This is a genomic window from Pararhodonellum marinum (assembly GCF_015354735.1).
In the GTDB taxonomy this organism is placed as follows: domain Bacteria; phylum Bacteroidota; class Bacteroidia; order Cytophagales; family Cyclobacteriaceae; genus Pararhodonellum; species Pararhodonellum marinum.
In genome coordinates this window covers 230686-288356 of the sequence record NZ_JACEFJ010000003.1, presented here as the reverse complement: position 1 = coordinate 288356, position 57671 = coordinate 230686, and the positions used below count along the sequence as shown (strand labels likewise).

The window sequence follows — 57671 nt, the reverse complement described above, 5'->3', positions numbered from 1 at the left end:
TTTCAGGGGGGTAGTCCTGCCAACCTTGCCGCTAACCTATGCCGGTTAGGAAAAAAAGTTCATTTGGTGGCAAGTGTGGGGAATGATGGACTGGGACAATACTTGGTCAAGGAACTGGAAAGTCTTAAATTGGACACTACGGGAATTCATTTTCGAGCTACAGCTCCTACCAGTCTGGTCCTGCTTTCGAGAAGTCACGGCACCCCTGACTTTATCGCATACCGGGAAGCTGATCGTTTGATTTATCCTGAGGACATCACTTCAGATCACCTTAGAAAAGCAAAAATCTACCACACCACCTGCTTCGCGCTCAGTAAACAACCCGCTCAACATGCCATTCTCAACGGCGCCAAGAGAGCCCGTGACTTTGATGTACAATTGAGCATTGATTTGAACTATGCGCCAGCAATTTGGCCAGACCATGAAGAAGCCCTTCAGGTAATCAAAGAATACTGTTTACTGAATCCCCTGGTCAAAGTAAGCCGCGATGATTGTGAGAGGATATTTGAGAAAAAAATCTCTGAAGAAAATGCAATTCAACAAATTTTGGGTTGGGGTGCTAAACTGGTTTGTTTTACAAAAGGCAAAGAGGGAAGTCATTTGGTGGCGGCTTCCGGCGAAAACATTTTACTCTCTGCAGCTTCAATCCCCATATTAGGGGATGCTACCGGTGCAGGAGATGCCTTTTGGTCCGGCTTTTTGGCTGCTTACCTTGATGGGAAAAATTATCAGATTGCCTTAGAAGATGCTTCGAAAATGGCTGCCTTAAAACTTTCCACCGATGGTCCTTTGCCTGAAAAGATAAAGTTGGAGGAAACCTAAAGACATAAAAAAAGCCACTCAAAAGTGGCTTTTTATTTTTATCAAGGAAGTCTATTCATCCATCCAATTGGCACCTTTCTTGGCGATCAACTTTTGGTTGTATTCCTCAGCCTTATCGGCATTTTTTAACCTGGTATGTACTTGGAAAAGAATTTCCAGTATATCTGTATTATCCGGTTGAAGTTCAGAAGCCTTGGTGAAATAAGGTAGGGCTGACTTATAAATATCATCTGCCTCAGTCATCATTTTATCAGCTTTCTTTTCCCATTCGTCATCAGGAAGGTTGTTGACTTCACTGATGATTTTTCTTGCTTTGTCTAGGTAAAGCGCTCCGGTGTAGAAATTTCCGTCAAAAAATTCAGGATCGATTTCTACTGTTCTGCTGTATTCCGCCAATGCACCATCAACGTCTCCTGACTGCTCTTTCAAATAACCATATCGGAGTCTGATTCCTGTATTGTTTGGGTCGGTTTTCAATGCTTCCTCTATAGATGCCATCGCATCATCCATTTTGTCCAATTGGAGTAACAACTGAATCTCTGTTTCTTGTAAGCCAGTATCCTCTGGATAAATTTCCCTGGCCTCAGAAACCAAACGGTAGGCTTCTTCTTTGTCATCATCCTGACTTGCCATCTGAATAAGGAAATAGTAAGCATTTAATTTATTGTAATCCTCTATTTCTAGCAGTGGCATCAAGTATTTCTTGGATTCTTCATTTTTGCCAATCATGTTGGCTAAGTATCCAGAATTAAATAACATGGTGGTATCAGTACGATCTGCGTCTGCTGCGAGTGCGAAAAACTCGAATGCCATTTCAAGATCATCTTCTTCGTAACGATCTACTGCTTTGACAAAGGCATCACTTTTCAATTTATACATGGCCTGACCTGACAAATTTTCAGGCATATCAGGGATGAAATCTTTGTAGATTTCTTTTCCAATCTTGCTATCCTTGTCATTGCCAACCATTTCCATGGTTTGTTGAAAGGTATCCAAGGCCTTTCTTCCGGTGGAAACGGTAGCTTCTTCTTGAGCTGAACCGGCTTCAAACATTTTTGTTTCGATTTTACCTTTCAAAAGATAGGTATCGGGTTCCTGCCCAGTTTCTGGATCCTGAATGGCTTGGTTAACTTCTTGATAAGCAACCTCCAAGTCGCCTTTTTTGAAGTTTTTCTCAGCCGACCTTACTACTTTCTTTTGACCAAAAGCTACCGCAGTAATGCCGACCAATGCTAATGATAAGAGTAATTTTCTCATTGTATATTCGATTTTCTTGGTTTTTGAAATGTGTATTTGTTTATTTTTCAGATCCATTGTCTAAATCTGGATCATCGGGAGTTTCTTTTTCTGAATCATCAGTAATCATTCCATCAGTGGGTAATTCTTCCAGTTCATCTACTTCTACTACTTTGATTTTTTCAACCGAGGAGATTTCATCGTTCTCATTCAATTTGATCAACCTGACTCCCTGTGTGGCTCTTCCCATTACCCTTAAGGCGGAAACTGGCGTCCGAATGATGATCCCTGATTTGTTGATGATCATCAGATCATCACTATCAATAACTTCCTTGATTGCAACCAGATTGCCTGTTTTTTCAGTAACATTCATTGCTTTCACGCCTTTGCCACCCCTGTTGGTAATCCGGTATTCATCCATGAGTGACCTTTTGCCATATCCCCTTTCCGAAACGACCAGCAAGCTGGCATCTTCTCTGGAAACACAAACCATGCCAACCACAAAATCTTCATTTCCTGCCAATTTGATGGCTTTTACACCGGTGGCGGTTCTTCCCATCGGCCTCACTGCTGATTCATGGAAATGGATCGCCCTGCCCGATTTAGCAGCAATCACGATATGCGTATCTCCATTGGTCATTTCTACATTGATCAATTGATCGTCTTCCCTTATATTGAGGGCAATGATGCCATTGGTCCTGGGTCTTGAATATTGCTCCAACGTAGTTTTTTTGATCAACCCTTGTCTTGTGACCATAACCAGATAGTTGTTGTTGATGTAATCATCATCTTTTAGGTCACCTACTTGTATGATGGACCTGATCTTATCATCATTTTCTATGTTGATCAGGTTTTGAATAGGCCTGCCCTTGGATACCTTACTTCCTTCTGGTATGGCGTAAGTTTTGAGCCAGAAAAGTTTTCCTTTGTCCGTAAAGATGAGGAGGTAATTATGGGTGGAAGCAGTAAACAGGTATTCTGTAAAATCGTCCTCTTTGGTAGAAACCCCTTTGGATCCAACTCCTCCCCTGCTTTGTGTTCGATATTCTGTAAGAGCGGTTCTTTTCACATAACCCTCATGAGAAACAGTGATGATAACTTCTTCATTTGGAATCATATCCTCATAGCTGAAGTCCTCCGCATTGTGCTCAATGGTAGTTCTCCGCTCATCGGCATACCTGGTTCTTATTTCTTGAAGCTCATCTTTGATGATCTGCATCCGCTTGTCTTCGTTGGCCAGGATTTCTTTCAGTTCTTCGATGAGTTTCATGATCTCATCGTACTCGTTCTGAATTTTTTCCCGTTCCATGCCGGTAAGTCGCTGTAATCTCATGTCAAGGATGGCCCTTGCCTGGATTTCTGACAATTCAAACCTTTCCATCAGACTGGTTCGCGCTGTTTCAGGATCTCTGGAACTTCTGATCAAACTAATGACTTCATCAAGGTTGTCTAATGCAATCAGGTAGCCCAAAAGAATATGGGCTCTTTTTTCCGCTTCTCTTAATTCATATTCAGTCCTTCTAATCACTACCTCATGCCTATGGTTGACATAGTGATGGATCATGTCTTTCAGGTTGAGCGTTTGCGGCCTGCCTTTTACCAAGGCCACATTGTTGACACTGAAGGAAGTTTGAAGTCCGGTATATTTGTATAAGTTATTGAGAATGACACTCGAAATGGCATCTCTTTTTAGTTCGTATACTACCCGCATCCCCTGTCTATCCGATTCGTCCCTGATGGCAGAAATGCCTTCAAGCTTTTTCTCGTGGATCAGCTGTGCGGTTTTTTCCACCATGTTGGCTTTGTTGACCAAGTAAGGAATTTCCGTGATGACGATCATTTCTCGACCGTTGTCTTTGGTCTCAATAGCCGCTTTCCCTCTTACCACTACCCTACCTCTTCCCGTCTCGAAAGCAGATTTGACCCCATTGTAACCATATATGATACCTCCCGTTGGGAAATCAGGAGCAATGATGTGTTCCATCAGTTCAGGGATGGTGATGTCATTGTTGTCTATGTAGGCCACGATGCCATCCACTACCTCACCCAAGTTATGGGGAGCCATGTTGGTAGCCATACCCACTGCAATTCCTGAGGCACCATTGAGCAACAATGCTGGGATTTTAGCCGGTAAAACCACTGGCTCTTTCAAAGAGTCATCAAAGTTGAGCTGAAAATCAACGGTTTCCTTATTGATATCAATCAACAATTCTTCTGCTATGCGCTTCAGCCTGGCTTCTGTATACCTCATGGCAGCGGGATTGTCCCCATCTATGGAGCCAAAGTTACCTTGCCCATCTACCAATGGATACCTCAAAGACCAATCCTGGGCCATTCTGACCATGGTTTCGTATACTGCACTATCGCCATGGGGGTGGTACTTACCTAGTACTTCACCGACTATCCTTGCTGATTTTTTATGGGCTTTGTTGTGCAGCACACCCAATTCCTGCATGCCAAAAAGTATTCTTCTGTGTACTGGTTTCAGTCCGTCACGGACGTCTGGAAGTGCTCTGGAAACAATAACCGACATCGAATAATCGATGTAGGCTCCACGCATTTCTTCTTCAATGTTAATTGGTATAATGTTCTCGTTCTCTCCGTGAGCCATAAGTGATTATTTCGGTAATTAAGCTGCAAGTTAATAAAAAGAATAGGGTTTTGAAATACAATATTATTCAGTTGGACTTTAAATCGGCTAATTTTTGATCCATTGACCTACTTTTCTATTTTGGCGCTTAAAAATAGAGCTCCCCCTGTATTCTCTGTCATCGTGCAGGTGGTTCATGACCACACCACAACCTGGGACTTTGCATTTTTTCACACCAGGCATACGCATGGTAACGCCTACTTGAAAAGTAATGACGGTTTGGTTCAGCTGCTGAATTTCTTCTATAGTAGGTCGCTGATAATTGAATGACCTAAACTCCACTGCAGGCCTAAAAAACAATTCAGAAAATTCCGAAAGCTGTTTTTCAATCCTCAATCCAAAACCATAGTAGGGTTTTGCACTCGTTAAGGCAGGATCAAAACTTTTCCGGATCATCATGGTACCGAATTCTCCATCGATCAAAAAACGCCAATAATACTCTTGATTGACCCTCAACCTTTTTTGGGTCTGCATAAACGTATTGTTCTCGTCGTATTTTTTATACTTTCGATTGATAAAGGCTATTCTTTTTTTTGAATCAAACACCACCAAGCCCACTGTTCCGTAGAGTCTGTCGAAAGTAAAACCGGATCCTTCAAAATTAAATCGGTGGTTGCCTCCTTCCATCGGATCGATGGAACCCCATTCTCTTCCGTATCCCCCTCCCAAGGAAAGAAAATCGGAGAAATTGATCCTGATTCCAGCCCGGAAAGGAAAAACAAATCCATCATCCTTAAATTCGATTTCTTCCCCACTTTCCAATGGGCTCGGATTTTCCAAATTATTGATTTGCTGGATGGGATATAGACTGGGGTCAACACTGGAAAAAGGCATCGTACTGTACATCCGATTGACGCCTGTTGAAAGTTCTAAGCCAATTCCCCCCAATACATTACCTAACATAACTGTGTTGTTCTTCTTGGATTTTTTCTTATCGATTCTGGTATCAATACCAAAAATATCCTCATCCTGGGCTTGGACTAAAAAAGGGATCAGGCAACACAACAGAAGAAAAAGTCTTGGTGCTAAGCGATTATTTTTCATACTTCACATCTATCAATACATTTACAAATAAAAGGGATTGTCATGAAAACAAAAAGCCTTCCCGAGGGGGAAGGCTTTAAATATAGTATTTTTCTAAGAAATATGTAAATATCGCTTAATTTTCGTCTTCGTTTGTCCTTTCGGTTTTAAGTTGGGCGATCAGGTTATCGACTTTTTCTTTTACTTCAGGATTTGATTTGATGGCATTATTGATTTTGTTGTAAGTGGCTGCTCCCAAAACATCCTCATCTTTGATCAAGCCGACTTTAAGATCCCTAACTTCTTCGCTGAGAGAACCCATAAAATCCAGTATTTCTTGATAAGCCGTCTTTTCTTCTTCTGTCACCTCGATTTCAGCCATTTTTTCTTCGTTACCCCAGGCAGCTTTGATGTCATTGTACCGACCTGCACCATCGATCACTTCATTTTCCTTGATCATTGTGATCAATTCTTCATTTTTCATTTCGTAGAAAGCAAGCACCGAATCCTCCATGGCGGCGAATTTGGCCAATTCCTCATCGGTTATTTCTTCTGTGTCCTGAGCAATAACATTTACGCTGAAGAATCCCAACAAAAGAAAGGACAATATAAATAATCGCTTCATCATGATTGTAGTTTGTTTATAGATTTAAGTTTTCAATTAATTTTCAATTAAAGACAATATCCCCTTTATCACAAGAAAAACCCTCAAATAGGCTTTATTTTTATGTTAATGGTTGTTAAAAAATTCATTTCTTAATGAAATAACATATTTATAACTTTTTCAATGCAGAAATGGTTCTGATGGGATCCTCATTTGAAAAAACAAAATTACCGGCAACAAGAACATCTGCACCACATTCCACCAATTTAGGTGCATTTTCTTCATTAATCCCCCCATCAATTTCAATCAAGGTATGCGCCCGGGTGCTATTTATCATGGCTTTGAGTTTTTTGATCTTGTCATAGGTTTTGGGAATAAATTTTTGCCCGCCAAACCCCGGATTGACTGACATCATACAAACCAAATCAATGTCTACTAAGACATCTTCCAACAGCTCAACTGGGGTATGAGGATTGATGGCCACTCCCGCCTTACAACCCAAGTCCTTGATAGCTTGTAAGGTTCTATGCAAATGGGTACATGCCTCATAATGAACAGAAATGATGGCTGCACCTGCTTTTTGAAAAGCTTCAAGGTAGTGATCCGGATTTACGATCATCAGATGAACATCAAGCGGCTTTTTGGCATGCCGGTTGACCGCCTCGGTCACTGGAATCCCAAAAGAAATGTTAGGTACAAAAACCCCGTCCATGATATCCACATGGATGTAGTCGGCCTCAGACCGGTTTAACATTTCGATTTCTTGCTGTAAATTGGCAAAGTCTGCTGCCAGAATTGAAGGGGCGATCAAAGCACTCATAGAAAACTGAATTTGAGTGCAAAGAAAATAAAAAATAACCGGAACTGTAAATTCTTTTACTTTTTAAGCAGTTTGACCCGTTTGGGAACCTGCTCTCCTTTTAACTCGACGATGTATAGACCCGTTTTCAATCCACCCAATTCGATCTCATAAGGAGATGTATGGTCCGTTCTTTTGAGCTGTTCGTAGGCTATGACCTTACCTTGGACATCAAAAAGCGTAAACTCACACCCTTTGGTATTGCCATATTTAAAATACAGGGTCTGACCCTCCAAGGGGTTTGGATAAAGACTGAATATCACTGGTTCCGACTCCGGTTCCAAATTAAGGATTTCACCAAAATAAGCCTTATAAAAATCCGGAATGCCATAACCAACCGCCGAATCTGGATTTTCTGCTTGGGAGGCACTATTGAGTAAGGCGTCTAACAATTGATCTTTGGTCCATTCGGGTCTGCCTTCCCATATTCCTGCCGCCAAAGCAGTTACCTGAGGAGCAGAAAAGGAGGTGCCATTGGTAGTTCCCACTGTTCCATTGGGGCGCAAAAGAGAAACTCCCTGACCAAATGCCACCAATTCAGGTTTGGTCCTTCCATCGATGGTAGGCCCCATAGAACTGAAGCTGGACCGTTCTAGGCTACTTCCTACCGAACCTACGGACAAAATTCCCTCCGCATCCGATGGGGCAGTAAGGGAGCTACTTCCCCTGGTTCCATAATTCCCAACTGAAGTCACGACCAAAATTCCTTTTTTTGCTGCCAAAGCTGCCCCTTGGGAAATAATTGCCGTCTTTCCATCAAAGTCAATGATGGAATAATCCATGGAGCTGTCATCAAAGTCATAATAACCCAGGGAACTGTTGATGATGTCTGTGCCTAAACTATCTGCAAACTCGGCAGCCCTTACCCAGTTGTATTCCTCAATTCGGTATTCAGACCTGACATCCTCGGTTAGACATAACACATAATTGGCATTGTACGCACCGCCAATGATTGCTTCTTCTTGATAGGCCGCAATCAAAGACAATACATTTGTCCCATGGCCACTCGAGTGGAACACGGTTTCGGATTCCTCAAAAACAAGGTCTTTCGTGGCAATGATTTGGTTGTTGTCAAATAAATGTTGGAAAGCAGGCAAAATATTGACATTAAAAAAGCCTCCATCAAACACTGCAACAGTAACACCGGCCCCTGTCAATCCCTCGGCAAACATTTGGGGAATCCCTATGAGGCTGTTTTGAAATTCGAAATCTTCGGTTTTTTTGTTGGCATTCTTCTTTTCTATCGTGGCCTTAATCCCGGATTTATTTCCCAATCTTCCATTTTCATGAGGCCCAGGAGCCAAATAATCTATTTTATCAACAAATGGCAGATCCAAAATAGCGGCTAAGTCACTTTCCTCAGCCCTTACCACCGAAGCATTCAACCACTTGGAATGGTACTTGATCTTCTGGACCATGGGTTTAAGGGTTGCAACATAGCTATCAGAAACCGGTAAATCAGTGCTGTCTGGAACCACCCCTTCTTTGGCACGCCTCAATAGTGCCTTTTCTCCTAAAAATTCAGCTGGATTATCCAGACTAAAGTGCTCTTGTGGCTTGTATTTGTAAAATACTGCATAGGCGTTCTGCGCATAAATAAACTGATCTGTAGCGGAAATGATGATAATCAAAAGGGTGATCAGACTAGTTTTTACCATATTCGGAAATGCTTAGGTGTCTAAAACGACCTTCTTCAATAATTTGTTCGCCAAGGCATTCATTTCGCGAACAATATTGTAAAATTTCTTCATAGCTTTCGACCAAACCTATCCCTTTTCCAAAAACCTGGTATCGCTTATCTCTCAAAATAATGGCATCATCTTCATCCGCCTGCAAAACAGTCAGTGTATTTACTTGATTTGTACCTATAGAGTGAATGATACCCATCTCGGTAATTGCATAGAAGTCAGCTTGTTTGGCATCATATACATTGGCATCCCAAGATTTCCCCACCATGGGAGGGAAAACCAAAGTGACTTCCACTTGATTGCCTTCCTTTTTAACAAGGCTATTTTTCTCCATTTGTAGGGTGAATACACTTTCATTTTGCCAATCCACACCATCAATCGATTTGCTTCTGACCAGTCGGAAAACGTCAAGACCTTCTTCATTTTCAAAGGAATCCATTATTTTATCCCTAAAATAGAAAGAATAACTTTCGCTGTCCCCTTCCCCAAAGTATTGTATTTCATCTACCTGATAAATCCAGTAATTACCGATTTCCAGTGGCTGAAAATCCAATTCAAGACCAAGGGGCTCCTCCATTTTGTCATTGCAGGAAAAAATCAATGGTGTACAACAGAAAAATAAACTAAGCCTGATAATTTTCATCGTGAAAGCAATAAAATCTAAAAATACGAGATTATTGGAATTTAAGTACCATTTGCCAATTAATTTTGGATTTGGATTTTTAAAATGGGGCTCGCTTGTCAAGGGATTAAAGGTTATCTTTGTATCAAAATCAGAGAGAAATGGCTTTAAGTACTTTTGTGAAAGTGGGGAATATTGACAACTTAAGCGATGCACGTTATTGTGCAGGGATGTATGTCAATCTTTTGGGATTTAATCTGGAAGAAAACCATTCAGACTACATAGACCCGGAAAAATTCAAGGAAATTACCAATTGGCTATCAGGGCTGGATTATGTCGCTGAATTTGAATTCGCCCATCCCCAAAACATTTTGGAACAACTCAAATCCTACCCTTCGATCAAGTGGATTCAGATACAGGAGGAAGCACATATTCAGATGCTGCTGAACACCAGCTATCAATTGATTTTTAGAGTAGTTCTTCGTGACTCTACTGAATTGGAAGCTTTAATAAGTAAATCACAAAGCTTTAAAGATCAAAATGTTATCATATTACTTGAATCTGAAAAAATGGAACTCGACGAAGCGTCTATCCCTTTGATCAAAGAATTGGCAGCCTCCGCTCCTGTTCTTTTGGGTTTTGGTATCCATGAGGACAATGTCCAGGAAATGATTCAAGCTACCAAAGCCAAAGGGATTGCATTGAGTGGAAGCAAAGAAATCAAACCCGGATTAAAGGACTTTGATCAGCTTGCTGATATTCTGGAAGTTCTCGAAGAAGGTGATTAATTCCCTATTTCAATTGGTGGGGTTAATGTACCCAACAATTCCATAACAGTTTGGTGTAATATTGGAGCCGTTTGAGGGCCAAGTGAATTGATCTCACCATAGGGTCGCTCTTCACGACCATAGGTGTAAGGTGGCTCGGCATCCCATTGGCTTTTGGGCACTATGTATCCTATCATGTCATTGGCCATGCCATTGAAAAACCGCATCTTACCAGGCATTTTATCCCGGATGGCAGGTACTTCAACTGGATCAATTGAATAATCCTGACCCTCGGGGGATTCCACACCACCATTCAGGATTTCGGGATAAAGTTCTCCAGGAAAATGAACAAAACTTATAGGGCCTAAAGTCCAAACAGCCACCTCAGACCTGATATGGCGCCACGTCACAAAACCCCTATCAAAAATCCTGAGCCAAGCTGCTAATAGGAAAAGGTCGTTATCCATAGGAAGCAAGATACTTTTGGCACGGAGACTGATGGAAGCTTCATCCATTATCCATGATTGATTTTCTAAAGCTTCTAAGGCAATTTGTGCCAATGCCATGCCCTGAGCATCAATTTTGGCTACATTTTCTTCAAGAAGTTCCTCACCCGATAAGGGATGAATGACGGGTACACTTGGATGGGTGGTCATCAGGCCACCAACGGCCCCATTCATAAAAACAGCCACACCTCCAAGACCAGGGTGCAGGAGGCTATCACCTTCAAAGATGCCATCTTCCACATACTTTCTGAAAAAATGGGGAAAATCAGAACTGATCAGAACATTTTCCAACCAGAGGGTTTCGGGATGGTTTCCCCAGTTCAACAAAGTTCCCAAGGTTTCATTGCTTTCTTTGGACAACACCTGCATGACACGTAGCCCTGCATCAAAAACCTGCGGATCCCTTGTGTCCCCTACCAAGTCCAAAGCGCCATCTAAATCTTCTGCCAGTTTGAAATAAGCCGCTTGGCTATTTTGAACAGCTAGGTTCACCGATTCTACAATTCCATCAATCACCTGATTCAGATAAGTTGGGTTTACTCCACTTTTATACTCATTGGGACCCCACATGCCCATCAGGTCTGGAGAAGAATGCACATGTGTACTGGAAATGATCACATAATCCAGATCCATGGATTCTTGGATTTTCTTCCTGGCCTTTAAAACTTCATCGTTTCCAAAACCTATCATGTCGATCACACAAAGGGCTATTTTTGTTTGACCATCGTTCAAAAACATGGTTCTTGCCCATAAAGGATCATTTACGCCATTTGCAGGGCGACTTTGGTGGAAACCGGCCAACCAAATTGGGTCAAACTTCCCATTTCCATTCAGGTCATTATAAGTGTCTCCCGCTTCAAGGTCATAGACTCCATCTTGATTATGATCATTCCAGGTATCGAAATTTTGTGGAGTGATATCTATTTTGGAAAATCCGGCTTGAATGGTCTGAGGAGCTTTACTATTTATGCTAAGGTCTAGGGCATAACCTCTGTGCCGGTCTCTGAACTGGTAGGCTGTAAAAATGCTTATCCCTATCAGCAGGAAAACAAGGATAGAGAGTGTGATCAATACTATTTTCTTCATGGTCAAATTGGGTTAACCAATCAAAATACAAAGAAATCACTTTGAAAAAATCATTTGATGCCTTTTTCTGGGTGTTTTCCTGTCACACCCCTTCCAAAGGACATCATTTCTTCGATTTGTTCCTCCATTTTCCCATTGGGATAGATGATAGGTCCCAATCCAGCCAATTTTTTCTTATAATCAAGAAAACCAATTACAACGGGCACTTCCGCACCGAGAGCGATGTGGTAAAATCCTGTTTTCCACTTGGGAGCATAACTTCTTGTACCTTCAGGGGTGACCATGATGACCAATTCATCCGAGGCTTTCAACATGCCCACCATGGCCTCTGTATAGGTCTGTTTTCGCTTTCCCGGTATCCTTTTCCTATCAATGGCTATCCCCCCAACAGATTTGATCAGCCAACCCAAAGGACCTACCATAATTTCCTTTTTGATGGTGAATTTGACAGGTACCCGCATCAAATAGAAAGCTGCTCGGGCATACAGGAGATCCCAGTTACTGGTATGTGGTATCGCGATCAATACCGCCTTTTTGATTTCTTTTGGCCATTGTTTATTGACCTTCCAACCGGTAATCCAGAACAAAAATCGGGACAGGGTTCTCATCATGCTTGATTTACATTGGTTTCCTGAGTGGTCAAATCCAAGAGCTTGGGATTGTCCGATGCAAATTTAATGACAGCATCATAACCAGCATCATAAATCTCCTGGGATTTTTTGATATCAAAAACGCCATAATGGGCCAAGCCTATCGGTTCTATGAAAAAGTCGCACTTGTGCTTCCGGCTGTAAACATTGTAATTCATAGACATGATCACTGTCCGTTCAATGAGGCTTTTAATATTTTTGATGTTGGTTTCCTCTGGCAGGTGGTTACTATTGACCCCGATGATATAATCGCAGGTCCCTTCCAGAGGTTCTACAGGAAGATTGTTAAGTACTCCGCCGTCTACAAAATAGTCACCATCAATCAATATAGGGTCAAACATTCCTGGAATACATGAGGAGGCCATTAGGTGCCTAATAAGCTCTCCTTCGGTAAAATAAACCACCTTGCCTTTTTTGATGTCTGTGGCTGCAATTGTAAGCGGAACTTTCAGGTTTTCAAATCTGCAATTAGGAAGGTATTGGTTATAGAGCACCTCTACAACATCCATCTTGAGGATCCCTGTCCAAGAGATGGCTGGCCGCAAAAATTTAAAAAAATTGGTTTTGACAATGATATCGAGTATTTCCTTGGGCTTATATCCGTAACAATACATGGCACCAGCAATGGCACCTGCACTGGTTCCAGAAACCCTATCCGGAAAAATGCCCAATTCATTTAAACCTTGGAGAACACCAAGATGAGCAATTCCTCTCACACCTCCTCCGGAGAGTGCTATGCCTATTTTTTTTCTAGATTTCACTGAGTTTAAATGTTTGGTCCAACCTAACCCCTTTTTCGGTCATTTTCACAGTACAACACTCGTGTTCCGGATCATGTTCCAAAAACAACACATACTGCTCACGCGCAGCTTCTTCTAAAAAAAATCTTTTTTCCTCGAGCGTCAGCAATGGTCGGGTATCATAACCCATCACATAGGGCAAGGGAATATGACCGACAGAAGGTAACAAGTCCGCTACAAAAACAATAGTGCGTCCTTTATAGGTGATTTTTGGAATCATTTGTTTGTCTGTATGTCCATCTGCCGTTAAAAAATCAAAACCAGGCATAAAATTGCCTTTGTCTAAATCCAGAAATGACATTTGGCCACTCTCCTCCATGGGAAGTATGTTTTCCTTCAAGAAGGATGCTTTTTCACGTCCATTAGGCTGCGTGGCCCAATGCCAATGATCCATATTTGTCCAATATCGCGCCTGCTCAAAAGTCAGTTCAGGATGTTGTTCCGCTTTGTCTTTCCATCGTACCCCTCCTCCGCAGTGGTCAAAATGCAGGTGGGTTAGGAAATTGTCCGTGATGTCATCCTCATGAAAGCCAGCTTTTTGGAGTGACTTTGATAGGTTTTCGTCCCCATGAAGGTAATAATGGGAAAAAAACTTATCATCCTGCTTATTGCCTATACCATTATCAATCAGAACAAGGCGGTTTCCTTCCTCTACCAAAAGGCAACGCATTGCCCAGGTGCAGAGGTTGTTTTCATCTGCAGGATTTGTTCTTTGCCAGAGGGATTTGGGGACTACCCCAAACATGGCCCCTCCGTCCAGTTTGAATAATCCGGTATGGATGACATGAAGTTTCATGTAGTTTTTTATGTAAAAAAAGGATTGGGAGAAATAACATATTGCCACCCAATCCTTTTCAGGTTATAATTTGTCTTCTGTGGGTTTATTCATTCACCACACCCATAGCACAAAACTTGTCGATACGCTTTTCGATGCGCTTTTCCGGTTTGAGTTTATCCAATTCTTTCAAAGCTTCCAAAATGGCTTTTTTGATGTTGTTGGACATGGTTTTCATGTCTTTATGGGCACCTCCCAAAGGCTCGTTTATGATTCCATCAATCAGCTTGTTGACCAACATGTCCGGGGCAGTCAGTTTCAAGGCCTCAGCAGCCTGTTCTTTGTAATCCCAGCTTCTCCACAGGATAGAGGAACAAGATTCAGGTGAAATAACAGAATACCAGGTGTTTTCCAACATAAAAACTTTATCGCCTATCGCAATCCCCAAAGCTCCACCAGAAGCACCTTCGCCGATGATGATGCAGATTACGGGCACTTTAAGCTTAAACATTTCCTTGAGGTTTCTGGCGATGGCTTCACCCTGTCCTCTTTCTTCAGCTTCCAAACCAGGAAATGCGCCCGGTGTATCAATCAAGGTAACAATGGGCTTTCCAAATTTTTCTGCCATTTTCATCAGACGCAGGGCTTTCCGATAACCTTCCGGATTGGCCATGCCGAAATTTCTTTCCTGCCTTTGTTTGGTATTGCGGCCTTTTTGTTGTCCCACAAACATGACCGTTCTTCCATCAATATTGCCTAGCCCTCCGATCATGGCTTTGTCATCTTTGACACTTCTGTCTCCATGGATTTCAACAAAATCATTGGTGATTTCATAAATGTAATCCAATGCGTATGGCCTGTCTGCATGTCTGGATAGCTGCACCCGCTGCCATCTGGTCAGGTTCTGGAAAGTTTCTTTTTTCAAGTTCTGTATTTTGTCTTCCAAAGATTGGATATCAGAGCTAAGATCAACATTTTTTCCTTTAGCTAAATCTTTCATCTCCTGAAGTTTAAGCTCCAAATCAGCAATAGGTTTCTCAAATTCTAATACCATGGCCATTTTTTTTACCTTAGGCAAAGATAAAAATATATTTTCGAAGAAAAATATTTATATGCCAATTACAGAAAAACGGACATAAAGCCCTGGTAGAAAGAGAATAAGAATAAAAAAAATGTCAGTCACTCGGGACAGGCTCCCGAAATCAACCTGATTAAAAACTGTTTGTTCTTCTGCCTTTTGAAAAACTTTTCCCTTTTAAGCGCTTCCGTTTTGGATTCAAATGCTTCACTGTAAACCAATTTCCATGGAGCTTCCTAGCCGTGTAGCCCTTATAAGGAAGGTTATGCTTTTCCAATCTCTTCTCCATATCCGCCGAGGAACCGATGTAAAAAGACCCATCCTTTTCTGATTGTAGGATATAAACAAAATAAGGGATAGTAAACGGTCATTTATCAAAATTTTCACCTTGATATTGAGCCATATAAATGTGGACGAACTATTTTTTATAAAGGTATTTTTGCACAGAAAAAACAATTTACTACCTTTGCATCACTTCAAACGGAAGAACAAATAATTCAGAAGTCAAAAGCACTGTGCAATCCTTGATTTTTTTCAAATTTACTGCAAAATTGCCCGATTTGATTTCAGAAAAAAGATATTGGAGTGGTAGTTCAGCTGGTTAGAATGCCTGCCTGTCACGCAGGAGGTCGCGGGTTCGAGTCCCGTCCATTCCGCAGGCCTTAGAGATTATCTCTAAGGCTTTTTTTATTTTAAAATACCTACCTGAGTAAGGTAAAGCCTCCCCTGATTTGTTTTTGAATAAATTGCTCATTGGCATTAAAATTATATTCGAACAAATAGGTATAGGTGCCTGGAAGTGCCTCTTCTCCATTCACAGTCCCATCCCAACCCTGATCACCTACATAAATAAGTTGGCCCCAGCGGTTGTAAATGGACAAACGGAAATTGAGATCACAGTTTGAAATGCCTTCAAATAACCCATTGACACCGCCATCACTGGGCCTAAATCCCGTTGGCATCCGAACTTTCGGAGCTTCTTCCATTAACATTCCGGCCCCAATGCTGACACAACCCCTTTCATCCTCTACCGACACGGAATAACTGCCCCTGCCGATTCCTGTCAGTTCTGCCCCAAGCCTGTTTTCAAATTCCCAATTGTAAATAAATGGGCCATTCCCACCTAAAGGAGTAGCCAACAAGACTCCTTCCTGGCTTCCAGGACAGGTAGGTTTAATGGTTCTAACGTCCACTTCGAGCGGATCTGGGGTTTCCACAGGCACTTCCAATTCAAATACACAGCCATTTTGATCTGTTACTTCTATCCTTTTGGTTCCTGCCTGCAAATCAAACAGTTCAACTTGATCTGTTCCATAGATTGCATTGGGATGGTTGATAAGGTAGGGTCCGATTCCACCTGTAATCATGATACTTGCCTCGCCATCTGCTCTTCCGAAACAACTTGTTGGTGTGCTGGACATTAAAAAAGCCTCCAGCAAAAGTGGTTCTTTGATTTCAACCTCTTCCTGCGCAACAGAACAACCTCTTGCATCATGAACCTCCAAAATATACACCCCAGGACCCAAATTCATTGCCTCACTGGCCTGTAGATCAGGAGCATGACTCCAGAAATAAGTATAGGGGCCGTTGCCTCCGGAAACTTCCATTTTGATTCGACCATTGTTCTGTCCAAAACAGCTTACATCAATTGCCTGAACAAGTTGCAGATTCAATGCTTCATTAACCCTCACCAAAAATTCAGGGGAGGTACCGGTACACAAAGCATCATCTATGCTAAATTCCTCATACCATATCTTTCCTGTAACACCAGGTTGATCCCAACTTATTTCTACTTCTGGACTTCCTTGGCCTGAAACAATTGTTCCGCCCGTTACATGCCAGGTATATCCCCGCATATCCAAAATTTTGTCCACCTCATAAAAATGGGTAAGTTCAGGGTCAAAACAGACCTCTTCTTCACCGATCGCTGTCTCAGGTTCAATTACCCGATTTATCTTGACCATCAACTCAAAGGGTTTTCCGATACAGCCGTTTGGAGCCACAGGGGTCGCCAATATTTTGGCCTCATCATTAGGTAGACCCCAGTTTACTTTTACTTTCCCCTCTTCCTCTCCCACTATTTCACCGCCTTCAACTGACCATATGACTCTTTCTACATTAGTTAATTCAGTCATTTCATATTCATGAACCTCGACCTCTGGACAGACCTGGGTTTCACCCAAGATGGTACCTAGGCTTTCCAAAACCTCCACTTCAACGACTACATCCTCTTGCGAATCACAGGAGGATTCACTGATAGCGGCTATGATTTTTATGGTATAAGAACCTATTTCCTCATAAATATGCTGAACTGTTTGGCCCGCTTTGGGTTCGGAGCCATCTCCAAAGTCCCATAGAAAGTATATAAACCTAGGATCTCCCGGTTCAATGGTCCAAGTGCCCTCCTGGTCCAAACAAGCCACATGGTCACCAAAAACTTCAAAATCATAGCTTACCTCTGTTTCAAAATTCAAGTTATCCAAACTCGCTCCAACAGAGTAACCATATGATTCAATATAACCGAAACCATATACATAAGCGATAAAACCCTCGGGGTTGGTTAGTGTGTGACTACCGCTGGGAATAGGAATCCTGGTATAGGAATACTCTGGGTTGCCTGGTACTACCTTAAAGGTATTCCCCACATTGGCCCCGTTAAGAACAGTTAAGTCTTTGGTGGCTGTCGGGGCAATGATATTGACGTAATTGTTGTCCCGAATGTCCACCACACTTACCGCATCAAAGGTGACCTCCCTCAACAACTGCTCATTTGGGCTGTAGGTGATCATAAATGGGTCGCCTTGGTTATACCCATCTTGATCTGGATCATTGCATTCCTGGCTTTTGGAAAAAACGGTAACCGAAATAGGCTTATCTGCCGTGATGTTCTTGACTTGGTTGGCGCCTATTTCAAGAGTGATGTGTTCTCCTGATGCCAGTTGTTTCACCAGATTACCATCTAAAAGCAGCTGTGTGTTATTTTCGGAGGCGATTACTTTGATCAACTCTCCAGAAGTTCTTTCTTCCAAAGGAACATGGATAAAGTTTTTACCCCATGTACTGACAGGATACATTTGTTGGAACAAATGGTCATTGGCATAACCGCATTGCCCGATACCTGTCCATCGGTTCCCCCCGAAAACCGCAATGTTTTTGCAGTCATTGACATCATCGCCTAGCACCCGGACGCGAGAACCTGTTAAGTCAGCCTTTGCCATCAATTGATAGCTTTCCCCTTTGTTTAATGTAATTGTAAAAGGAACATTAGGGGCCTTGCCATCCATTGTACCCACTGAAGGAGTAATCTCAATTTCTGTATTGTCTTCTACACCGACTACCAGCATCAGACTTTCATTGTGGTCATTCAATACTTCATAGATGGGTGGAAAGTTCTCAATGTTAGGGAGGATTTCAAAATGGGAGGTGACCCAATAGTCCTTTCCAAGGGTATTGACCGGAAGAATTACAGTACCATCCGCACTTCTGGTTCTTTCGTTAAAGGCATAAACGGATATATTTCCCTCAGACTTGATAAAAATGCCCTTATTTTCTATAACCCCTGAGGTTCGGTGTAAAAGATCCAATTCTGGGGATGGACTTCGGAAGTTAAATGTCTCCCCTTTTTGGAGATCAAAATCTATCACCCTACCTGGCACAAAAGCAGACAAATCTATGATTCCTTTGGCATTCTCGTTGGCCGATATGATAATGATTGCCGCATCTGGACCTTGGGTATTGTTGTTGTCCATAAAGCCTAACCAAAATTCATTCCCCACGGTCGTAACCTGCGCTTGAATGGGATAAATAAAACCTACTGCCAAGCAAAAAATCAAAAAAGAAAAGGCCAATCGAAAATTCATGTCCACAATTTTCTGAAAGATAATAAAGTAAGGATTGTATCAAAACAATCAACTAAAAAAACGTTAGGACTTTCTCAGGGTTGCTGAAAAATAAAAATTTAACCAAAAACTATTTTGTAGAACCAGGCTCATCTCAAAAGTAAAAAAACACCCCTGATTTCTCCTTGGTTTAATGCCTCATCCAAAAAGAATTGATACCGGAAAAGATAAGAGTAAGATCCTTCAGGAGCCTCCCCATCTCCCAAGCTTCCATCCCAACCTTGATTTCCTGAATAAACCAATTCTCCCCAGCGGTTGTAAACGAACAATGTAAAGACCACTTCACAATTAGAGACACCTTGGTAAATTGCATTTATGCCTCCGTCTTTCGGCCTAAAGCCAGTTGGCATCCTCACCTTAGGAGCAGCTTCCAAAACTTCCCCTGCACCCAGACTAATGCAACCGTTACGGTCCTCGACGGAGACAGCATACATTCCTTTGGGAAGGTCACTGATTTCCTGACCAGTGGTTTGATCAATATCCCAAGTATAAACATATGGACCAAAATCACCGGAAATTTCTGCCAACAGGATACCATTGGATCCCCCGGGACAACTTGGCTGCAAAAGCTTAACTTCCACGTCCAAAGGCAAAGGACTCGGTATCTCAAAGGTTATGGCAAAAGTGCAGGAATTGGCATCCATTAAAGTGAGATTGTATTCACCTGCCTCAAGATCCGACAAGGTGATATCAGACCCGGATACAAGCGCATTTTCAGTGTTGAGGGTGTAAGGCCCCAAGCCTCCCGCAATTTGAATTTGAGCCAAACCATCTGCCTTTCCAAAACAGGAAACAGATTCAGTAACTACCACCTCCGCAGTCAAAGCCATGGGCTCTTCAATGATTATTTCCTCCAATACCACCGAACAGCCATTGTCATCTGTTATGGTAACGGCGTAATTACCGGCTCTCAGATTGTCTGCCATGGAGGTATTAAGGGCCGGGTCATGGTTCCATTCAAAGAGGAAAGGCCCTTTTCCACCTTCTACTAGTAATGATATTCCGCCGGTTTGCTCACCAAAGCACAGGACCTCTGAAACCGATTGAAGGGATACCGAAAAAGCTTCCGGGATAGACACAGATAGCGGCATTGACCTGCCTTCACACATGGCATCCAACAAACTTGATTCCTCATACCAGACCTGCCCAACCACCCCCGGTTGGTTCCAGGAAATCTCAACCCTAGTACCTTCTTCTCCTGATACAATCTCCCCTCCCTCCACAAACCATTGATAAGCCCTACCGGGTATTTCGTAGGCAGTTTGATAAAAATAGGTACTTTCGGGATTGAAACAGATGTCAGTTTCTCCTACGGGAGGATCAGGCTCAATTTGTTGGTTAACGATGACTGTTTTTTCAATGGGAGAACCGGGACAACCTTGTTCAGTAAAAGGAATGGCTATGATTTTTGCGTTTTCAGTAGCCTCAGCCCACTTCACTTTCACCTCCTGGCCCATCTCTTCAATAAGCTCCCCTCCGATCACCTGCCATTCTATTTTATCAATATTTTCCCCATCGACCAATTGGTAAATTACTTCATCTACCAAAGGACAGACAGAACTTGGTCCTTCCAATTCACCCATCGATTTCAACACTTCAACCTCAAAAACAACCTCTTCCTGTTGATCACAGGTATTTTCACTAATTGACGCTGTCACGGTGACGGTATACCTTCCAGGCGTTTCATACACATGTGAAATCTCCTCACCTGTTTCAATGGCCGATCCATCCCCAAAGTCCCACTGGAAAAATCCGAAAACCGGATTATCTGATTCCAAGGTCCAAAGCGCTTCTTGATCAAGACAAGCAATCCGCTCTCCCAACACCTCAAATTCATAGGCAGCAAATGTTTCAAAATTCAGGTTATCCAAACTAGCTCCTACCGAATAACCATAAGATTCTATTTCTCCAAAACCATAGACATAGGCTATGAAACCATCCGGATTGCTGAGGCGGTGGGTACCTGCAAAAATATTTATCCGGGCGTAGGAAAACTCAGGATTTCCATTGACTGGCAAAAATTCACTGGCCACATTGTTCCCGTTAAGAACAGTGCCATTTATGGCTGAAGTAGGGACTATGACATTGACGATGTGGGATGTGATAGATTGAACCGAAACTGCTTCAAAAGTAATGTTTTTGATAAATTGTTGATTAGGGCTGTAGGTGATCATAAAAGGATCCCCTATCTGGGCAAAATTGAGATTTGACACATTACAGGACTGACTTTTGGAAAACACTGTTACAGAGGCCGGTTTTGACGTGTGGATAAATACCACTTGGTTTGAAGCAAAATCAAAAGTCCTAAAGGCACCGGCATTGATTACTCCAACCGATACCCCGTCAAGGAAAATTTCCGTATTGTCCTCTGCGGCTAAAACCTTGACCAACTCACCGGAAGAGCGGTTCTTGAAAGGGACATGGATGAATTCATCACCCCAAGTATTCACTGGAAACATCTGTTGAAAGAGGTGGTCATTGGCTAAGCCGCATCTTCCTACAGAGGTCCATTTGTTCCCACCAAACACTGCGATATTTTTGCAATCCCCCACATCGTCACCTACTACTCTGACCCGGGTTCCTGTAAGGTCTGCCCTGGCCTTGATCTGATAGCTTTGTCCGGTATTGAGCGTGATTTCAAAAGGCTCATTGGCCTGCTTTCCATCGATGGTGGTCTGGGTAGGTGTGATTTGGATTCTGGTGTTGTCTTCAATGGCAACAACCAAAAATAGACTTTCATTATTGATATTGAGATTGGCATTTGGGACTTCGGGTGTGACCTCAAAATGAGAGGTAATGTAATAATCCTTGCCCAAAGTGGCCGTGGGCAATATCACTGTCCCATCTGCACTTCTAAATCTTTCATTGAAGGCATAGACAGAAATGTTCCCATCAGACTGAATAAATATGCCTTTATTCTCAATAATGCCCGAATTCCGATGTAAAAAATCCTGCTCAAAGGCTGGAACCCTGAGGGTGAATTGCTGCCCTGCCTGCAGATCAAAGGCAACGGTTCTTCCTGCCTGAAAATTATTGAGATCGATCACCCCACTTGCATCCTCATTGGCAGAAATAATGATCACAGCAACCCCGTCTTCCAAGTTGCTGTTGTTCTCCATAAACCCTACCCAAAATTCCTTGCCAACAGTACTGATCTGAGCCATTCCTTGGGAAAAGTATCCTGAAACCAGCAGAAAAAAAACCAGGATTTTCAGTTTCCGCAAAATTGAGTTCATCTTTTGTTGAGGCATAAAACAAGGCAATTCCAATATAACAATCTATTTTTAAACTTAATGTTAAAAAAATGGCACAATCAATTGATGATCAGTATTTTTGGAGGAAAGTTAAATTAGCTAACAAAAAATTTTGAAATGAATTAAATAATAAGTTAATTTGCCTGTCGTCTGATTTTTTGGAGAAAGATTTAAGCATAGACTTTTAGTAAAACATTGTTTAATTGGAAATTATGGAATTTTTTAAAGAAATGGACACCTTACTTAGAATCCTTTGGTTCTTAACCATCCCCGTAACTTTGGTTTTTATCGGTCAATTGATATTGACTTTAACATCTGAACGTGAATTTGAGTCAGACTCAACTGAATTTGAGAAATCCAAAGAACCTCAGGTTGGCTCCTTCCGGATTTTCTCTTTTAAAAACCTTGTCAATTGTTTGTTGGGCTTTGGATGGACGGCAATTGCATTTTTTGACCTTGTACCAAACAAACCGGTATTAATGGCTGTGTCATTTCTGATCGGGTGTTTCTTTGTCGTGCTTTATTATCTGATCATCATTCAAATCCAGAAGTTATCCGAAGAAGAAGGTTTTAAACTCCAGTCTACTCTTGGAAAAGATGCTTTGGTTTGTCTCACCATACCTGAAAACAAAGAAGGAGTCGGTAAAATCCAAGTATCAATCAATGGAACCACAAGAGAAGTAAAAGCCATTACAGAAGGTGAATCCCTGCTTCCAGGAACTTTGGTGAAGATATTGAAGGTAGACTCCGATGAATTGTTGCTTGTAGAAAGCACGAGCATTGGCCATTCCAGCATACCGGTCAACTGATTTTGTTTTCAAAATTCATTTTCTTTAATGGAGGCGAGGATTTGCAGACTTCTCTCAAACATTTCAAATTCCCATCTTAACCTAAAGGTCTCTTCTCCTAGAGTTCAGGGTTATTCCAATCAAACCAACTTTATTTTATTATCTTTGCACTTCGAAAAAAAAACGCATACCATACATGATTTCAGTAGACAATCTCTCCCTTAAGTTTGGCAAAAGGACGCTTTTTGAAGACGTAAACCTAAAATTCACACCTGGCAACTGCTATGGTGTCATTGGAGCCAACGGCGCTGGGAAATCCACCTTTTTGAAAATTCTTTCCGGAGATATGGACAGCACATCCGGTGGCATCAATATCACACCGGGTCAGCGCATGGCTGTACTCAAACAAAACCACTTTGAATTTGATGAAGTAGAGGTACTTAGGACAGTCATCATGGGACACAAGCAACTTTTTGCCATCATGGATGAAAAGGATGCCATCTACATGAAGGCAGATTTTTCTGAGAAAGACGGACTTAGGGCCTCTGAATTAGAAGCAGATTTTGCTGAAATGGATGGCTGGAATGCTGAGTCAGATGCAGCATCCTTGCTTTCCGGCTTGGGTATTTCTGAGGACCTTCATTATCTCCCCATGAAGGAACTGGCTGGAAACCAAAAAGTCAGGGTGCTTTTGGCACAGGCACTTTTTGGAAACCCAGACATTTTGATCCTTGATGAACCTACCAATGACTTGGATTCAGACACCATCAATTGGTTGGAGGATTTTCTGGTCAATTTCAAAAATCTGGTTATTGTGGTTTCCCATGACCGGCATTTTTTGGATGCGGTAGCCACCCATATCGTGGACATCGATTTCGGTAAAATCAGGATCTTCTCTGGCAATTATACCTTCTGGTATGAATCTTCCCAGTTGGCGGCCAAGCAAAAGGCCGATCAGGGTAAAAAAGTGGAAGAAAAAAGAAAAGAATTGCAGGCATTTATCGAACGATTTTCGGCCAATGTGGCCAAATCCAAACAGGCTACTTCCCGAAAGAAAATGCTGGAAAAGCTCAACGTGGATGAGATACAGCCCTCTACCCGTAAATACCCTGGAATCATCTTCAAGCCGGAAAGGGAAGCAGGGGATCAAATTTTCATGACCGAAGGACTGGAATTAAAAGATGATGGCACCATTTATTTCACAGATGTCAATCTGATGGTGGACAAAGGGGATAAAATTGCCTTCATTTCCAAAACCAAACAGGCCGTCAATAAATTTTTTCAAACCATTATGGAGGAAATTCCAATCCAAAAAGGGAGTTTTAAATGGGGTGTAACCATCAACAAAGCTTATCTTCCCAATGACAATTCCAAACATTTCCAGACCGACCTAAATCTGATAGACTGGCTGAGACAATATTCCAGCAATCAGGAGGAAGCTTACGTAAGGACGTTCCTTGGTAGGATGTTGTTTACTGGTGAAGAAACCCTCAAAAAATCCAGTGTGCTCTCCGGAGGGGAAAAAGTGAGGTGTATGATTTCCAAAATGATGCTTCAGAATCCCAATCTGCTGGTAATGGACGAGCCCACTAACCACTTGGATCTGGAATCCATCACTGCCTTCAACAATGCCATCATTGACTTTACAGGCACCGTTTTGATGAGTTCTTTTGACCATGCCTTTGTACAATCCTCAGCCAATCGGATCATTGAATTTACGCCAAAAGGAACCATCGATCGCAGGATGCCTTATGATGATTACCTGGAAAGTGCAGAAGTAAAAACCATCAGGGAAAAAATGTATGCTTGACTATCCCAAGATCCACCTTCTAAAGGGCAAGGAGATCTCCGTTAGGCGTAAACACCACTGGATTTTCTCGGGAGCAATAGGACATAAAGATGAAGGACTGGAAAATGGTCAGCTGGTCCAAGTCCTCAGTGCAAAAAGAGAGTTTCTTGGTGTGGGGCACTTCCAAAACGGCTCCATCATGGTTCGGTTAATCACCTTTTCGAATCAAAAGGTTGATTTCGAATTTTGGAAAGCCTGCTTAAACAAGGCTTATCTTTTGAGAAAAAACCTAGGGCTTACAGATCATCCCAATACAAATGTGTACAGACTGATACATGGAGAAGGAGATGGTCTCCCTGGATTGGTCATTGACTTTTATCATGGCACTGCAGTGATTCAGGCCCATACCATTGGGATGCATCAGCATTTGGAGGTAATCTGCCAAGCGCTACAGGAGCTTTATGGGAAGGAGTTAAAAGCTGTTTTTGACAAAAGTGCTGAAACCTTACCCAAAAACCTGGGTATGCAAAACAAGCTGGTTTTCGGAGAGCCCGAAACCCATCAGGTCAAGGAAAACGGCTGTGTTTTTGAAATTGATTGGCAGGAGGGACAAAAAACAGGGTTTTTTATTGACCAAAGAGAAAGCCGGCAACTTCTGGGTTCCTACAGTAAGGGCAAAAAAGTATTGAACGCCTTTTGTTACTCAGGAGGGTTTTCGGTGTATGCCCTGCTCAATGGGGCATTACAAGTGGATTCTATTGACATTTCAGCCAATGCCATAGCCCTTACCCACCGCAACGTCGAACTTAATACAGATTTCGAAGGGAAGCACCAAGCTGTTGTAGCTGATGTCATCAAATACATCCGGGAAATCAAAGAAGACTATGACATTGTAGTTCTCGATCCTCCTGCATTTGCCAAAAACATCAAAGCCAAACACAACGCCGTGCAGGCCTACAAACGGCTTAATGTTGAGGCATTAAAACATATTAAAAAAGGAGGTCTCTTGTTTACCTTTTCCTGTTCACAGGTAGTAGACAAAACCTTGTTCAACAATACCATTACGGCAGCGGCCATGGAAAGCGGGAGAACAGTTAAGATGCTGCATTTCCTTTCCCAACCAGGAGATCACCCCATCAATATTTTCCATCAGGAAACCGCCTATTTAAAAGGTCTGGTACTTTATGTAGAATGAGCTTTTGCAAATTAAAGCCTTAAGTTACCCTTTTATTCAACTGGAATTCCTTATTTTCACCCTCCAAATAACTTAGCGAAACATGTACATAGGATTACAGCATTTACACTCAGGGTTGGCCTATCTGGTTTTGGCCGCCCTTACCATTGTTTTTATTTATGCCTTGGTGGGCGCTTTAAGCAAGAGGGAGTTTACAGAAAAAGACCGTAAAATAGCTCTTATTGCATTTGTACTTTCTCATATCCAGCTTTTGGTTGGATTGATTCTGTACTTTGTGAGTCCGGTGGGCTTTTCATTGCTTTCTGCTGCTGCTATGAAAGATCCGGTCGCAAGGCTCACTGCATTGGAACACCCGCTCATCAACATCATTGCCATTGTGGTCATTACCATTGGGTATTCAAGGGCCAAAAAACCCGGAAGTCCCATTGCAAAATTCCGTAGCATTTATATGTTTTATGCGATAGGGTTAGTATTGATACTTTCCAGAATCCCATGGTCATCCTGGCTGGGATAGTAAGTTCGCCCAAGAACAAAAAAACCGATCAAAATCTGATCGGTTTTTTTTTAAAATAAAATTGAATTGATTTATCCTTTTTTAGCTATAAACGCCAGTAGATCAACCACTTTTGAAGAATAACCCCATTCGTTGTCATACCAAGATACCACTTTAACAAAGGTATCGCTCAATTGAATTCCAGCTCCAGCATCAAAAATAGATGTTCTGGCATCTCCTATAAAGTCATTGGAAACTACTGCGTCTTCGGTATATCCTAGAATACCCTTCAATGAACCTTCAGAGGCCTCTTTCATTTTCGCACAAATTTCTTCATACGATGCCGGCTTTTTCAACCTTACGGTTAGATCAACTACAGAAACATTTGGGGTTGGGACCCTAAAAGCCATTCCGGTAAGTTTGCCATTGAGTTCAGGAATTACTTTCCCCACCGCTTTGGCTGCTCCGGTTGAGGATGGGATGATGTTTTGACCTGCGCCTCTTCCGCCTCTCCAATCCTTTGCAGATGGCCCATCAACAGTTTTTTGAGTTGCTGTAGTGGCATGAACAGTGGTCATCAAACCTTCTTCGATGCCCCAGTTGTCGTTGATTACCTTGGCAAGAGGTGCCAGACAATTGGTGGTACAGGAAGCATTGGAGACATACTGCATGTCAGAGGTATATTTATCTTCATTCACACCCATTACAAACATGGGCGTATCATCCTTTGACGGGGCCGACATGATGACTTTTTTGGCACCTGCATCAATATGGCCCTTTGCGGAATCTTTAGTAAGGAACAAACCTGTAGATTCTACAATGTATTCCGCACCAACGTCAGACCATTTCAAGTCTGCGGGATTTCTTTCGGAAGTAACTCTGATGGTGTTCCCGTTTACCACAAGATTTCCGTCTTTTACGGAAACCTCACCTTTAAATTGGCCATGGGTAGAATCATACTTAAGCATGTACGCAATGTAATCCACGTCTATCAGGTCATTGATCCCTACGATTTGAATGTCATCTCTTTCTTGGGCAACGCGAAAGACCAATCGACCGATCCGTCCAAATCCGTTGATTCCTACTTTTACTTTTGTCATTTTAATAAGTTTTAGGAGTTTGTTATTGTGTGATAAAAATGATTTTTACTCACAGTTAAGGTTGTAATGTAAATTTTCAGGAGGTAAAGGTATCAAATTTTGAGGTAGAATCGAAATACTATTCGGAGAATTACGGCCTTAAAAGCCACAATTGACTCATAATTTGATGTCTTCAATCACGCCATAGAAAAGCAACAAAAAAGGCAACCCTTGAGTTGCCTTTTCATAGGAATTTAAATGAAATAGATTAGCCTTTTTTCCCAAAAAGATTTCCAAGAACATTTCCGAGTCCGGCTCCACCCTTGTTACCTCCGGCCATTCCACCTAATATGTTACCTGCGAGTTTGGCACCTTCAGGACTGCCCAAAATCGCTCCAATAATGTTGGAGTTGCCTTGGTTACCTCCAAGGGCACTTCCAATGAGGCTTCCCAAATCATTGGGAGAATTGACATTGGCTTGTCTTTTTTGCTTACCTAGATAGGCCATGACCAAAGGTGCGGCAATGGCCAATATTTTGAGAACCTGACCGGAATTTAATCCAGCTTTTTTTCCGATTTCATTACCTACTACAGGTTGTTTGGCACCCAAAACATGGTTGAGAATCCCATTTCCATCCTGCAAATCAGATTGATCTACGCCACCTCCAAAAAATGTTCCCAAGTTGTTCAATAGGCTTCCGTCATGTTTACCATTTAAGGCCCCTAGAAGACCTGCGGCACCTTGAGGTGAAGCGGCATTTTGCTGCATAGCACCCATCAAGACAGGAAGAGCCATTTGCATGACACTTGCTGCTTGGTTTTCTGTAATGCCAGCCTCTTTGCTGACTCCATTTAGGATTTGCTTGCCGGACTCACCGGACAATAGATCTAAAATACCCGCCATGTTGGATTGATTTTTAAGGTTGAAAATAATCAGTTTATAATTTAAATTTAATTAAAAAATTCGTGAAAAATTCAATCAAAACTAATTTATCTCTAAAAAGCATATTTTTGACAATAAAAGGAGGTGAATAGTAAACCAACATGCTTAAAGTGCTAAAATCCAGCTTACTATGTCTTTCATAACCAATTCATTGAAAGACTCCTCATTGTTTGCATATTCAGGGATTCCTCCGGTTTCCGCGGTTTGAAAAAGATGGTTTAATTTAGGATATATTTTGCTACTGAAATCTTTTTTATCATAGGCCTGTATAAGCAAATCCAACCTTTCGGAATTTTGATAAGGATGTACCTGTTTGTCCAATTCCCCAAAGGCCGCAAATACCGGGATATTTACTTTTCTGATGTAGGTTTCAGGGTCCAACTTGATAAACTCAAAAAACCAAGGAGTAATAGAAGGAAGGTATGGCTTTAAGGTAAGTTCAGTTTGTTTTTCCAGAAATTCCCCTTCAATGCCTGAATTTTCATGGAGATAATCCCTTATTTCATTTTGAAGGGTAGTTTTGACTCCATCTAGGGATTTGGAGCGGATAAATACCTGATAAACCCTCGAATTGAGCTTCATTTGATTGTCAGCCATGTTTTCAGGAATACCTGATACCAATAGCTGATCCATTGTCTGCTGTTCCATCAATTGTGAAATGGGTACCACGGGACCTGCAAGGGGCACTATGAAATTCAGTTCATTCATCTCGGAACCAAGCATCCAAGCAATTAGTGCGCCTTCGGAATGGCCTATCACGCCAATTTTTTGGGCATCTACTTTAGCTTCCTGTTTAAGGTGTTTGATTGCAAAAGTTGCATCTCTTTTGAAATCATGACTGGTTGCATCTTTGAAACTCCCTTCAGATTCCCCTACCCCTCTTTCGTCATAGCGCAAAACTGCAATTCCATTTCTAGTCAAATGGTCCGCTAAAACCAAAAAAGGCTTATGGCCAAGCATTTCACTGTCTCTGTTTTGTGGCCCTGATCCAGTCACTAGAATTACGGCCGGAAAAGGGCCCTCTCCTTCCGGTAAGGTAAGGGTGCCATTGATCTGGATGTTTTCTTTGGTATTTTTGAACGATATCTCTTTTGACTGATAAGGAAATGGTGGCAGTGGTTCTTGTTTTTTTGGCACATTGAGTTCATCCTTGTTCATCCGGATCAGGTTCAAAGGCAGCGACATACCGGATTGTTTGAAATTGCCCTGAATAGAATCACCCATGATCAATCCTTCATAGGTAGCAGGCACATCCTGTAATTCCAGGGAAAGCATCATCCCTTCATGCAGGACTTTCTTAAGTTTAAGACCCATGGTCCCTTGATTGGGACTATCCATACTTCCGATTAAACTTTCTCCAACTCTTTCAATATGAAAAATCAAGGGCAATTCTTGTCCTCCTACGTTGAGGCTACCTTTCCAACTTCCTTCGATGGATTGGGCTTCTGAAAATCCATTGATGGAAATCAGAAGAAATACAAATAAAAATAAATGTGTTCTGTACATTGTGATGCAAATTAAATTGATTCCCTCCAAGCGGGAAGTTTAGGTTAAGGCATGCCAATATCAACCATTGTAAAAGCGAAATCCAAGCCGGTTTGGAATGTTCAGATATCCATCAAAAAATGGTGATGTACCTGATTTCTGAATTATCACAAAGACCTGGGCCGCAAACTAATGTATAATTATTAAGTGTTTATGTTTTAAAAGCCTCTAATATATTAAGTAAATTTGAATTTTTATATCAATATTTGGTCACAGCATGCTTAAATGATAGAATTACTGATTTGGTGGACCGAGAAATACTCCTTGATTTAGTTAGCAAACGGATGCCCTATGGTAAGTACAAAGGAAAACACATCTGTGATATTCCTGAACATTACCTGATATGGATGCAGCGACAGGGCTTTCCTGAGGGAAAATTAGGGGTTTGGCTCAGCACCATGTATGAAATCAGGCTCAATGGGTTGGAAGACCTTTTGCGTCCGCTAAAGTCTAGATGAATTATGTGTTTTACCAAACATTCAGAAATTACAAGTTTTATATATTCTCCTGATTAAATAATAATTTAGATCCCCCTTTTAACCAAACGGCTTTCCTATATCTAATTGATAAATAATTTTTTAGAAACAAAACCCCGTTTAGATGTAGAATTCGCCGTTTATCGGCTTTAACTCTTCTCGGTCGAATTAAAAATAATTGTTGAACTTTTTTCTAATTTATCTACTTTTGCATTTGTAACAATATTGCAACAATCCTTGATTAAATTCACTTCTTTTCTTTTGCTGTGTCTTTTTTTGGTGGCTTTAAAAGCTTATCCCCAAAATCAGCCTACACTTTTTTCCATCAAGGGAGAAGTGAGAGATACCCAAGGTAATCCGTTGGCTGCCATCATTTCTGTTCATGAGCTCAACAAAACCGTACTGGCCAACTTAGATGGGCAGTTTTTGGTTTCCGATATAAAACCGGGGCATTACCACTTGCACATCACCCATATGGGTTTCCAGTCCACTGCAAAATCAATAGTATTGGAAGATGGGGATGCCTTTATAGATTTGGTTTTAAAAGAATCCATTACTCAGCTTCAAAGTCTGACCGTAGAAGCCAACCCCTTCAAAAACGGACCCTTGGAACAATCCCAGACCATAGATGTGATTGATAGGGCTTTTTTGGAAAAGAACAATGGAGGCACTTTTGCCAATTCCTTGGAAAAACTTCCTGGAATCAGCACCATCAATACAGGGGTGGGCATCAGCAAACCTGTATTGAGAGGCATGAGTTTTAACCGGATCATGGTCAATGACCGAGGGATCAAACAAGAGGGGCAGCAATGGGGTGCGGACCACGGCTTGGAAATCGACCCCTTTGATGTGGATCGGGTAGAAGTGATCAAAGGACCTGCTTCTCTGATTTATGGTTCTGATGGCATGGCCGGTGTAATCAACATTGCAGCAGCTCCATTGCCCAAAAACAACTCCATCAATGCCTCCTTGATGAGCGTTTACAGGACTAACAACAACATGCTTTCAAATTCAGCATTAGTAGAAGGCAATGAAAATGATCTGGTGTTCAAGGGACGTTTTACCATGCAGGATTTTAGTGATTATAGGGTCCCTGCTGAAGAATTTACCTACGCTGGTTTTGTCCTACCTGTCTACAACAACCGCCTGAAAAATACAGCAGGCCAAGAAAGACATTTTTCATTGATGGGAGGTGTCAGGAAAAACTGGGGCTATTCCACCGTTACAGTTAGCCAATTCAATCAGGTGGCAGGCATATTTGCCGGTGCTGTGGGGGTGCCCAGGGCTTACAATCTCCGACATGATGGCAGCCATTCCAACATTGAACTGCCCCGACAGGAAAATTCACACCTGAAAGTCATTTGGAACAACAACATTCAGGTGGGCAAAGATTGGCTGGAATTCGATTTGGGTTATCAGAAAAACAACAGAAATGAGCTAAGTTTTCCCCATACCCAATCGGTAGGTGAAAATGAATTTGAAAATCTGGCATTGGGTCTTTCTTTAGATGTGCTTACCGCAAATGCACGTTATAACAAGAAATTAAACGACAAAAATCAATCAATCATTGGTTTTCAATTTCAGCACATGCAAAACAATCAGACTGGATTTGAGTTTTTGCTACCCAACTTTACTTCGGTGCAAGGCGGATTCTTTTATTTTCAGGAATACCGGCATACAGATAATTTTATCTTAAATGCGGGCTTCAGACTGGATGGGGCACAACATGATATTCTTGAACACTTGCAGCCTATTTACCGTAGGTTGCGGCCTACAGGGGAGTTTGAACAAAGAAATCCGGATATCAACAGAAGCTTCTTTAACTACAGCGCATCTACTGGCTTTTCTTGGATCACCAATGAATACATCAATCTCAAGTTTAATTTAGGCACGGCATTTAGGATTCCCACCCCAATAGAGTTGTCTACCAATGGGATTCATCATGGAAATTTCCGCCATGAAATGGGAAATCCCGACTTGGACAGCGAGCGGAGTTTTCAGGGAGACTTGAACTTTACCTATGCCAAAAACAAGTTTCTTTTTTCCATAAGCCCTTTTTATAGCTACTATCAAGGCTATATATATTTGGCGCCATCTGGCCGATTTTCCCAATTGCCGGGATCAAGCATGATCTGGGAATACCGGCAAAACAATGCCATTTTTACTGGAGGGGAAATCAAGACACAATACTCCCCCATCCGAAGGCTGAGCCTGAGTCTTGCTGGAGAATATGTCTATAACTTAAACCTTGATACCCAATTGCCTTTGCCTTTGACGCCCCCTGCAAGTGCTTTGTTCGGCATTGCCTATGACATACCAAAAATTGGTAGCCACTTGCGGAACCTATATGTGTTCTTTGAAACCAGAGTGACGGCCACACAGGACCGGGTGGACCGAAATGAAAGGATAACGGAAGGATATACACTTTTGGAGGCAGGTTTGGGATGGCAATTGAATCTAGGTCGACAACCCCTTATGCTACAGGTATCAGGGCAAAATCTGACAAATGCCTTTTACTTTAACCACCTCAGTCGCTATCGGTTACTCAATTTGCCAGAGCAAGGTCGGAACATTTCCTTCAGTCTCAAAATTCCTATTGCCGTAAGAAAACCACAAAATTAAAAGCAATTTTGTTGCATTTTGAAGCAAATCGTTTTTATATTTGCAATACTATTGCACTAATTAAACTAACTATTTATTAAAATGATTAAGAATTTAAGATTGATAGCATTTGCCGGATTGGCGCTCAACTTTGCTTGTGCAACTGACGATGATGTACCACCGGTAACGGATTTAAATGCTCCTGTGATTGGTTTTGCCGAAAACAGAGACGGTATCAGGCCTTTTGAAGGTGAAGAAATGCCACGATCAAAGGACCACTTGCACTTAAGATTCAGTGTTACGGATGATTCTGGAATAGGTCAGGTTCTTGTGGATATTCACAGTTCTTTCGACGGACACAGCCATGGTAGAGTGGCCAATGATTTTGAAGCAATGAATGTCAAAGACATTTACAGTCCTGATGCTTCCAATGTTGCCCTTCGATTTCCGGAAGGTTCCACTTTCCTGAATGTAGACAATTCAACCACAGACATATATTGGGAAGGCCCTACCTCAAGGGTGGAAGGAAACGTTTTGGCAGGTCCCTATGACATCATCATTTCTGCAACTGATATCCATGGCAACCAGACGCAATTTGCTGATGGCAGCAACTACATTGCAACTTTTTACATCGATAGACCTTATGCGCCAATGGTTTCTGTTACCAATCTTGACGGTGGAGAGTTGGAAGGTGAGGCAGGAGAAGCGCTAGATGTGCAGGGAATGATTGAGAAAACAGATCACAATTTAAGTTCTGACATCAAATTTGTTTGGATCAGGTTGATGGAAGAAGAAGGCGAGCACAGCCACAGCGGCAGGTTAGCTAATGGTGAGTTTTACGAAAAAATGTGGGGTGAATCTACTTGGCAAGATCTTGAAGGCGATCCATTACCAGCAAACACCACCTCTTTGGATCTTTCTGAGATTCTTTCCGGTGAAAATGCCATTATCCTTCCTGATGAAGATGATCACCTGGATTTAGTCATTTGGGTGGAAGATATGGCTGGGAATATTACCAGAAAAAATTATGAAGTACATATTGAATAATCTAAATGGTTGTTTTATAAAAAGAGGAGGTTATCACAGACCTCCTCTTTTTTTGTCCTAATGCTATATGAAAATATCATTTGCTTTATGGTTGATTTTCCTAATTGGAATAAGCCTCGGTTGTGGCAGGAATACCGATCAAGGACAAAATCCATTACTGATCGAAGCCAATCAAATCCATCAAAAATCTTTAGACATCCGAGAGGAAATTTTGCCAATTGAAGAAGAACTAAAGAATTTACCCCAGACAAATGAAAAAATTTGGGAAGCCCTAAGAATTTGGGACAAAGACATCATAGAGGTCCCTGGTTTTGAACATTCCCATGGAGATGAAAACAATGACCATGGAGATCATTCTCACCATCGAAAATACCATGTTCACAATCCATTAAAACCTATGGAGCCTGAGCAGCATCTTCAGTACCAGATCATGATGTACGAGGAGATAAAGGTTATTTTTTCTGAAATGGAAGATGAGATAAAAAAACAAAAGAAGGATGAATAACTTTACTTAAATCTGAATCTGAAATTGATAAATCTACTTGTTGGACTTGTTCATATCCGTTAAGATCGGGCATCTCATGGTTGATCATCAAGAAAAAACCTAAGAGTAAAAGAATTTTTTTTAAAGTTTTCATCCAATTTTGTTTAACAATTATATAACTATAATTAAACAAAATTGTTCTTCAGATATTTTTAATTTTCAATGTAATAGGGAGAACAAAGGGTCATGGCATTCAAGTCCAGTTGCTCACCAGCTTTAAAATTACTACCAATATTTCCAGCCACTAAAATCACCGAATAGTCCGGGCCATCACTTGCCAAATGTATTTTCACATGTCCATCCCAGTTTTTTATCTCATCAAAACCAAGTTCAGTACCGTTGGATAATTTTTCCAAAACTGTGACGCTTTCCAAGTTATAATTATTGACTGGATTGAGCAGGTAGGCGATTGGGGCGTCCGAGGACTGGTAGTTGCCGAAATGCAAGTGGGTTGGGAAAAAATAAGGTTGCTCAGACCGATTGCCTTCCAGCTGGATTGTAATTTCTACTTTCCCAGAAACCAATTCTTTAATGATCATCGTACCGGAATAATCGAAAAGTTCAGTTGCCTTCATCAAGGGAAATTCCACCGAGTTGGCAGTATATTTTTCTTCTTCCGGGTCAGAACAGCCCAAAAAGATTACACCTACAAAAACAATAATCAATAAATTTTTCATGATGGTATTTTTATTTCAAACGTTTATCTCTTAAGTCTGTTTTATGAATTAACACTAAATTTATAAATAGTTATAACATTACTCTATGATAAATGTCACATGATGTGAAGTTTTTTACCATAACCAAGATTTAAATGGCCCGATGAGAGCATTTGCGGATTTATTTTCCCGACTTGACCAGAGCAATAAGCTGACGGATAAACTGTATGCCTTGGGGGATTTTTTTGAAAAATCAACTTCTAAGGACCGTTTATGGACTTTGGCCATTTTTACCCACAAAAGACCCAAAAGACAAGTCAATACCAGAAAGCTTAGGGAATGGTGCACAGAACTTGCGCAAATACCTGATTGGTTGTTTGAAGAATGTTACCAAAAAGTAGGTGATTTGGCAGAAACTATCGCCTTACTACTCCCTCCTGCCAAAATGAAAAATGATTTTCCATTACATCATTGGATTGATTTTCTGATCGCTTTGGAAACCAAAACCGAGGAAGAAAAAAAGGTGGAGATCCTTGCCGCTTGGAATCAAATGGATCAGGCTGAGCGATTGGTTTTCAACAAGCTGATCACGGGCGGTTTTCGGATTGGAGTGAGCCAGCAGGTCATCACCAGAGCCGTTGCCGAGACTTTTGGGATGGAAAAAAATGAAGTAGCCCACCGAATCATGGGCAACTGGCATCCGGATCAGATTACTTTCGAAGAACTGATTCTTTCTGATCAACCGGCAGATGATGCTTCCAGACCCTATCCTTTTTATCTCTCCTATCCTCTGGAGGAGGAACCTCAGCAGCTGGGCCGCCTTACGGACTGGATCATAGAATGGAAATGGGATGGGATCAGAGGACAGATCATCAAAAGAAAGGGCCAAACCTATATTTGGTCACGAGGTGAGGAACTGGTCAATGACAAATTTCCTGAATTGGTCGAATTGGGTAATGAACTGCCGGATGGTACAGTATTGGATGGGGAAATCATACCTTTCCAAAATGGGAAACCCCTCCCCTTCAATCTGCTGCAAACCCGGATCGGAAGAAAAAATCTGACCAAAAAAATCCTACAGGAAGTTCCCATCCATTTTATAGCCTATGACATCATGGAAGCGGAGCAACAGGACATCAGATCAATACCTCAGAGGGAAAGAAGAAAAATCCTTGAAAACATCCATGCTCAATTGGAGAGGCCTAATTTCCACCTATCTCAGATCATTTTGGCGCCAGATTGGGAGCAACTCCAGATCCTTCGGCAAGAAGCAAGAGAAAAAATGGCCGAAGGCTTTATGCTCAAAAACAAAAAGGCCACTTATGAAGTAGGGAGAAAAAAAGGTAACTGGTGGAAATGGAAAATTGCTCCATTGGTGATAGACGGCGTTTTGCTATATGCTCAAAAAGGACATGGCAGAAGGGCAGACCTATATACTGACTACACGCTTGCGGTCTGGGATGGGGATCTCCTGGTACCCTTTGCAAAGGCCTACTCCGGCCTGACCGACGCTGAGATCAATCAGGTGGATCGGTTTGTCAAACAGAACACCAAAGAACGATTCGGTCCTGTGAGAACCGTGAAACCTGAATTGGTATTTGAAATTGCCTTTGAGGGCATTCAGTCCAGCCCCCGCCACAAATCCGGTATTGCCCTTAGATTTCCGAGAATCAACCGCTGGCGCAAAGACAAAAAGATGGAAGAAGCCAATACCCTAGATGATTTAAAAGCTTTTTTGGCCCTTTATGAAAGTTAAAGTTAATGACTTGGAAATAGCAGAAACCTGGTTTCAGGAAAAAGGCTGGGAAGTTTTTGACTTTCAACAAGCCGTTTGGAAAACGTTTCTGAAAGGGCAGAGTGGCCTGCTCAATGCCCCAACCGGCAGCGGAAAAACTTACGCCTTGTGGTTTCCAATCCTGATGGAATACATCAAAACCCATCCTGACACCTGGCAGAAAAAACAGAAAAATGGCCTGCAGATCATTTGGATTACTCCTTTGAGGGCTTTGGCACTGGACATCCAAAAAGCCATGATTAAAGTCTGCGAAGACCTAGGGCTACCCTGGCAGATTGGCGTCAGAAATGGAGATACCAGTACCAAGGAAAGGCAACAGCAAAAGAAAAATTTTCCAGAATGCCTTATCACTACACCTGAGAGTTTACACTTGTTGTTGGCTCAAAAAGAGAACAGCAAGATTTTTGAAACGCTCAAAACCGTGGTAGTGGATGAGTGGCATGAACTGCTCAGCAACAAACGGGGTGTACAGATTCAATTGGCCTTGAGTCACCTTAAAACGCTATCTACTGAACCATTAAAAGTATGGGGGATTTCAGCTACCATAGGTAATTTGGATCAGGCCCATGAGGTTCTGATCGGAAAAAATACCCCAAGCAACATCATCAAATCCAAAATTAAAAAGAAACTGACCATCACTTCAATTTTACCTGATGAGGTGGAAAAATACCCTTGGGCAGGCCATTTGGGCATCAAATTATTGCACAAGATCCTGCCCGTCATTGAACAAAGCAGGAGCACTCTTCTGTTCACCAACACCCGCTCCCAAACTGAAATCTGGTACCAAAAAATTCTGGAAAAAGCGCCTCACCTGGCTGGTTTGGTGGCCATGCACCATGGTTCTTTGGATATGGATGTCCGCACGTGGGTGGAAAATGCCCTCCATGAGGAAAAACTCAAACTCGTGGTCTGCACCTCAAGTTTGGATTTGGGTGTGGATTTTAGGCCTGTGGATACGGTCATTCAGGTGGGTGGACCCAAAGGGGTATCCCGCTTTGCCCAAAGAGCGGGTAGGTCAGGGCATCAGCCCGGCGCTCCAAGCAGCATTTTTTTTGTTCCTACCCATTCTTTAGAATTGGTGGAGGCCAGTGCGTTGAGAAAGGCCATCGCCCAAGAGAATTTTGAATCTCAACATCCCCTTCAGCATTGCATCGATGTGCTCATCCAATTTCTGGTGACTTTGGCTGTCGGAGAGGGTTTTGAGCCGGATGCTATTTATCAAGAGGTGAAATCAACCTATGCTTTTGAAAATTTAAAACGTGAGGAATTTGACTGGTGCCTAGACTTCATTACAAAAGGAGGAGAATCCCTAAAAGGGTACACGGAATTTGCCAAAGTGGAGGTTTTGGAACACGGTATCCATAAGGTGAACGACAGGAAAGTGGCCATGAGACACCGGCTGTCCATGGGTACCATCGTGAGTGATCCCATGATGAAAGTTAAATACCTTACCGGAGGATTTTTGGGCGTGGTAGAGGAAAATTTTATTTCAAGGATCAAGAAAGGAGACGTCTTTTGGTTTGCCGGAAAAAGCCTGGAATTTGTTCAAGTGAAGGACATGACCGTACTGGTCCGAAGATCAAAAAAGAAAACCCAGATCATTCCCCGTTGGATGGGAGGCCGCATGCCCCTCTCCTCCCAGCTTTCCCAACTTATTCGTTCAGAACTGAGTGATTCCTTTTCAAGCAAACCAAAATCCATAGAAATCCAGACCATTCAACCTATTTTAGACTTTCAGCAGGAGCTATCTATGGTACCGGATGAAAAGACTTTGTTGATAGAGAAGTCCTTTTCCAAAGAAGGCTGTCATGTTTTTATTTATCCGTTTGAAGGTAGATTCGTTCACGAGGTACTTGCCGCCCTGGTGGCTTACAGGATCAGTGTCTCCACGCCTATTTCTTTCAGCATCGCCATGAATGACTATGGTTTTGAATTGCTATCGGCTGAAGACATCCCCATTGAAGAAGCTTTGGAAGAGGACCTGTTCAGTGAAAAAAACCTTCTGGAAGACATCAGGTCGGGGATCAATGAATCGGAAATGTCTAAAAGAAAATTTAGGGACATCGCCTTTATTTCGGGTCTGGTATTTCAGGGATTGCCGGGTAGAAAAGTTTCATTCAGGCATCTGCAAGCCACATCAGGTATATTGTACGGTGTTTTTGAAGACTATGATCCGCAAAACCTGCTTTTACAGCAAGCCAGATGGGAAGCTTTGACCATTCAGATGGAAAAAGACAGGGTAATCAATACCATCAGGCGGATCAATCAACAGCAGATTATCCTCAATAAACCAATGAGATTCACCCCTTTTGCTTTCCCCATCATGGTGGACAGATTGAGCAGGACCACCCTGAGTTCCGAAAGCCTGGAAGAGCGGGTGCTTAAAATGCAAGCCCAATTGATCAAATGACCCTTTGGAAATAAGATTTTGAATTTACAATCCTTACAACTAAATTACAAAGGTTTTTAAACTTTTGCATCTTTAGTCCGTATTATTTACTGCATGAAAGCATCGGGATTTTTTATTCATTTCAAAGCCTTTTTTTGGGCAATCATCCTTTTTTCAGTATGTACGGTTAAAGGTTTTTCTCAGGAGCTGAGGAAAGAAGCTGAAGTGGCTTATGAAAAACTGCAAACAGAAACCGATCCTGACCAAAGATTACTGCTTCTCACTGACTTTGCTTGGTTGATCCATTATTCAGATTCTTCCCTCAAATTCTATCAAGAGGCGATTGATCTGGCTAAAAAACTCAAAAAACCTGCCTTCCAAGCCCAGAACATGAATCGCTTAGGCATTGTCTATAAAAATATGGACATGCAGGAAAAGGCCCTCAGGGCTTATGAGGAAACCTTGGACCTTGCCATCGAGCATGGCATAGAACAGGAAAAAGGCTACGCTTTGAACAACATTGCCCAGATTTATTTTTTCCAAAACCTCCTTGAAGAATCGCTCAACTTTTATGCTGAGGCTGAAGCTACCTTTACAGGTATGGATAATCTGGAAGGCTTGGCATATACCTATTCCGGATTGGCCAAGGTATATACGCAGCAGGAAAAATATGAAGATGCCCTAAAGCATATCGAAGAAGCCCTGAAAATTCAAAAAAAATTGGAGGAGCCAAGAAATTACTTCAACTCCCTTTTAATTAGGGGAGATCTTTACATGAGTTTAAAGGAATATGGAAAAGCCAAAGCCGACTTCGAGGATTACCTGGGTTTTGCCAAAGGGACGAGTGACCGTGGCGTCATCCATGGTCTGAGAAGGTTGGTTGATTATTACTATATCCAAAATGATTTTGACCAAGCAATTTTGGAATCCATCAAAGCCGACTCAGTTCACAAAAGGACACCTTCCCTTGATGGCATGATGCCCATTTACCGAACAATGTCCCAACTGTACTCGGACCAGGGAAATTTTGCTAAAGCCTACAGCTGTCAACAAGCTTACGCTGAAGCCAACAATACCTTGTATGAACAAAGAATCAATAATTTCCTGATCAACTTAAAAATCAGTCAACAACAGGATGAAATCAACCGGCTGAACGTGGAGAATCAACTCATCATGGAAAAGACCGCTCTTGAAAAGTTGGTGAATTCCATTATGGTTCTTGTTCTTCTGGTACTTTTAGCGGGATTGGGGATTTATTACCGCTCTTATAAGAAAGAAAAAAGAAACCTTGAAAAACTTCAGCAACACCAATCTGAAATCGAAAGGCAGACCAAGCAACTTAGGCTTTCCAACAACGTAAAGGACAAACTCTTTTCCATCCTCGCACATGATCTAAAGGGTCCCTTGATCTCTTTGAAGGGGATGATCGAACTGATAGAAGAGGGTGACATGACCTACAGTGAATTCAATGAATTGATTCCTGTCATTTCCAAAAACCTGGGCAACAATGCCAGTCTTCTTGAAAATCTGCTGATGTGGTCTAAAAGCCACATGCAGGGCATGGAAGTACAGGGCCAAAGGTTCAACATGGGTCAGGTCGTTGGTACCAACCTGGACCTGATTTCTCAGTCTAACTACATCAAAGGTCAAAAATTCATCAATTCGCTATCTTCCGAGGTTTATGTATTTGCAGATCGAGGGATGGTGGATATAGTAATGCGCAATTTACTGACCAATGCGATGAAATTCACCGGTAAAGGAAGTGAAATCGCTGTCACCTCCGAGGAATTGGAAGAGGAATGGAAGATCTGTGTCAAAGACAATGGTGTTGGAATCGATAAACATCATTTAAAAAAAATATTTAATGATGAATTTTTTTCCACACCCGGTACCAACAATGAAAAAGGCAGTGGACTTGGCCTGATGTTGTCCCGTGAATTGATCGAAAAATGTGAGGGCAAAATTTGGGTAGAAAGTGAAAAGGGTCATGGTTCCACTTTTTGCTTTACCCTACCCAAGGCATAATCTAAAGAACTTACGTGTTTTTAGGTATGGCTACCTGACCTTCCGCTTCCCAGGCAAACTTCCCTGTCAGTTTTACCAAGTTATCCTTAAGTTCACCTTCAAAAAATCCACCTCGACTGCTGTACTGCCTAGCTTTAAGATAAATTTTCTTAAGTTTTTCGGCCCAGAAGGGAATCAAAGCTGCATGTGAAGAACCCGTTGCATAATCCTCCAACTGCAAGGTATGGGGAATCAGTGTCCTGCTGACAAAATCCACTTCCCTTCCCGCTGCGGTGATGGCATAACCAAAAATGCTGCATTGCCTTAAAAGTTCAAAGTCAGGTTTCATGTCCATGATTTCATGTTCATGAGTGGCCCAAACTATGTGCTTATTTCCTGTTTCAAAAAGCCCAAGCAATTCAATTCCCAGCCCTTTTTTTATGGATTCCGGAACCGAGATTTCCCTGGTGACAGGTATGGCCTCTAAGGTCAATTCAAATTGGGTATCATTGGGCAGCTCAATGGTAAAAACTCCTTGATTGTATTGGAGTTGAATTGATTTCAAGGATGGATACCGCTTGGCAAGAAAAAGTCCCGTAGCAGCCCCACCGTGACCACACAATTGGATTTCCTTGTCAGGAGCAAACCACCTTACCCGGAATGTTTCTGTGTCAGGAAGTTCTTTCCAGATAAATGAAGTGGCCGGTTGATCCAATTGTATGGCGATGTCCTTCATTTGTTTCTCTGATAAAGGATTTTCCAAGTAAATGCAAGCAGCGGGATTACCTTTGTACCCTAGGTCCTGATCAGTAAAAACAGAAATGATTTGATAGTCCAATTTGCTCTTCATCTCAATGCATTTTAATATTCAAAATCAATTGGCCCGCCAAAAGTAAGGAGTAAACAGAATTAGTATGGTAAACAGCTCCAACCTTCCCAATAACATCAGAAATGCCAAGAAGATTTTGGCTACTGGAGAGAAAAAAGCAAAATTATCAACGGGTCCCACCAAGCCAATGGCTGGCCCTACATTACCAAGGGAAGTGGCCACTGCCCCAAATGAAGTCAGGATATCATAACCCATGGCACTGATCACAACACTTCCCAAAACAAAAATGATCAGATAGATCAGCAGGAAATTAATGATATGGGTAATGATTTTTCCTGTTACCCTATCCCCATTGATTTTGAGGGGGACGACTGCCCTTGGATGAACAATTCTTTTGAATTCCAAAATGGCGTTTTTGAAAAAGGTAAGGTGCCTGACAAACTTAATCCCCCCACTTGTGGAACCGGCACAGCCACCAAAGAAAAGAAGCATAAAGAAAACGAGTGTCAACCCATTGCTGTAGGACGTGTAATCCGCAGTCACATAGCCTGTTGTGGTGATCAGGGAAACCACTTGAAACAAGGTATCTCTAAAAGCATTCTCAAGGGGTTTGCCACTGTGGTAGTAAACCGGTATGGCCAACAATATGACCAAAAGTAATACAACACTTAGGTAAGCCCTAAATTCATCACTTCTCCAGACTTTTTGAAACCTACCTGTGATTCCAAAATAAATTAAAGTGAAGTTGGTTCCGGCCAAAAACATGAAAACCACAGCCACATATTGGATGAATGCTGTGTCATAAAAAGCCATGCTGGAATTTTTGGTGGAAAAACCTCCCGTGGCCATGGTGGTCAGCGCATGGTTGGCTGCATCAAAAAAAGTCATGCCACCCAAATAATACAGAATTCCTGCCATAAATGTAAGCCCTACATATACGAACCATAGGCGTTTGGCGGTCTCCCTGATCCTAGGGTGCAACTTATCAGAGGTGGGTCCAGGAGATTCTGCCACAAAAAGTTCTATTCCCCCAATACCCAACAAAGGCAAGATGGCTACTGTCAATACAATAATGCCAAGACCTCCAATCCATTGGGTCATACTTCTCCAAAACAAGATGCCTTCAGGTAAAGCTTCTATGTCGGTCAATATGGTAGCTCCGGTTGTTGTCAGACCAGAAACAGATTCGAAAATCGCATCCGGCAGATTGCTGATACTTCCACTTACAAGATAAGGCATCAATCCAAAAAGGGACATCAATAACCAACTGAGGGCCACAATCAGGTATCCCTCTCTTTTTCGGATATTTTGATCTTGCTTCGAGAAAGAAAAATAGAGCATGGCTCCGGTGGCCAAAGAAACAAACGCTGAGTAAATCAAAGCCATTTGATCACCACTGTTGTAGTAGAAAGAAAACCCGATACCAGGAAGCATCAATCCCCCTAATAATATCAATAGGGCTCCCAATACTTTTGCAATGGCTTTAAAATGGATCATGGATCAATGAAAAAGTTTTTCCAAAGCATTTTTAGCTGAAGGCAGTGCAAAAACCAATGCTTTATCATGAATTTGTAGCTTAAAATCTCCATCTGGAATATACACATCTTCTCCCCTTACTACTCCTGCCACAATGGCCGTTTCAGGAAAGTGAAGATCCTTCAGGGCATGTTTGGTAAGTCGGTTATTTTTGGAAATCTCATATTGTATAAATTCCGCATCTACTCCATAAATTCCAGAAACGGCCTCTACTTTACCCTTTTTCAAAAACCGGGTGATCTGATTGGCCGCCACCAGTTTTTTATTGATCAGGGAGTCCACCCCTATGCTATGGGAAATATGGATATATTCTCTGGTATCTACATGGGCGATGGTTTTGTACACCCCATGGTTTTTGGCACTCAGACTAGTGATAATATTGGTCTCGGAACTTTCCGTGAGGGCCAAAAACGCATCCATTTCTTCCAAACCTTCTTCAATCAATAGATCGATATTTTTATAATCCCCATTGATGACCAAGGTGTTTTTTAGTTGCTCCGCAAGCCATTTACACCTCTCTTTATTGTTGTGAACCAAGGTCACCCGATAATCCTCATCCAATTTAATGGCTGTTGTGTATGCCATATCATCACCTCCGATGATCATTATATTTTTGATGATGACTTCTTTTTGTCCTATCAGATCAATGATGGAATCTACTGCCTGTTTATTCGAAATAAAGTAGACATGGTCATTGTTTCTAATGATGGTATTGCCTCGGGGAATCAGTGTCATCTGATCTCTGACAATGGCTATGATCCGAATCTCTTTGAAAATGGGGCTTTTACTGGCGTCGGAAATTTTCTTGTTGACCAAGGAGGAATACTGATCCAATGTAATGCCCACCACATTCAATTTACCTTCTTCAAATTCGAAAATATCAGAAAAAGTAGAATTTTTGATCATCCGGTGGATTTCTCCACTGCAAAGCATGGTAGGTGAAATAATGGTATCTATTCCCAGGTTTTCAAAATAGGTTTTGTTTTCAGGTTCCAGATAATCATGGTTTCTCACCCTTGCCACCACCCTTTTCGCACCAAGTTGTTTGGCAAAAATAGCGGTAAGGATATTGGTTTTTTCAGAGGTGGTCACTGCCATAACCATGCTGGCTTCCTTGACATTGGCATTTTTCAACACCTCAATGGAAGAGGAATCCCCCACTATGGTCATGATGTCAAGATGGGAGGCCACATTGTCCAGAACTTCCTTGTTGGTATCGATCAGGATGATGTCTCTGTTCTCGTAACTCAATTGCTCAGCAAGATGGTATCCCATATCTCCCGCACCAGCAATCACTATATTCATGGCCATAAGCAGTAATCAATTGGTTTGAAAACCAGATGTAAAATTAAAAACAATATTTGGAACATAGTAAATATCCTTTTTTTTCCTGTTGGTTTCTCTCAGCCTTTTCATATCCTTTAGAATTTTCCTAATCTCGACATTTAATCTTATCGGCAGTGCGTTTCGAGGTATTTTTTATTTTGGGGATTTCCCAATTCCAAACCCCTGCTCCAATCAAAACAGGCTTTTTCCTTTTCCTGCACTTTCAAATGACAGTACCCCCGATTGGTATAGATGTCGGCATTGTTGGGACTTAAATCCAGCGAATAATCATAATCTGTTATGGCTTTCCTATACTGTTGGGTTTTCAGAAAACAATTGGCCCTGTTGAAATAATAAGCATAGACAATCGGATAGTCTTCTCCATTGATTTTACTGTAACGGATGGCCTCACCATATTCACGGATGGCATTTTCAAAGTCCATCTCATTCTGATAAATATTTCCCAGGTAATAACAAAGCTCATCGTTCTGCCGGAAAAGGGCCTTCGCACGTTCCAGATAATTGATCAGATAGGACTTATCCCCAGCCAAGGACCTTCCGGCATTGTATATACCCACAAAGGCCGGGTAAAAAGTAGAGTCCGCCTCAATGGCAGCTTCCAACTTTAAGACAGCGAGGTTGTTTTTTTCCTCTTCCAATAACTGTAAGGCTTCCTGGGTAAGCAAGATGGCTTTGTTGCGCATCTCTGCATCTACCTCTATATAATCTTGTTGGCTTTGCGCCAAGACCTCAGGTGTAACAAAAAACCCGATCAAAAAAAGTACATAGGAATAATGGCACTTCATCACTTTTTTTATTTCTTAACGAAAAGTAAGGAGCTATTAAGGCATAAACAATCAATTTACGAAAAAATAAATTTTAACCATTTCCGGAAATTCAGCATCTATTGCGATGGAATTACCGTAAGATTGGTATAATAAACCCATTTCCATGAACCGAATTTTCCTTCTTGTTTTGCTGCTTTCGGGAACTTACCTTCCTCTCCTTGCCCAAAGTGTGCCGGAAAGCAATTTAGGCATTTGGTACATGTTTTTTAACAAGACAGAAATCAATGACCGGTGGAGTGTCCATGCTGAAATACAGGACCGTTATCTTGATTTAAATGCCAGTCACGAGCAATTGCTGCTCAGAACCGGAATCAACCACCACTTCAACGAGAATTTCGTGGTCACAGCAGGGTATGGTTATATTGAAACCTATCCCAATGAAAAGACCATAGAGCATACTTTTAAAGAAAACAGAATCTGGCAACAAGCCCTTTATTTACAAAAAATCGGTAGGTTTTCACTGGAGCATCGGGGCAGGTTAGAGCAAAGGTTTGTGGAAGACATCTATAAAAACAGGGTCAGGTACCGCTTAATGGCTGCTTTTCCCATCAATAAGGAAACCATTCAAGCCCAGACTTTTTTTATCACCGCCTATGACGAGCTGTTCATTCAGCCTCAAGGGTTCTTGTATGACCGCAACCGTTTTTATACAGCTTTGGGTTACCAATTCAATAGGGGGGTGAACCTACAGGCTGGTTGGATGTCCCAAGATGTGGCAGGAGAAAGTCATGGGTACCTTCAGGTAGGCTTGTTTGCAAACATTTTGCGACCCTAAGTCAATTCTTTTTCATTATTTCCTACTTTAGTCACTTTCAATTAGTTCCATAGGAGCAGTCTCCGAAGGAATCCATTGGCATTATGGGTAAAAACTGGAGAAATAACATAGGACCTGGTCCTCTGGTGGCAGCAGCTTTTATTGGACCTGGTACGGTGACGGTCTGCACAGTCGCTGGAGTCAATTTTGGATTTGATCTGCTTTGGGCTTTGGGTTTATCCATTTTGGCCACCATTGTATTACAGGAAATGGCAGCAAGAATTGGTTTGGTGACCCAGAAAGGTCTTGCAGAAGCCATTAAATCCCAGATCCACCCTCCTGTACTCAAACTTTCGGCGCTTGTTTTGGTGCTGTTGGCCATTGTTTTGGGTAATGCCGCCTATGAAGCCGGCAACATCAGCGGTGGGGCCCTGGGCTTGGAGGTTTTTCTTTCCTCCCCGGAATTTTCCATTGGGCAATTTAAAATAAAACCGCTCAATGTCCTGATCGGGCTTTTGGCCTTTGTTCTGCTCATGACTGGGTCAATCAAATCCATTGAAAAATTCATGCTGGCTTTGGTGATTTTAATGAGTCTGGCCTTTCTGAGTACGGCTATTTTGACCCGTCCGCACCTAGGCTTGCTGTTCAAAGGCTTGGTTCCAAAAATTGACACAAGCAATATTCTGACCATCGTCGCACTGATTGGAACGACTGTGGTTCCCTACAATCTTTTTCTTCATGCTTCTTTGGTAGGTCAAAAATGGGCTAAAACCTCTGACTTGAAATATGTGCGGAAAGATACCTTGGTATCGGTCATCTTAGGTGGTTTGATTTCCATGGCCATAGTCATCACCGCCGCGGTTGGATCAGCGGAAGAAGTTAACTCTGCAATAGACTTGGCCAAAGGGCTTGAACTGACCCTGGGGGGCTTCGCACCCTACTTTCTGGGAATCGGTTTGTTTGCAGCCGGCATCACTTCAGCCATTACAGCCCCCTTGGCAGGAGCCTTGGTGGTGTCAGGTTGTTTCGGATTGGACACAGCGATCAAGTCCAAAGCCATGCGTTGGGCGATGGGAACTATCTTGGGTTTGGGCCTGATGTTTTCTTCATTGGGCATTAAACCTGTGCAACTCATTACATTTGCCCAATTGGCCAATGGAATACTACTCCCTTTGATCAGCACGTTTTTATTATGGACTGTAAACCAAAAGGGACTCCTGGGTCACTTTAAAAACAGCTGGAAATTGAATATATTAGGGCTAATCATCTGGTTGTTCACATTGTTGCTAGGTCTGAAAAGCATCCTGCAAATAATCAATTGATGGTGATGGTTTTTAAACAAAAGAAAAGCAAATGATGGAATTGAATGCAGATTTAGGTGAAGGAATGGGAACAGATGAAGCCATCATGCCTTATATCCAAAGTTGCAACATCGCTTGTGGTGGGCACACTGGAAACGATCAGACCATGCAAGGAACCATCCGACTTGCCCTGCAACATAAGGTAAAAATAGGGGCACATCCCTCCTATCCTGACCGGGTCAACTTTGGAAGGATTTCCATAAAAATGGACAAAGAATGTTTAAAGGCAAACATTTTGGATCAAATTCAATCTCTGGATACTTTGATCAAGGAAAATGGAGGTACCCTAAATCACATCAAACCGCACGGTGCCTTATACAATGATGCCGCCAAAAACCCAGAGGTAGCCGAACTTATGGTGGAACTGGTCCGACAATATTATTCAGGTGTAGCCCTTTTTGTGCCCTTTAAGAGTGTCATTGAGGATAAAGCCCGAACTGCTGGGATTGACTACCGCATTGAAGGATTTGCTGATAGAAATTACTTTGCAGATGGCTCGTTAATTCCCCGCCAACATCCGAAGGCTGTTTTGACATCAATAACGGAAGTACTTGCCCACGTTGGGCGAATGGCTGAAGATCATGTGATCCAATGTCTTGATGGAACCCTGATACCTGTCCAAATCCAAACCCTCTGTGTACATGGGGACAATCCCAAGGCAGTCCAATTGGCAAAAGCCATTTCCTCTCACTTACAACTTATCCGTTCCGCATGAAATTTGCCCTACAATTTCACCAAACCAGTCCTCAACAACTGGAAATTTGTTGGCCCGACAAAATTTCACCGGAAATTCTCCAGGAAATGCTACTTGCCAAAGAAGTGATCACAGAAAATTATGGACATGAACTTAGGGACCTTAGGATGGGCTATCATCAGATGGGATGTGTGTTCAAGGATAAATTTGATTACGTTCAGATCATTGATACCTTACTTCAGGTCATCACTTTACCCAAGCCAAAATGGATCTATCAAAGCTGGACCCTTCCTGTTCTTTACGAAGGTAAAGATTTGGAATCCATGGCCCACATACTTCAACTTTCACCGAATGAAATTGTGGATCATCATTGCCAAAACAACTACCTATTGTATTTCTATGGCTTTTTACCGGGATTCATGTACTTGGGGGGACTCCCTGAAATCCTACATTTACCCAGAAAAAAACATCCAGACCCACTGATTCCAAAAGGTTCGGTAGCCATAGGCGGAAAACAAACTGGGGTTTATCCCTTGGACAGTCCAGGAGGATGGCATATAATTGGCAAATGTCCGGTGAGTTTATTTCGACCGGAACATGCCCCCCCTGTCTTTGCCCAGCCCGGAGATCGGATTGCGTTTTATCCAATCCAAAAAAAGGATTATCAGCTTATCCAAAAAGATGTCACAAAGGGTAATTTCTCACCCACTTTAGTAATCTAAATGAAAGGTTGCCAAATCAACAAAATCGGACCGATAAATTCCATTCAGGACCTGGGGAGAAAGGGTTTCGTGGAGTATGGTGTCCCTGAATCCGGCCCTATGGACTTATTTGCTCATCAAAGCGCCAATCACCTGTTGAAAAACAAGCCAACAGCCAGTTCATTGGAGTTGACGCTATGTGGTGCAAACCTTGAATTTGACAAAACCACGCATATGGTCTTGACCGGTGCACCCACGGAGTTATTTATCAATGATTCCCAGAAAGAGATTTATAAAGTTCATCAGATACAAGCGGGAGATAGGGTAAAAATCAATGCACCCCAAACTGGGCAGTACCTTTATTTGGGAATCAAGGGCGGATTTCTCACCGAAAGCATTTTAGGTAGCCGTTCCTTTTTTAAAGGAATTACCTCAAATTTTTTTTTGAGCAAAGGGATGGTCTTGCCTTATCGGGCTTACAACAAGCCACTGCAAAGTAAACATGCCCATATATCATCACATCCAAGTTATTTGAATCAAAACACCCTAAAGGTTTACCCGGGCCCTGAATCCAAAGGGATTGATCCCGAAGTTTGGGATGATTTGATGTCCATGGAATTTTCAGTGGGTAAACAACAAAACAGAATGGGCATCCAATTGAATGAAACCCTGAATATTTCCTTACCTGAAATCCTTTCTGCCCCATGTTACCCAGGAACAGTTCAATTGACCCCTTCTGGCAAACTGATCGTTTTGATGAGGGATGCCCAAGTTACTGGAGGCTATCCCAGGCTTTTTCAACTCACTTCTAAAGCCATCAGCATTTTGTGTCAAAAAAGAACAGATGAAAAAATCCGTTTCAAAGAAGTGAGCGGGCAGGCTACCATTCCTATTTGAAATATGGGCAGCATATTTAATATTCATGGAAGGAATCTTAATTTTGAGTTATACCAATAAAATTGTATTTTTAATAGCCCATTTTTGGGTTCATCGTTCAACCTGGTTAGGTTTGAAAGTCCATGTGGAGATTGAAAAATTCAAACATATATCCAATTAAAGAGCGCGTTTTTCCCTTATCAACGCCAATATGAATCAAAACACCATTCGTATTACCAACCTATTTTTTATATTTCTGGTATGTCAATTCATTTCCTGTACCGTTTACTCTCCTATTGGTGGTCCAGGTACTGTGGCCCCACCTGGCACAGATCCGGGTTGGAACAACCCTAGCCATCAAATCATTGATTTTATCGGTGTCAATGAGGCTTATAGAATGCTCAATCATGGCGCCTATTATTGGCTGGATTTGAGATCACCCAACCAATACCTGTATGAAGGAACCATTCCAAATGCCATGACGGGATTTGAATACCAGTCTCTGAGGGAGCTGGAAGGAAAACTCTACCGATTGAATGTCAACAGGAATTATGTGATATACAACGAGGATGGCTATAGTATGGCTTCTGTATTGAGTGTATTCAGAAACCTAGGCTTTTCAAATGTCTTGGCCATTTCAGGTGGCTTCAGGGCTTGGCAAAGCAGGAACTACCCTATTGAAATCAATTATGACTTTGAGAGGACAGTCATTACCACTGAACAAGCCTATCGTTTGGGATTGAATGACAACTTTGTTTGGCTGGATTTAAGACCTCCTACAGAAGTGCAATCCCGAGGATATATACCGATGGCTCGGACAGGTTTCCATTTCAATAATCAGTTGGAACTGATGAATAAGATCGATCGGCTACCCAGGAATCAGCGCTACATCTTTTATAACAGCACAGGACAAACGCTCAGTGGTATTCTTCAGATTTTTGACAACATGGGTTTTAGGTCAGTGTACGGGATACAAGGCGGCTTCAATGCCTGGGTTAACCGAGGCTATCCCATTACTGGGGGAATTGTGGTTCCTGAAAGGGAATACATTTCTGTAGAAGAAGCTTACCGGATTGCTTACAACAACCGCAATTATGTCTGGCTTGATTTGAGAACTGACGCACAGATTAGCCAATCGGGTAAAATACCCCGGGCAGAAACAGGATATGCTTACAGCAACATCAGGGATTTGGAGGCCAAAATCAGCCGATTGGACAAAAACAGGACCTACATTATTTACAATGCAGATGGCCGTAACCTGGACAATGTATTGGCCTCATTTGAAAAACTGAAGTTTACCAATGTAAGTGGACTTCAGGGAGGGTTTAACCGTTGGAAAGAGAGAGACTATCCCATCAGCAGAGATACACCTGGTTCGGTTCAGGGAATGGTTAGTCCAGAAATCGCCTTCAGACAGAACTTCAACAGCAACCATGTTTGGCTGGACCTCAGAACACCCGCAGAACTGAAGCGTAGTGGAATCATCAAAGATGCCCGTACCGGATACCACTACAACACCAACCGGGAGCTGTCCACAAAAATTGCTAAATTGGACAAAAACGCCAGGTATGTCATTTACAATTCCAGTGGAGCCAAACTGGAAGATGCGCTTGTTGTTTTTAAAAATGCTGGATTTAGAGATGTCAAAGGTCTTGAAGGAGGCTTTGTAGCTTGGAAAAACAAAAATTATCCCACTACAGGTACCAGTGAAGCCGCCACTTCCGATGTGGTCAGCGTAGATGTGGCACGAAACCAGGCCTATGGCAAGGGAACTGTTTTTCTGGATCTTAGGGCTGTGGATATACATTCCCAGACCGGTACCATAACCAATGCCAAAACCGGATACCATTACAGCACTATCCGCGATTTGACCACAAAAATCGGGAGACTGAATAAAAGCAGCGCCTATATCATATACAATGCGGATGGAAAAGGGATAGAAGAGGCCGTAAAAGCCTTCAAAAGTGCCGGCATTATGAATGTAAGGGGTTTGGCAGGTGGTTTTGCGGCATGGAAAGCAAAAAACTACCCCATCACCGCTCCTCCAAACCAAAACCTAAGACCAAATCCGGAAACACAAAGGCCCAATCCAAGAAACACCCGAGGCAATCAATAAACAGTTATCTACAAACCCATTAATATGAGAAATAACCATTTTCTAATACCTCTTATCCTACTATTTGGCTTTCCCTTTGCGCTGATGGGCCAAAACAGTCAGGTGCATGACAACCAAACACTGCAAAGCAAACACCTGAAAAGTGAACGCAAATATGCGGTTTACCTCCCTCCTGGATATGAAGATTCCAATCGAAGCTACCCAGTGCTTTATCTGTTGCATGGCGCCGGAGATGATCAGACCGGATGGGTGCAGTTCGGAGAAGTGCAACACATTGCGGATAAAGCCATCCTAGAGGGAAAGTCCACCCCCATGATCATCATTATGCCAGATGCAAGGACGGGAAGAATGGGCTATTTTAATCATCCTCAAGGCGATTGGAATTATGAGGATTTTTTCTTCGAGGAACTGATTCCCCATGTCGAACAAAAATACCGGACCAGGCCCACCAAAGAATTCAGGTCTGTAGCGGGGCTCTCTATGGGAGGGGGTGGTTCCTTTATGTATGCCTTGAAATACCCTGACATGTTTTCCTCATCCTGTCCCCTAAGTGCTTACATAGGACCCTCTTCTGTGGATGAAATTAGACGGATTGTGGACATAGAAAATATACCACAGGCCAGTCTTGAAAAGTACGTTCAGGAATACAATGCGCTTACACTCATAGAAAATATGCCCGATGAGCAAAAGGATGCCGTTCGCTGGTACATTGACTGCGGAGATGATGACTTTTTGTATGAAGGCAACAGCTTGATTCACATTGCCATGAAGAAGAAAGAAATCCCACATGAGTTCCGCATTCGGGATGGAGGCCACACTTGGTCCTATTGGAGAACTGCTCTTCCTGATGTTTTGGCATTTGTTTCAAAGGGCTTCCATCGCTAATCAGACCTCTTTGATTTGATTTCAGCCGTTTTAGCCTTCGTAGTTTAGGCTATAACGGTTTTTTTTTGACCACCCAAACCTATAATCAATCCCTTAATCAAAAAGGGTCTAGGACTCGTTTTTTCTTACTTGGATTATTAAGGCCATACTCCTAACTTGAACCCTGATATAAACCCATATTGTCAATTTCTAAACAACTATAACTTTGAAAAGAAGAGATTTTATCAACCTTACCGGACTCGGTATGGGTGCCATGATGATTCCTGGCATACCACTGATGGGCCACCCGGTTTCAGAAGCCGCCTTGCTGGAAGAAAGATTGGAGAATGCCGCCAAAAAGCAGTTGGCTGACATTGCGCTAAATGCCGCCAAGAGCAAAGGGGCCACCTACACCGATGTTAGAATCGGTAGGTATTTGCAACAATACCTTTTTACCAGAGAAAAAAATGTCCAAAACATCACCAACAACGAGTCTTTCGGAGTGGGCATACGGGTCATCGCAGATGGAACCTGGGGCTTTTCGGCAACCCATGATGTGACTCCCGAGGGTATCGCCAAATGCGCTGAAACCGCTGTGGCCATTGCAAAAGCCAATGCAAAATTACAGAAAGAACCCGTTGTATTAGCTCCTGTAAAAGGTTTTGGAGAAGTCAGCTGGCAGACCCCTATCAAGAAAAACAGTTTTGAAATCCCCGTCAAAGAGAAAACTGACCTCCTATTGGCTGCCAATAATGTGGCTATGGAAAATGGGGCGAAATTTATCAATTCAGCCTTGTTTCTGGTCAATGAACAGAAATATTTTGCCTCCTCTGATGGTTCTTACATAGATCAGGACATCCACAGGATATGGCCTACTTTCACTGCCTCTGCGGTAGATCAGGCAGTAGGTGTATTCAAAACGAGAGATGCGCTGAGTTCCCCCATGGGTATGGGCTATGAATACATGGACGGGCTTGCTTCAGAAAAAATCGAAGGGCCCAATGGCCTGATCGGTTACCGCAATTCTTATGACATCATGGAAGATGCCAAACTAGCCGCCCTTCAGGTCAATGAAAAGCTGGCAGCCAAGTCTGTCGAAGCCGGAAAATATGACCTGGTTTTAGATCCCAATCATTTGGGTTTGACCATCCATGAATCTGTGGGTCATCCATTGGAATTGGACCGGGTATTGGGTTATGAAGCCAATTATGCAGGAACCAGTTTTGCAACCCTCGACAAGTGGGAATCCGGAAATTTCCAGTATGGCAGCGATTTGGTCAACATCGTAGCAGACAAAACCCAGCCAAATACCCTGGGTGCAGTGGCTTATGACGACGAAGGGGTGAAGTGTAAAGAGTGGGACTTGATCAAAGACGGCATCCTTGTCAATTACCAGGCCATCCGGGATCAGGCCAAAATCATCAACGAGGAGGAATCCCACGGTTGTTGCTATGCAGACAACTGGAGTTCTGTCCAATTCCAAAGAATGCCCAACGTTTCCCTGAAGCCTGGCAAAGACAAGCTTAGCGTCCTTGACATGATCAAGGATGTGGAAAAAGGCATTTATATCGTAGGTCGGGGTTCATTTTCCATCGATCAACAACGCTACAACTTTCAGTTTGGCGGGCAGCTGTTTTATGAGATCAAAAACGGAGAAATCGTAGGCATGCTCAATGATGTGGCCTACCAGTCCAATACCCAGGAATTCTGGAATTCCTGCGTACAGATCTGCGACAAAGACGATTACCGTACTTTCGGATCCTTTTTTGACGGAAAAGGGCAACCTTCACAGATCAGTGCGGTTTCCCACGGCAGCTCCACCACCCGATTCAATGGGGTCAATGTGATCAACACAGGAAGAAGGATTTAACTCAAACACCAAATTCACATGGCAGTTTTAACAAAAGAAGAAGCAAAACAAATCATAGATAAAGTCCTGTCCTATTCAGAGGCAGACGAAATGAGTGTCAATATATATGGCGGTAAAACAGGCAACATCCGCTATGCCCGAAACACGGTAAACACCAGCGGAGAAAGCGATGAACTCGGCCTTTCCATCACCAGTGTTTTTGGTAAGAAAAGCGGAAATACCTCCATCAATGAATTGGATGACGATTCGCTTAGGAAGGCAGTAAAAAGATCAGAAGAGATTGCAAGACTTGCCCCTGAAAATCCTGAATACATGCCCATGTTGGGACCACAGGAATACGAAGAGGCCAAGACTTTTAGCGAGGCCACTGATGCGATTGATCCTGATTTTAGGGCTCAGGTAGCAGCTGACAGCATCTTGCCTGCTTCAGATAAAAATCTGACCACGGCCGGGTATCTGGAAGACTTTTCCGGATTTTCTGCCATGGGCAACAGCAAAGGAATGTTTGGCTATTACAAAAGCACCTCAGTGGATTTTTCGATCACCGTCCGCACGGCCGATGGAACAGGTTCTGGCTATGCCATCAAGGACTTCAATGACGTCTCACTGCTCAACAGCCGGCAGACCACCGAAGTGGCCATGCAAAAAGCAGCCGCTTCTGTCAATGCACAGGCCATCGAACCTGGCAAATATACGGTAATACTGGAGCCCACCGCTGCCAGCAACCTCATCGGTTTACTGGCCAGAAGTATGGATGCACGAAGTGCCGATGAAGGAAGAAGTTTTCTAAGCAAAAAAGGAGGTGGCAACCGGGTGGGAGAAAAGCTATTTGACGAACGGGTAAATATCTATTCAGACCCGGCACATGTCGACATTCCAGCCAGTCCTTGGGGTGCTGATGGCCTTCCCCGCCAAAAAACCTCGTGGATAGAAAACGGGGTGGTCAAAAACATGGTGTATTCCAGATTCTGGGCAGAACAGCAAGGGAAAGAGCCCTTGCCAGGTCCTTCAGGGATCATCATGGAAGGAGGCACTCAGTCCTTGGCAGAAATGATCCGAAATACGGACCGGGGAGTATTGGTGACCAGATTTTGGTATATCCGAGCAGTAGATCCCCAAACCCTCCTCTACACAGGGCTTACCCGGGATGGTACTTTCTACATAGAAAACGGTCAAATCAAATTTCCTGTAAAAAACTTCCGCTTCAATGAGAGCCCGGTGATCATGCTCAACAACATCGAGGCCATGGGTAAACCTGAACGCACCGGAGGCAATATGATCCCTCCGATGAAAATCAGGGATTTCACCTTCACCAGTTTATCCGACGCGGTTTAATGACCAGGATTTTAAAGTCACAGGGAGGCCATAGCATTTGGAAACCCTGTGACTTTAAAATTTTTGGAAAAACTTGTACACGCATTCAGCGTACAGTGACATGTACAGACCAACTATGTCAAATTTCTTTTTCACCAGGTTAAAATACAGCTCAGGCAATTGGGATACCGATCAGCGGATGCCTTCCAACTTGCTCAATTCTCTGGTAGAATACACTACCATACCCATTGAGGAAAAAGAAAAGGTTGTCGAACTGAGCAGTCCCGAGATTTTTAAAAGCCCGTTTTGCTACCTCAGCGGGCATCGACTCGTGGAATTTACCAGTCAGGAAAGAAACCATTTCAAACAATACGTGCTGAATGGAGGGTTTGTATTTGTGGATGACTGCAACCATGACATTGATGGCTTGTTTGCCCAGTCTTTTGAGGCTGAAATGGGTCGGACTTTTGGTGCAGAAGCCCTTCAGAAAATCCCAAATGACCACAGGATCTACAACTGTTTCTTCCAGTTTCCCGACGGCCCTCCCACCAGTTCTTTCGAACTGAACGGCTGGGGAGATGACCTGGTGCATGATTATCTGAAAGCCATCACTGTAAAGGGAAGAATCGGGGTGCTCTACAGCAACAAGGATTATGGCTGTGAGTGGGATTATGATTTTAGAAACAAACGGTTTTTGGCTCAGGACAATACCCGTTTTGGAGTCAACATAGTTATTTATGCTTTAACGATTTGAGTTTGGAACATACAGCATTGGAAAAATATACAGCACTGGTTGATAAGCTGCCCCTTTTGAAAAAGGAAATAGCCAAGGTCATTGTAGGTCAAGAGGAGGCCATAGAGGAAGTCTTGATTGCTTTGTTGGCGGGAGGGCATTGCCTCTTGGAAGGGGTTCCCGGAT

At 42.4% G+C, this 57671-nt stretch carries 46 protein-coding genes, 1 tRNA gene and 1 pseudogene (2 of these 48 only partly in view); 25 read left to right on the top strand and 23 right to left on the bottom strand.

All coding sequences use genetic code 11. From position 1 onward, the window contains the following. A protein-coding gene (locus H1A14_RS08330; protein ID WP_194775775.1) for a carbohydrate kinase family protein crosses the window boundary here: on the top strand, nucleotides 1-822 show its 3' portion. Its footprint begins 102 nt before the window's first position; only the last 822 of its 924 coding nucleotides appear in the window; its start codon lies off the left edge, out of view; it ends in the stop codon at nucleotides 820-822. 51 nt (nucleotides 823-873) lie between these two features. Here H1A14_RS08330 and H1A14_RS08325 read toward each other — a convergent pair whose 3' ends face one another. From H1A14_RS08325 to H1A14_RS08295, 7 genes are all read right to left on the bottom strand, one after another. Beyond that, complete coding sequence (locus H1A14_RS08325) at nucleotides 874-2079, bottom strand: tetratricopeptide repeat protein (RefSeq protein ID WP_194775774.1); 1206 nt, start codon at nucleotides 2077-2079, stop codon at nucleotides 874-876. Nucleotides 2080-2119: 40 nt separating this feature from the next. Then, nucleotides 2120-4669, bottom strand: a complete 2550-nt coding sequence (gyrA, locus tag H1A14_RS08320; protein ID WP_194775773.1) for a DNA gyrase subunit A — start codon at nucleotides 4667-4669, stop codon at nucleotides 2120-2122. Between the two features lie 87 nt (nucleotides 4670-4756). Then, complete coding sequence (locus H1A14_RS08315) at nucleotides 4757-5752, bottom strand: hypothetical protein (protein ID WP_194775772.1); 996 nt, start codon at nucleotides 5750-5752, stop codon at nucleotides 4757-4759. Nucleotides 5753-5867: 115 nt separating this feature from the next. Further along, complete coding sequence (locus H1A14_RS08310) at nucleotides 5868-6359, bottom strand: hypothetical protein (protein WP_317174862.1); 492 nt, start codon at nucleotides 6357-6359, stop codon at nucleotides 5868-5870. Nucleotides 6360-6504: 145 nt separating this feature from the next. Next, a complete protein-coding gene (gene rpe / locus H1A14_RS08305; protein ID WP_194775771.1) occupies nucleotides 6505-7155 on the bottom strand; it encodes a ribulose-phosphate 3-epimerase in 651 nt (216 codons plus the stop codon). A 56-nt stretch (nucleotides 7156-7211) separates the two neighbouring features. Then, the gene (locus H1A14_RS08300) at nucleotides 7212-8852 is read right to left on the bottom strand and encodes a S8 family peptidase (protein WP_194775770.1); all 1641 of its coding nucleotides are present in this window, start codon (nucleotides 8850-8852) and stop codon (nucleotides 7212-7214) included. Further along, nucleotides 8839-9525 (bottom strand): hypothetical protein, encoded by a 687-nt coding sequence (locus H1A14_RS08295; RefSeq protein ID WP_194775769.1) that lies wholly within the window; start codon nucleotides 9523-9525, stop codon nucleotides 8839-8841. Before H1A14_RS08295 ends, H1A14_RS08300 begins: the two co-directional genes overlap by 14 nt. Before the next feature lie 140 nt (nucleotides 9526-9665). On the opposite strand from H1A14_RS08295, the gene trpF reads away from it, so the two are divergent. After that, nucleotides 9666-10292 (top strand): phosphoribosylanthranilate isomerase, encoded by a 627-nt coding sequence (gene trpF / locus H1A14_RS08290; RefSeq protein ID WP_194775768.1) that lies wholly within the window; start codon nucleotides 9666-9668, stop codon nucleotides 10290-10292. On the opposite strand, the gene H1A14_RS08285 is transcribed toward trpF, so the two are convergent. The 6 genes and pseudogenes from H1A14_RS08285 to H1A14_RS08260 all read right to left on the bottom strand — a co-directional run bounded on the left by H1A14_RS08285 (nucleotide 10289) and on the right by H1A14_RS08260 (nucleotide 15506). Beyond that, nucleotides 10289-11863 (bottom strand): hypothetical protein, encoded by a 1575-nt coding sequence (locus tag H1A14_RS08285; RefSeq protein ID WP_194775767.1) that lies wholly within the window; start codon nucleotides 11861-11863, stop codon nucleotides 10289-10291. The genes trpF and H1A14_RS08285 overlap by 4 nt on opposite strands. Before the next feature lie 50 nt (nucleotides 11864-11913). Beyond that, nucleotides 11914-12474 (bottom strand): 1-acyl-sn-glycerol-3-phosphate acyltransferase, encoded by a 561-nt coding sequence (locus H1A14_RS08280; protein ID WP_194775766.1) that lies wholly within the window; start codon nucleotides 12472-12474, stop codon nucleotides 11914-11916. After that, a complete protein-coding gene (locus H1A14_RS08275; protein WP_194775765.1) occupies nucleotides 12471-13274 on the bottom strand; it encodes a patatin-like phospholipase family protein in 804 nt (267 codons plus the stop codon). The genes H1A14_RS08280 and H1A14_RS08275 overlap by 4 nt, the downstream gene beginning before the upstream one ends. After that, nucleotides 13264-14109, bottom strand: a complete 846-nt coding sequence (locus H1A14_RS08270) for an MBL fold metallo-hydrolase (RefSeq protein WP_194775764.1) — start codon at nucleotides 14107-14109, stop codon at nucleotides 13264-13266. Before H1A14_RS08270 ends, H1A14_RS08275 begins: the two co-directional genes overlap by 11 nt. A gap of 85 nt (nucleotides 14110-14194) precedes the next feature. Continuing rightward, nucleotides 14195-15142: an acetyl-CoA carboxylase carboxyltransferase subunit alpha gene (locus H1A14_RS08265; RefSeq protein ID WP_194775963.1), complete on the bottom strand. Its 948-nt coding sequence runs from the start codon at nucleotides 15140-15142 to the stop codon at nucleotides 14195-14197. 125 nt (nucleotides 15143-15267) lie between these two features. Further along, nucleotides 15268-15506 (bottom strand): annotated as a pseudogene (locus H1A14_RS08260) (GIY-YIG nuclease family protein). Nucleotides 15507-15748: 242 nt separating this feature from the next. Here H1A14_RS08260 and H1A14_RS08255 point away from each other — a divergent pair. Continuing rightward, nucleotides 15749-15822, top strand: a tRNA-Asp gene (locus H1A14_RS08255). A 45-nt stretch (nucleotides 15823-15867) separates the two neighbouring features. Here the strand turns inward: H1A14_RS08255 and H1A14_RS08250 are convergent. Together H1A14_RS08250 and H1A14_RS08245 are read right to left on the bottom strand one after the other, a co-directional pair. Then, complete coding sequence (locus H1A14_RS08250) at nucleotides 15868-19026, bottom strand: PKD domain-containing protein (RefSeq protein ID WP_194775763.1); 3159 nt, start codon at nucleotides 19024-19026, stop codon at nucleotides 15868-15870. Between the two features lie 128 nt (nucleotides 19027-19154). Beyond that, a complete protein-coding gene (locus H1A14_RS08245) occupies nucleotides 19155-22301 on the bottom strand; it encodes a PKD domain-containing protein (protein ID WP_194775762.1) in 3147 nt (1048 codons plus the stop codon). A gap of 230 nt (nucleotides 22302-22531) precedes the next feature. On the opposite strand from H1A14_RS08245, the gene H1A14_RS08240 reads away from it, so the two are divergent. From H1A14_RS08240 to H1A14_RS08225, 4 genes are all read left to right on the top strand, one after another. Beyond that, nucleotides 22532-23128 (top strand): serine protease, encoded by a 597-nt coding sequence (locus tag H1A14_RS08240; RefSeq protein ID WP_194775761.1) that lies wholly within the window; start codon nucleotides 22532-22534, stop codon nucleotides 23126-23128. 175 nt (nucleotides 23129-23303) lie between these two features. After that, nucleotides 23304-24917 (top strand): ABC-F family ATP-binding cassette domain-containing protein, encoded by a 1614-nt coding sequence (locus H1A14_RS08235; RefSeq protein WP_194775760.1) that lies wholly within the window; start codon nucleotides 23304-23306, stop codon nucleotides 24915-24917. After that, nucleotides 24910-26091 carry a class I SAM-dependent rRNA methyltransferase gene (locus tag H1A14_RS08230; protein WP_194775759.1) on the top strand — a complete coding sequence of 394 codons (1182 nt, stop codon included), beginning with the start codon at nucleotides 24910-24912 and terminating at the stop codon, nucleotides 26089-26091. Before H1A14_RS08235 ends, H1A14_RS08230 begins: the two co-directional genes overlap by 8 nt. A gap of 82 nt (nucleotides 26092-26173) precedes the next feature. Further along, nucleotides 26174-26605 carry a hypothetical protein gene (locus H1A14_RS08225; protein ID WP_194775758.1) on the top strand — a complete coding sequence of 144 codons (432 nt, stop codon included), beginning with the start codon at nucleotides 26174-26176 and terminating at the stop codon, nucleotides 26603-26605. 71 nt (nucleotides 26606-26676) lie between these two features. On the opposite strand, the gene gap is transcribed toward H1A14_RS08225, so the two are convergent. The 3 genes from gap to H1A14_RS08210 all read right to left on the bottom strand — a co-directional run bounded on the left by gap (nucleotide 26677) and on the right by H1A14_RS08210 (nucleotide 30112). Further along, complete coding sequence (gene gap / locus H1A14_RS08220; RefSeq protein ID WP_194775757.1) at nucleotides 26677-27684, bottom strand: type I glyceraldehyde-3-phosphate dehydrogenase; 1008 nt, start codon at nucleotides 27682-27684, stop codon at nucleotides 26677-26679. A 247-nt stretch (nucleotides 27685-27931) separates the two neighbouring features. Continuing rightward, the gene (locus tag H1A14_RS08215) at nucleotides 27932-28567 is read right to left on the bottom strand and encodes a DUF937 domain-containing protein (RefSeq protein WP_194775756.1); all 636 of its coding nucleotides are present in this window, start codon (nucleotides 28565-28567) and stop codon (nucleotides 27932-27934) included. A gap of 144 nt (nucleotides 28568-28711) precedes the next feature. Beyond that, nucleotides 28712-30112: an alpha/beta hydrolase family protein gene (locus tag H1A14_RS08210; RefSeq protein ID WP_194775755.1), complete on the bottom strand. Its 1401-nt coding sequence runs from the start codon at nucleotides 30110-30112 to the stop codon at nucleotides 28712-28714. Nucleotides 30113-30396: 284 nt separating this feature from the next. On the opposite strand from H1A14_RS08210, the gene H1A14_RS08205 reads away from it, so the two are divergent. The 4 genes from H1A14_RS08205 (at nucleotide 30397) to H1A14_RS08190 (ending at nucleotide 34780) form a co-directional block, all read left to right on the top strand. Next, nucleotides 30397-30609, top strand: coding sequence for a DUF3820 family protein (locus H1A14_RS08205; protein ID WP_194775754.1), 213 nt, complete (start codon nucleotides 30397-30399; stop codon nucleotides 30607-30609). A gap of 255 nt (nucleotides 30610-30864) precedes the next feature. Continuing rightward, nucleotides 30865-33249, top strand: a complete 2385-nt coding sequence (locus tag H1A14_RS08200; RefSeq protein ID WP_194775753.1) for a TonB-dependent receptor — start codon at nucleotides 30865-30867, stop codon at nucleotides 33247-33249. Between the two features lie 81 nt (nucleotides 33250-33330). Continuing rightward, on the top strand, nucleotides 33331-34275 hold the full coding sequence (locus tag H1A14_RS08195; protein ID WP_194775752.1) for a DUF4625 domain-containing protein: 945 nt from the start codon (nucleotides 33331-33333) through the stop codon (nucleotides 34273-34275). Between the two features lie 67 nt (nucleotides 34276-34342). Further along, on the top strand, nucleotides 34343-34780 hold the full coding sequence (locus tag H1A14_RS08190; RefSeq protein WP_194775751.1) for a hypothetical protein: 438 nt from the start codon (nucleotides 34343-34345) through the stop codon (nucleotides 34778-34780). A 191-nt stretch (nucleotides 34781-34971) separates the two neighbouring features. Here H1A14_RS08190 and H1A14_RS08185 read toward each other — a convergent pair whose 3' ends face one another. Then, nucleotides 34972-35496, bottom strand: coding sequence for a hypothetical protein (locus H1A14_RS08185; RefSeq protein ID WP_194775750.1), 525 nt, complete (start codon nucleotides 35494-35496; stop codon nucleotides 34972-34974). Nucleotides 35497-35638: 142 nt separating this feature from the next. Between H1A14_RS08185 and H1A14_RS08180 the strand changes: the two genes are divergently transcribed. The 3 genes from H1A14_RS08180 to H1A14_RS08170 all read left to right on the top strand — a co-directional run bounded on the left by H1A14_RS08180 (nucleotide 35639) and on the right by H1A14_RS08170 (nucleotide 41684). Continuing rightward, nucleotides 35639-37231 carry an ATP-dependent DNA ligase gene (locus H1A14_RS08180; protein WP_194775749.1) on the top strand — a complete coding sequence of 531 codons (1593 nt, stop codon included), beginning with the start codon at nucleotides 35639-35641 and terminating at the stop codon, nucleotides 37229-37231. Then, entirely contained in the window at nucleotides 37221-39680 is a 2460-nt protein-coding gene (locus H1A14_RS08175) for a ligase-associated DNA damage response DEXH box helicase (protein WP_194775748.1), read from the top strand. Before H1A14_RS08180 ends, H1A14_RS08175 begins: the two co-directional genes overlap by 11 nt. Before the next feature lie 93 nt (nucleotides 39681-39773). Continuing rightward, nucleotides 39774-41684, top strand: a complete 1911-nt coding sequence (locus H1A14_RS08170; RefSeq protein WP_194775747.1) for a tetratricopeptide repeat-containing sensor histidine kinase — start codon at nucleotides 39774-39776, stop codon at nucleotides 41682-41684. Between the two features lie 10 nt (nucleotides 41685-41694). Here H1A14_RS08170 and H1A14_RS08165 read toward each other — a convergent pair whose 3' ends face one another. The 4 genes from H1A14_RS08165 to H1A14_RS08150 form a co-directional block, all read right to left on the bottom strand. Next, on the bottom strand, nucleotides 41695-42513 hold the full coding sequence (locus tag H1A14_RS08165; protein ID WP_194775746.1) for a PhzF family phenazine biosynthesis protein: 819 nt from the start codon (nucleotides 42511-42513) through the stop codon (nucleotides 41695-41697). Nucleotides 42514-42537: 24 nt separating this feature from the next. After that, nucleotides 42538-43989: a TrkH family potassium uptake protein gene (locus H1A14_RS08160; protein WP_194775745.1), complete on the bottom strand. Its 1452-nt coding sequence runs from the start codon at nucleotides 43987-43989 to the stop codon at nucleotides 42538-42540. A gap of 3 nt (nucleotides 43990-43992) precedes the next feature. After that, entirely contained in the window at nucleotides 43993-45339 is a 1347-nt protein-coding gene (gene trkA / locus H1A14_RS08155) for a Trk system potassium transporter TrkA (protein WP_194775744.1), read from the bottom strand. 140 nt (nucleotides 45340-45479) lie between these two features. Continuing rightward, the gene (locus H1A14_RS08150; protein ID WP_194775743.1) at nucleotides 45480-46160 is read right to left on the bottom strand and encodes a tetratricopeptide repeat protein; all 681 of its coding nucleotides are present in this window, start codon (nucleotides 46158-46160) and stop codon (nucleotides 45480-45482) included. Between the two features lie 145 nt (nucleotides 46161-46305). Here H1A14_RS08150 and H1A14_RS08145 point away from each other — a divergent pair, with 145 nt between their 5' ends. From H1A14_RS08145 to H1A14_RS08095, 11 genes are all read left to right on the top strand, one after another. Next, a complete protein-coding gene (locus H1A14_RS08145; protein ID WP_194775742.1) occupies nucleotides 46306-46977 on the top strand; it encodes a DUF2490 domain-containing protein in 672 nt (223 codons plus the stop codon). Nucleotides 46978-47060: 83 nt separating this feature from the next. After that, the gene (locus H1A14_RS08140; protein ID WP_194775741.1) at nucleotides 47061-48278 is read left to right on the top strand and encodes an Nramp family divalent metal transporter; all 1218 of its coding nucleotides are present in this window, start codon (nucleotides 47061-47063) and stop codon (nucleotides 48276-48278) included. 31 nt (nucleotides 48279-48309) lie between these two features. After that, entirely contained in the window at nucleotides 48310-49032 is a 723-nt protein-coding gene (gene pxpA / locus H1A14_RS08135; RefSeq protein ID WP_194775740.1) for a 5-oxoprolinase subunit PxpA, read from the top strand. Beyond that, a complete protein-coding gene (gene pxpB, locus H1A14_RS08130; RefSeq protein WP_194775739.1) occupies nucleotides 49029-49733 on the top strand; it encodes a 5-oxoprolinase subunit PxpB in 705 nt (234 codons plus the stop codon). Before pxpA ends, pxpB begins: the two co-directional genes overlap by 4 nt. Next, a complete protein-coding gene (locus H1A14_RS08125; RefSeq protein WP_194775738.1) occupies nucleotides 49734-50609 on the top strand; it encodes a 5-oxoprolinase subunit C family protein in 876 nt (291 codons plus the stop codon). Between the two features lie 190 nt (nucleotides 50610-50799). Further along, on the top strand, nucleotides 50800-52704 hold the full coding sequence (locus tag H1A14_RS08120; RefSeq protein ID WP_194775737.1) for a rhodanese-like domain-containing protein: 1905 nt from the start codon (nucleotides 50800-50802) through the stop codon (nucleotides 52702-52704). Between the two features lie 24 nt (nucleotides 52705-52728). Then, a complete protein-coding gene (locus H1A14_RS08115; RefSeq protein ID WP_194775736.1) occupies nucleotides 52729-53589 on the top strand; it encodes an alpha/beta hydrolase in 861 nt (286 codons plus the stop codon). 205 nt (nucleotides 53590-53794) lie between these two features. Continuing rightward, on the top strand, nucleotides 53795-55438 hold the full coding sequence (locus H1A14_RS08110; RefSeq protein ID WP_194775735.1) for a TldD/PmbA family protein: 1644 nt from the start codon (nucleotides 53795-53797) through the stop codon (nucleotides 55436-55438). 18 nt (nucleotides 55439-55456) lie between these two features. Continuing rightward, entirely contained in the window at nucleotides 55457-56773 is a 1317-nt protein-coding gene (locus H1A14_RS08105) for a TldD/PmbA family protein (protein WP_194775734.1), read from the top strand. Nucleotides 56774-56888: 115 nt separating this feature from the next. Continuing rightward, nucleotides 56889-57506 (top strand): DUF4159 domain-containing protein, encoded by a 618-nt coding sequence (locus H1A14_RS08100; RefSeq protein WP_194775733.1) that lies wholly within the window; start codon nucleotides 56889-56891, stop codon nucleotides 57504-57506. A gap of 2 nt (nucleotides 57507-57508) precedes the next feature. Then, nucleotides 57509-57671: the 5' portion of an AAA family ATPase gene (locus H1A14_RS08095; protein ID WP_194775732.1), read on the top strand. 827 nt of this gene lie beyond the right edge of the window; 163 of the gene's 990 nt are visible here — the first part of the coding sequence; the start codon lies at nucleotides 57509-57511; its stop codon lies beyond the right edge, outside the window.

Excerpts from the sequence above, each read along its gene's own strand:
- H1A14_RS08195 (WP_194775752.1), top strand. The coding sequence starts at position 33,331 with ATGATTAAGAATTTAAGATTGATAGCATTTGCCGGATTGGCGCTCAAC.
- pxpB (WP_194775739.1), top strand. The coding sequence starts at position 49,029 with ATGAAATTTGCCCTACAATTTCACCAAACCAGTCCTCAACAACTGGAA.
- H1A14_RS08240 (WP_194775761.1), top strand. The coding sequence starts at position 22,532 with ATGGAATTTTTTAAAGAAATGGACACCTTACTTAGAATCCTTTGGTTC.
- H1A14_RS08310 (WP_317174862.1), bottom strand. The coding sequence starts at position 6,359 with ATGATGAAGCGATTATTTATATTGTCCTTTCTTTTGTTGGGATTCTTC.
- pxpA (WP_194775740.1), top strand. The coding sequence starts at position 48,310 with ATGATGGAATTGAATGCAGATTTAGGTGAAGGAATGGGAACAGATGAA.
- H1A14_RS08115 (WP_194775736.1), top strand. The coding sequence starts at position 52,729 with ATGAGAAATAACCATTTTCTAATACCTCTTATCCTACTATTTGGCTTT.
- H1A14_RS08160 (WP_194775745.1), bottom strand. The coding sequence starts at position 43,989 with ATGATCCATTTTAAAGCCATTGCAAAAGTATTGGGAGCCCTATTGATA.
- H1A14_RS08315 (WP_194775772.1), bottom strand. The coding sequence starts at position 5,752 with ATGAAAAATAATCGCTTAGCACCAAGACTTTTTCTTCTGTTGTGTTGC.
- H1A14_RS08165 (WP_194775746.1), bottom strand. The coding sequence starts at position 42,513 with ATGAAGAGCAAATTGGACTATCAAATCATTTCTGTTTTTACTGATCAG.
- H1A14_RS08170 (WP_194775747.1), top strand. The coding sequence starts at position 39,774 with ATGAAAGCATCGGGATTTTTTATTCATTTCAAAGCCTTTTTTTGGGCA.
- H1A14_RS08300 (WP_194775770.1), bottom strand. The coding sequence starts at position 8,852 with ATGGTAAAAACTAGTCTGATCACCCTTTTGATTATCATCATTTCCGCT.
- H1A14_RS08185 (WP_194775750.1), bottom strand. The coding sequence starts at position 35,496 with ATGAAAAATTTATTGATTATTGTTTTTGTAGGTGTAATCTTTTTGGGC.
- trpF (WP_194775768.1), top strand. The coding sequence starts at position 9,666 with ATGGCTTTAAGTACTTTTGTGAAAGTGGGGAATATTGACAACTTAAGC.
- H1A14_RS08235 (WP_194775760.1), top strand. The coding sequence starts at position 23,304 with ATGATTTCAGTAGACAATCTCTCCCTTAAGTTTGGCAAAAGGACGCTT.
- H1A14_RS08325 (WP_194775774.1), bottom strand. The coding sequence starts at position 2,079 with ATGAGAAAATTACTCTTATCATTAGCATTGGTCGGCATTACTGCGGTA.
- trkA (WP_194775744.1), bottom strand. The coding sequence starts at position 45,339 with ATGGCCATGAATATAGTGATTGCTGGTGCGGGAGATATGGGATACCAT.
- H1A14_RS08245 (WP_194775762.1), bottom strand. The coding sequence starts at position 22,301 with ATGAACTCAATTTTGCGGAAACTGAAAATCCTGGTTTTTTTTCTGCTG.
- H1A14_RS08190 (WP_194775751.1), top strand. The coding sequence starts at position 34,343 with ATGAAAATATCATTTGCTTTATGGTTGATTTTCCTAATTGGAATAAGC.
- H1A14_RS08105 (WP_194775734.1), top strand. The coding sequence starts at position 55,457 with ATGGCAGTTTTAACAAAAGAAGAAGCAAAACAAATCATAGATAAAGTC.
- H1A14_RS08250 (WP_194775763.1), bottom strand. The coding sequence starts at position 19,026 with ATGAATTTTCGATTGGCCTTTTCTTTTTTGATTTTTTGCTTGGCAGTA.
- H1A14_RS08225 (WP_194775758.1), top strand. The coding sequence starts at position 26,174 with ATGTACATAGGATTACAGCATTTACACTCAGGGTTGGCCTATCTGGTT.
- H1A14_RS08270 (WP_194775764.1), bottom strand. The coding sequence starts at position 14,109 with ATGAAACTTCATGTCATCCATACCGGATTATTCAAACTGGACGGAGGG.
- H1A14_RS08280 (WP_194775766.1), bottom strand. The coding sequence starts at position 12,474 with ATGATGAGAACCCTGTCCCGATTTTTGTTCTGGATTACCGGTTGGAAG.
- H1A14_RS08150 (WP_194775743.1), bottom strand. The coding sequence starts at position 46,160 with ATGAAGTGCCATTATTCCTATGTACTTTTTTTGATCGGGTTTTTTGTT.
- gap (WP_194775757.1), bottom strand. The coding sequence starts at position 27,684 with ATGACAAAAGTAAAAGTAGGAATCAACGGATTTGGACGGATCGGTCGA.
- H1A14_RS08140 (WP_194775741.1), top strand. The coding sequence starts at position 47,061 with ATGGGTAAAAACTGGAGAAATAACATAGGACCTGGTCCTCTGGTGGCA.
- H1A14_RS08180 (WP_194775749.1), top strand. The coding sequence starts at position 35,639 with ATGAGAGCATTTGCGGATTTATTTTCCCGACTTGACCAGAGCAATAAG.
- gyrA (WP_194775773.1), bottom strand. The coding sequence starts at position 4,669 with ATGGCTCACGGAGAGAACGAGAACATTATACCAATTAACATTGAAGAA.
- rpe (WP_194775771.1), bottom strand. The coding sequence starts at position 7,155 with ATGAGTGCTTTGATCGCCCCTTCAATTCTGGCAGCAGACTTTGCCAAT.
- H1A14_RS08145 (WP_194775742.1), top strand. The coding sequence starts at position 46,306 with ATGAACCGAATTTTCCTTCTTGTTTTGCTGCTTTCGGGAACTTACCTT.
- H1A14_RS08295 (WP_194775769.1), bottom strand. The coding sequence starts at position 9,525 with ATGAAAATTATCAGGCTTAGTTTATTTTTCTGTTGTACACCATTGATT.
- H1A14_RS08265 (WP_194775963.1), bottom strand. The coding sequence starts at position 15,142 with ATGGTATTAGAATTTGAGAAACCTATTGCTGATTTGGAGCTTAAACTT.
- H1A14_RS08125 (WP_194775738.1), top strand. The coding sequence starts at position 49,734 with ATGAAAGGTTGCCAAATCAACAAAATCGGACCGATAAATTCCATTCAG.
- H1A14_RS08285 (WP_194775767.1), bottom strand. The coding sequence starts at position 11,863 with ATGAAGAAAATAGTATTGATCACACTCTCTATCCTTGTTTTCCTGCTG.
- H1A14_RS08175 (WP_194775748.1), top strand. The coding sequence starts at position 37,221 with ATGAAAGTTAAAGTTAATGACTTGGAAATAGCAGAAACCTGGTTTCAG.
- H1A14_RS08215 (WP_194775756.1), bottom strand. The coding sequence starts at position 28,567 with ATGGCGGGTATTTTAGATCTATTGTCCGGTGAGTCCGGCAAGCAAATC.
- H1A14_RS08230 (WP_194775759.1), top strand. The coding sequence starts at position 24,910 with ATGCTTGACTATCCCAAGATCCACCTTCTAAAGGGCAAGGAGATCTCC.
- H1A14_RS08210 (WP_194775755.1), bottom strand. The coding sequence starts at position 30,112 with ATGTACAGAACACATTTATTTTTATTTGTATTTCTTCTGATTTCCATC.
- H1A14_RS08120 (WP_194775737.1), top strand. The coding sequence starts at position 50,800 with ATGAATCAAAACACCATTCGTATTACCAACCTATTTTTTATATTTCTG.
- H1A14_RS08100 (WP_194775733.1), top strand. The coding sequence starts at position 56,889 with ATGTCAAATTTCTTTTTCACCAGGTTAAAATACAGCTCAGGCAATTGG.